We start from the raw sequence: 43,153 nt of genomic DNA, 5'->3' as shown, positions 1-43,153 counted from the left end.
AATGATAATCACCTGGGTGACACTCCAGGAGTATGTTGATTGTCTTTAACTTTTTCTTGTTGCCAAAACATTACCCAGCAACGGCTAGATGGATTTCGGGTCTATCCGTGCGTGAAGCTCTCGCTATCGCGGACTGCGAATAGCGTCAGTTTTTTAGGGCGAAGGTGCGTTACGCTGCGCTAACACACCCTACTGGCGTGACCCAGCTAAAATGGTGCAATAGCAAATTAGCGCCAAGCCATGTAATATAAGGGTTGTAGCGTTTTTATAAAGTCACACTTAAGCTGGGTCACGACACTACGAATAGAGGCTGTGCGTAAGTCCTTATATATATGTTTAAATTCTCAATAAGCATAAACCAATGACAGTAAGGAGATATGTCCAGAAAAAGTTCGCGTCGTCTTGCTGCGAACCCTTAGTCAACTGAGTATTTTTACTTAATTGTTTAGAACGGTTAGCGAGCATCAATTGAGCAGCTTGGTTGAGTTCAGTTCGGACACAACATTTGTATCAAGGACTATCATTTATAGCAACCGCGATAGCGGTTAGGACACATCATTTAGTAGAGACGTTGCATGCAACGTCTCTACAACTCGTCAAAATTAGGAGGTTCGCGTAAGGGTTCCCTATAAATCATCGGCAGTTTAAAATCGCCAAAATGGGCAAAACGTCGCTCGATAGCCAAAGCTAAATTTAAGGGTTTAGGAACTTGTTCTGTTAATACAGCGCGGAGAATTTCTTTAGCTTCTTCTTCAAGAGAACGTCCCGAATATTCAGCTCGCTTTTGGAGGCGATTTTTCAGGTCATCATCAAAGTTCTGAATCGTGATACTGTTCATAGTAGACTCAATGGCTAAAGCTATATTTTGGGGAAAGCGACACTATCAGACTAGCATCGTGGTATTGTTTCACTTGCGATAGATTTCAACGCACCGCACACCGATTGCTGCGTGATATAAACTGATCGCGCTGTCGGGCTGTCTTATGGGAGCAAGAGGAAGGGGAAAGCGACAGTTGCTCCATTCTCATCCCTGAGATAGAGATTTCGGCGTAGCTTTAGCTTTTTTTATTATTTTGTCGCCGATAAACGCCTGTAATGGTTCCTATCCCGCCCTGGAAGGCGTCAAACCGCTATACTCCTCTCCTTTATATTTATTGATTTTCTCTGGATGTACAAAAACCACTAACGCTAGCATAAGGGGTCAACTGCTCCTGAAACGCCAAAATTCAACAGTAGCATTTATTACAAATGCCCCTCATTGGTGAAAGATGCACTCATGGTTATGAATACAACGCTCCGCTCTCATAAACCCCTTGGTGGACTATACACCAAAACGGGGGAACATGCTTTGGTTTTTCCTTTGAAGCATACGCAAGTGCTGGCGAAGGTGGCGGGGAATTTATCCCGCGTCGAAGTAACGCAAACCTTTGAAAATTCCTTCCGGGAACCGTTAGAAGCCATCTATATCTTCCCTTTGCCCGATGCGGCGGTGGTGGATGAGATGGAAATAAAATTGGGCGATCGCGTGATTAAAGGAGGGATTAAAAAACGGGAAGAGGCGCAGCTAATTTATGAACAAGCCCGCCAAGAGGGACGAACGGCTGGATTATTAGAACAAGAACGGGATAATATTTTTACTCAATCTTTAGCCAATATTAAACCCGGAGAACGGATTGATGTCACGATTCGCTATACTGATACCCTGAAATTTAGCAGTGGTGAATGCGAATTTGTGTTCCCGATGGTGGTAGGACCCCGATTTTGTCCAGGGATTCCCATTGATGAAACCGGGGATAGCGATCGCGTGGCGGATGCGTCACGGATTATGCCTACGATTATCCCACCCAGTACCCGTTCCGGACATGATATTCGGATCACCGTGGAAATTGACGCTGGGGTTCCCATTTCCAACATTAATTCCCCCTCGCACCAAATCAAAGTAGAACATGAGGAAACAGTGGTGCGCGTACTCCTGGGGGAAGAGGACACCATTCCCAACAAAGACCTGATTTTACGCTATCAAGTGGCAGGCGATCGCACTCAGGCGACGGTACTGACGCAATCAGATACACGGGGCGGTCATTTCGCCCTTTATTTGATTCCGGCGGTGGATTATTCCGATCATGAAATTGTCCCCAAAGATGTCGTTTTTCTCATCGATACATCCGGATCTCAAAAAGGTGATCCGTTCCGCAAATCCCAGGAACTGATGCGCCGCTTTATCCAGGGTTTGAATCCCCAGGATACGTTTACGATTCTGGATTTTTCCGATATCACGACCCAATTGTCTGCCAAACCCTTAGCCAATACACCCCAAAATCGGATTAAAGCCCTCACCTACATCAATCAATTAAAGGCAAATGGCGGCACCTATTTACTCAATGGAATTCGGGCTGTCTTAAATTTCCCCGCTGCACCCGAAGGACGTTTACGCAGTATTGTATTAATTACTGATGGTTATATTGGTAATGAATCAGAAATTTTGGCAGAGGTCAAACAGTATCTAAAACCCGGAAATCGTTTATATAGTTTTGGCGTTGGCAGTTCGCCCAATCGGTTTCTCTTAAATCGGATGGCTGAATTAGGGCGAGGAACATCGCGAATTGTGCGTCAGGATGAGTCAACTCAGGACGTCACTGAAAAATTCTTGCGCCATATCAATAATCCCGTTCTTACGAATATAAATGTAGAGTGGCAAGGGCTGGGAGAGGCGATGATTTATCCGACAAGTCCTCCCGATTTGTTTACCCAACAACCCTTAGTTTTATTTGGGCGCATTTCTCCAATGAATCCTGAACAAACGGGTATTCTTAAAATTACCGGAACCGTTACCGGGGGTAAGCGTTATGAACAGGAATTTCACCTGAGATTTGATTCAGAGGGTAATTGTGCGATCGCGCAGTTGTGGGGGCGGGCGCGAATCAAAGATTTGATGAATCAAATGTGGCACTGTGAGAAGAAGGCACAGGTTGAGGGAATCATCGAAACGGCTTTAACCTATCAGATTTTAGCCCCCTATACCGCGTTTGTTGCCGTCAGTGAACAAATCAGAACCGATTCCCAAGGGAAAGGAATTTGTGTCTCTGTACCCGTTGAGGTGCCAGAAGGGGTATCCTATGAAGGAATATTCGATCAATCTCCCATGCGTTTCCTCGGACTTAAATTCAGGCGATCGCGAGGCAATTCTGGTTTGCCACCCTCACTCACGACTAATGGGGCGTCTTCTCCGGTTGTAGGCGATTCCATCCAGCAGCCACTCCTGAACTGTACTGATGTTGATATCACTCCTACCGCATCTCCCCCGGTTCTGGATGAAACCATTACCAACCTGCAAGTTCTCAGCGTTACCGGATTAGAAAAGTCAAGTGCTACCCTACTTACGCAACACCTACAACAGGTGATTTTACCATCGGGATACTGTGGTGAACTTGTGTTTGAGTTTCCGGTGCGTAAGGGGCGTGTGGTGCGGGTATTGTGGGATGAGAATGCCTCTAGCCTCAATGAAGCCGTTGTCATTGATGTAATTAAGCGATCGCTTTTAAGTTGGCGAGTACCCCAATGGTTAATGGATACAGTGCGTTTAACCTTACGGATTCAAACGGATAATTAATTGGGTAATGGGATAGATTTGATCATTTGATGGGCGCACGTCGGTCTTATGTGTCAACTTCAGGTGAAAAGCTCTTAGATCGGGGGGTGTAGGGGCGGGTTTTACAGATAACATTTTGCACCCAACTGATAACTTGACTAAACCCGCCCTTTCAAAAGAGCCGGGGGAGCAGGGGAACCAAGGAAGGGAAGGGGATGTAGGGGCAGGTTTTACAGATAACTTATGGCAAAAACTTTGTCGGGGCGGGTTTAGTTATATCTGGGTGCAACCAAAAAGATAGTAGTCAAACCCGCCCCTACATTAAACCCGCCCTTCTCTGGTGGCTAAAAATTAGAATGGGCAAGGGTTATGGCTTAAGTTGACACGGGCGCACGTCGGTGCGCCCCTACGTCTCTCGTTGTTTTTGTACCCAAGCGCGAAACGCTTTCATTGTTTTAGTTCTGCCCAAAGTCCGACATTGGTTGAGATACTTGGGAATCACGTCAATGAGTGAAAAATTGGGAAAGTTGGGGCTAACTTCAAACGGACTATACTTCCCTTCTCGCAGCACATTAATTTGTAATTTCCCTTCAAACCGCCACAATTCAGGCACTCCTAAAGCAGCATATATACCTGGATGCGTGCGAGAGGTGACATCAATTTATAACGCTAAATCCGGAGGTGGATCGATGGTTAAATCAATGCGATCTTTTTCCCTAACTACTGCTTCATTTTGAATATAAAAACAGTTATCCGGTTCTATCCCCTTAATCATCGCCTCATTTTTGAAAGTCGTTGAACCCAAGGTGCAAAATTCAATCTCTAATTCTTCCAGAAGTGCTTTGAGTAAATCACTAACGAGTTCTTTCCGACTTTCATGTTCGGACAACGGTGTCATAATTTCCAGAGTTCCATTATCATACGCCACTCTAGCGGCACGATGTTCGCCTAAATCTGCTAAAATCGTCTCAAATTCCTGCCAGCTTATATTTGAGAGTAACACCCGTTGTCCTGGTGGTACAGTGATTCGATTAAGTTCTAATAACATGGTTGAACTCCTGGGGATATTAAATTTTATCTCACTTTTATAGTTCTCAAGTAAGTGAGGGACAGAGATCCCCGACTTTTTAAAGAAGTCGGAGATCTGGTTTGGAGTATGATAAATGACCAATGACGATCTTCTCCTATCCTGCTTAAATAGGAAATAGTTATCCACATTAACATAATGGCTGTTCATCAAGACTACATTCAACTTGCCACCGATAAGAATGGCGACATGCATGACTTAACCGATAAAGTCAATGCCATTGTTAAACACTCTGGTATCCAAACCGGAATGGTTCATGTCTTTAATATTGGCAGTACCGCCTCCATTGGCACCATCGAGTTTGAACCGGGATTGGAACGGGATTTACCGGAACTGTTAAATAAACTGATTCCACCCAGTCGGGATTACGGACATGAGCAAACCTGGCATGATGGTAACGGACATTCTCATCTGCAAGCCACTTGGCTAGGACCTTCTCTCACCGTACCCCTTAAAAATGGCAGGTTAGAATTAGGCACTTGGCAGCAAATCTTTCACTTAGAATGCGATGTGAAACCGCGTCGTCGTCAAATTGTGGTAACAATTTATGGCGAATAAGTAGTCGGACAAAAGAAAACCACACTGTATTAATTTTTGTAAATAGCCCTCAAACCCTTACGAATGACGAATGACGAATGACGAATGACGAATGACGAATGACAAATGACAAATGACAAATGACAAATGACAAATGACAAATGACAAATGACAAATGACAAATGACGATTATGACACCAATTTTTCCAGGGATGAACCCTTATTTGGAAAATCCAGCTTTGTGGTCAGAGGTTCACTCCTGGCTGATTTTTCAATTGGCACGTTATCTGAATCCCTCATTAGTACCCAAATATCGAGCAGCAATTGAGAAACGGGTTTACTTGGATGCTTTACTCGTGGGTATTCCCGATGTTACGGTTTTCCCAAAAACCCCTGAAAAAGCACCCAACGTAGCTGTCACAGCAACTGGGGTTGTAACTAAACCCATTCGGGTGACGATACCCTTAACCGAAGAAATCACTGAACGGTATTTGGAAATTCGGGAAGTCAAGACAGGTCGGGTGGTAACGGTTGTAGAAATCCTCTCACCTAAAAATAAACGAGGTGGTGAAGGGAGAGAGAAGTATTTGCAGAAGCGACAAAAAGTATTAAATAGTGCTACTCACTTGGTTGAAATTGATCTGTTGAGGACGGGAAAATTTATGCCAATGGCAGAGGCAGTTCCATCAGATTACCGCATTTTGGTCAGTCGAACGAATCTCCGTCCCGAAGCGGAACTCTACCCGTTTAATCTGCGTGAATCCATTCCCCAATTTTTGCTTCCATTGCAGCCACCAGACCCAGAACCTGTTGTCAATTTAGCTGAGGTCTTGAAACAAGTGTACCAGGAAGCTGCTTTAGACCTAGCGATTGATTATTCACAGCAGACTGTTCCACCTCTGAGGGAGAGTGATTTTCAGTGGGTGCAGTCGTTAATAGAATTTTAGTCTCGCGATGAAGCAGCTTTTGACTCCGCTTCTTCTAACTCGATAATTAAATCAATCAGATGTCTAGCATAACGAAGCGAATCGGTCAACCCTCGCTCCGTCACTGGATAGCTATAGCGAGCAAAATTTTCATGAGGGTGTTGCCAACGTAACCACAACCGTCTGTCAATCATCTTCGTGCTAATTAACCAATCTCGGTAGCGGATTGGTTTGATGGGCAAGCCGGTGTTGGGATTGTCTGAAGTCACTGGCTTTCTTAGGAGTATTGAATTTAATTTACGATTTCAGAGAGCATAAAGAAACTTGGTTAGACGGGTTGGAGTCGCTGTTCACTCATGAACGCTAATAATCCGTGAAATAATTTGATGCCATCAGCACTGCCTAACAAAGGGTCAGATGCCCGTTCGGGATGAGGCATCATCCCCAATATTTTACCCGTGCGATCGCATATTCCGGCAATGTTGTTCGCTGAACCGTTGGGATTGCTGGTTTCGTCGATTTCACCCCTGGAATTGGCGTAACGAAAGACAATCTGATTTCCATCTTCGAGGGCTTTCAGGGTGTCTGTATGGGCGTAGTAGCGTCCTTCTCCGTGAGCCACGGGCAATGTGATCATGTCTCCCGTGGCGTAAGCTGAAGTCCAAGGAATGTCAGTGCGTTCTATTTTCAAGGGAACGCGATCGCAAATAAAATGGAGATCTCGATTCCGGACTAATGCCCCCGGTAATAACCCGGTTTCGGTTAAGACTTGAAAGCCGTTACAGATACCCAGGACAAACTTACCTTGTTTGGCGTGGGCAATCACATGGGACATAATCGGCGAAAACTGAGCGATCGCGCCGCAGCGCAGGTAGTCGCCATAACTAAAGCCACCGGGTAATACAACCACATCCAGATCAGAAATATCCGTTTCTTCATGCCAAACCATCCGAGTCGGACAGTTGAGCAAATCCTGGGTGACATAAGCAACATCGCGATCGCAGTTTGAGCCAGGAAAAACCACAATACCAAATTTCATGTTGATACCCCTAACTGTACCTGTACTTCATCCAAATCAAATTGATAATTTTCAATCACCGGATTCGCCAAAAGTTGGTCACAGATGCGATCGAGTTGCTCACTGGCTTGGTTTTCATCTGCCGCTGTCAGCATTAACTCAATATACTTGCCGATGCGTACCTGCTTAACATTCGCGATGCCGAGTTGCCCAATCCCGGACTCGACTGCCACGCCAGCCGGATCTAATACAGAAGGTCGCAGTGTAACATAAATTCGAGCCTTATACTGATGATTCACAAGCACCCCCGAATGGTTTTAGATTACCTTAATGTGACATCCTCCCACACCATAATCTTTGATTTGGTGTGGGCTTCCAACATCGCTGTTAGACATTGCTGCCCTACGCCACTTATCTAGGTCTCATGCCCCCGACAGCCCGACTTGACAGCCAATTTCTTTCCCCCAGAGTCCCTGGGTACTCAGTTGATCATAGCCTCGGTTACAGATTTCTTGTTAGGTTTAAATTTTGAATTACTAATCCCCAATAGTCCATATCCTTTTTCCTCGATTAACCCCTAAATCTATGAAAGCCCAACGCACCCGTTCTCAAGAACGAATTTTAAAGTTGCTCAAAACCTTAAATCGTGCTGTCTCTGCCCAGGATATTCATATCGAGTTACGCAAGCAGAAGCAAGGTATGGGTCTAGCCACAGTTTACCGCTCTCTCGATGCCTTGAAACTCGAAGGAGTGGTACAAATGCGGACTCTAGCCACTGGCGAATCCCTCTACAGTTTATTGCAGGATCAACACCATCTCACCTGTCTCAATTGTGGGCGATCAATTCCCATCGAGGAATGTCCTGTCCACAATTTAGAGACCCAGTTACAAGATAACCACCACTTTCAGATTTACTATCATACCCTAGAATTTTTTGGGCTCTGTGAGGATTGTCAAATGGTTGAAGCTGATCAAAACCGTCGTTATAGTGCCAAGGGGATGCAGAGGGGATAGTTTTGAGTTTTGGCGCGAGGGCATAAGCGCGTGACCCTTCGCCACCCTTGATCAAGGGAACCTGGTTGGTGTGTAGGGGCGGGTTTCACTATTATCGTTTATTCTCTCACCCAGATGCGACTAAACCCGCCCCGAAGTAGAGACGTATCATGCTAAGTCTCTACTCCCTCCCCTTGTCCCCAATCTTTACAATGGACGATAAACCCGATAGTTAATTTTGGGGAAGATGTTATCGATTTCCTCGACTTTTTCTAACCAGCCGCTGTCGATTTTACCAATCTTGATATCCTCGTAAAGCTTATTAAACCGCATCAAGTGCGATCGCGTCCGCCGGACAGCATACGGTACCATGGTTCCCGTCCGCATAATAAACGCCCAGTCCGATGACTGCGCCAGGAGTACCTCTCGCGCCGCTTGGTTGAGGGCTTTCCATTCCAGTTCATCAGCGGGTTCGCGACGCCCTAACTCAATCATCCGTTCTGCTGCTTTGTGCAGGTGAGGATAAATCCAAGCATTGGTTTCATTGAGCCAATATTCATGGAATCCCTTATACCCCCAGCTTGACTGAGAGGGCTTACAAACCTGCTGGGTGGGATTATCCTGCAAATAGTCTGCCAGGTGAGTCATGTCATAAGTTCCCTGGTCATACCAAGACTTACGGAACAGATAATCGATAAACCACGGTCCCTCGTACCACCAATGACCAAACAGTTCCGCATCATAGGGGGACACCACAATCGGCGGACGCTGCATAATTCCCGCCAAATGACCCACCTGCTGTTCCCGGTTAAACATAAAGTTAGCCGCATTTTCAGCCGCTTTTTCTCGCGCCCAATAGGGGTCATACAACGCTTTATCCCCTAATCCTAATCCGCGACCTGTGATCCGGTGATATTTAATTCCTGTATTTTTGCGCTGTCCATTGGGCATAATATAGGGCTTAATGTACTCGTATTCGGCTTCCCAGCCTAAATCCTTGTAAAATTCCCGATATTCCGGTGAACCGGGATATCCTACTTCCGAAGACCACACCTGCTGAGAGGACTCGTGATCTCGCCCAAATGCAGCTACCCCTGTCTCCGTATAAATCGGAGCGTAAGTGCCAAAACGGGGACGGGGACGGGCATACAAGATCCCGTGACCATCGGTGAGGAAATAGCGTAAGCCTGCATCGGCGAGTAATCGTTCCACCCCTTCGTAATAGGCGCATTCGGGTAACCAAATCCCTTTCGGGGGACGCCCAAAGGTTTGCTCATAATGCTCACAAGCCACCTGAATTTGCGCCCAAACAGCTTGGGGATACATCTTCATCAGCGGAAAATAGCCGTGAGTAGCGCCGCAAGTGATGATTTCCAGGTTGTTGCTGTCGAGAAATTGTTTAAATGCGGTTATCAAGTCACCCTGGTACTGTTCCCAGGTTTGGCGAATTCGACTGAACTCGTTAACGTAATGTTCAGCGAGGTAGCGGATGTGACCATTATGTTTGTTATGCTCGACTTCCTTTTGAACTAACTCTTCGAGTAGAGCTAGATGTTTGTCGTAGCGCTCTTGCAACAGAGGATCTTTTAGCATCGACACCAAAGGGGGTGTCATGCTCATGGTGATTTTAAAGTCCACCCCATCCCGCTTTAACCCTTCAAAGACATGCAGGAGGGGGACGTAAGTTTCGGTGATGGCTTCAAATAGCCATTCTTCTTCCAGAACATAGTCACTTTCTGGATGCCGCACAAAAGGTAGATGGGCGTGAAGGACGAGCGCAACGTAGCCGATAGCCATAGTGAATAGAAGTCGTGAATTGCTAGATAACGAAAAGTTTAGGATAGCCTGGGAGGTTTACAGTCATTTAAGATTTTAGGACGAAAGGGACAGCAAAAGGATAGATAAACCTCACAAACCGTTTAGTTTTGCGGAAAATCTAAAATAGAGATTAAATTATAAGGAAGCAAAGACCCCCCAGCCCCTAGGCAGTCAAGTCCAATGTTCTCCTATAATTGCCCCAGTTAAGAGTGCTAACACCCAATTTCATGCAGGTCGCTCATGAGAACTCTCCGGATGGGGAAGCCACCTTACAGCTTTTGCTGTTTGTCGATGAGCGCCCCAGTTCCCGGAAACCTATCCATCACATCCGCAACTATCTGGAGTCCTTGAAACAGGACTATCCGTTTGAACTGATGATTGTGAAGGTGGGAGAACAGCCCTATTTAGCCGAACATTTTAAAATTGTAGCCACTCCAGCCCTGCTAAAGATTCATCCCCAACCCCGGCAAACCCTAGCGGGAACGAATTTAGTCGGACAGTTGAAGAGCTGTTGGTCACGCTGGCAACGCTGTCTCGAAGACTATAAAGCCGAGTTAACCCAGCAGATGGTCTCATCCGCTAACGGGGATATCTCCAGTGAGAATGGCTCATCCGCCAAACCTTCCATGGCATCTTCCGTCGAAGTGATTCAACTCACTGACGAAATTTTTCGCCTCAACCAAGAAAACACAGCACTGCGGGAAAATATCCATTTTAAAGACCAAATTTTGTCCATGTTAGCCCATGACATCCGCAACCCTTTAACCGCCGCATCCATTGCCATAGATACCCTGGAATTAGGTCAAAACAACCCCAGTCAATCCCCTCGTTCTGAATTGACGCCCACTCTAAAAGCCCGGTTATTGGAACAAGCGCGTATCCAACTCCGTACCATCGATCGCATGATTACGGAAATCCTGCAAGCCGCCAAAGGCAGCAACGCCGACTTTTACGTTAAACCCCGAAAACTAGCTTTAGGACCCTTGTGTCAAGATATTCTCAATCAAATGCAGGAGTCGTTCCAACTCAAGTCCCAGATTGTGGAAACAGACATTCCCCAGGATTTACCCCCTGTCCATGCCGATAGTGAGTTGGTGCGTCAAGTCATCGTCAATCTGCTAGACAATGCCAACAAATACACACCAAAAGGGGGTAAAATTCAGGTTTCGATGCTGCACCGCACCACCCAAAAAGTTCAAGTCTCGGTCTATGATACAGGTCCGGGTATCCCGGAAGAAAATCGCGATCGCATTTTTGAGAATCATTTCCGACTCAAACGTGATCAAGGCAAGGACGGATACGGGATTGGTTTATCCTTGTGTCAACGCATAATCCGCGCCCATTATGGTCGCATCTGGGTCGATTGCCCTACTAAAGGTAAAGGTGGTGGCTGTTTCCACTTTACCCTACCCATTTATCGGTAAACGTTAAAGCGATGTAAAGACGTTCCGATGAAATATCTTTTGTAGGGGCGGGTTTTACCGTTAACCTTTGGTGTTACCCTGATATAACTAAACCCGCCCCGACCTAACCGTTCAATTATCACAAATGACAAATGACAAATGACAAATGACGAATGACGAATGACAAATGACGAATGACAAATGACAAATGACGAATGACAAATGACAAATGACGAATGACAAATGACAAATGACAAATGACGAATGACAAATGACAAATGACCAAAATGCGAACAACCAAAATTGAACGAGTGCGGGGCGTCAACGATGTCTTGCCCGACGATTACGCCATCACCAAACAACTTGAAGATACCCTGCGCCAAAGCTTCCAATCCTTCGGCTATCGTCCAATTGACGTGCCACTGATTGAATATACAGAACTGTATTTAAGGAAATCCGGTGAAGAAATCGCCCCCCGTCTCTATGACTTCATCTACCGCAACCGCCGCCTTTGCTTGCGCCCCGAATTTACCGCCTCGGTTGTCCGCGCTTATGTAGACAACCTGCAAGGCGTTCCCCAACCCATTCGCCTCTACTATGCGGGTTCCGCCTTCCGCTACGAACGCCCCCAGAAGGAACGCTACCGCCAGTTTAACCAGATGGGGATTGAACTGATTGGCGCGACAGGGGCGATGGCAGATGCCGAAATTATTGCGATCGCATCCCAAGGGTTAAATCGCTTAGGATTAAGCGGGTATCGAATCGTTCTGGGTCATATTGGTGTAATCTCTAAATTTCTGGATAACCTCCAGATCGAAAGTCGCTTGCGTAGCTTCTTGCTAACCAATATGGAAATTTTACGCAAGGAAGGCAAATCCGCCGTTGAACAACGTTTGTGTGATATCTATCCCGCCTTTGCCCTCTATACCTCCAACCCCCAACTCAGCCCAGAACAAACGAACCCGGAAACAGTCCACAGCCAACGGTTGAGTCAACTCTTTCAGGGAATGGCAGAATCCGACGCCCAAACTACGATTCTGGATCTCCTAGACAGCATGAACATTGAATTGGCGGGTAATCGCGACGCCCAGGAGATTGTTGATCGCCTGCTGACCAAAATAAAACGCCAAGATCAAACTGAGAGAGTCAGTAAAGCGCTAGAGTTTATGAGTCAACTGGGACAACTGGTAGGAGAACCCACGGAAGTCTTAAAAGAAGCCCAAACACTCCTCTGTTCCCATGGCATTGATGATGCTGGACTTGAACAACTGCGTGAGATTATTAAGACATTAGAATTCTACAATCTAGATTCTAGTCAAATTAGCCTGGATTTAGGACTGAGCCGAGGATTGCAATACTATACAGGCATGATTTTTGAAATCTATCATGGCGCAGGCAAACAGGAGCGACAAATCTGCGGCGGTGGTCGATATGATGACTTAGTGGGAACCTTCGGCGGACGCCAAGATACCCCAGCCACTGGCTTTTCCTACGGGATGGAACGGCTGAGATTAGCCCTAGAAGCCGAGGGCAAAGTTTGGCAAGTACAGCGACAGATGGATGCTTTAGTTGTTCCTGTCAGTCAAGATGATGCAGGTTATGCCATTAGCGTTGCCCAACAATTGCGACAGATGGGATTAGCTGTAGCCATGGATCTCAGAGGCAAAAGTGTTTCCAGTAACTTTCAATACGCCAACAAACAAGGCATTCCCTACACCATTCTCGTGGGTTCAGAGGAACGACAAGCGTCAAATGTTGTACTCAAGCAGATGGATTCCGGAGAACAGCAGCAGTTAACCGTAAGCGACGCCGCCAAGCATATTCATGATCGATTAAGCCGGATAACTTGACAAATGATGGTGCTTGCTTTTTTTCAGAAGCGGGTATCACAAATGACCAATGACGAATGACCAATGACAAATCACCAATGACAAATTACCAATCACCCGTTCGCCTCGCTCTCCCCAGTAAAGGAGCGCTGGAACGCTCGACAAGCAGCCTCCTGTCAGCCTGTGGGATGAGTGTCTTTAGACCCAGCGATCGCCAATATTTCGGCTCGATTCCTTCACTCCCTCAAATTAATGTACTTTTCCAACGGGCTGCTGATATTTTCACCAAAGTTGAAGAAGGTAGCGTTGACCTAGGAATTACGGGCTATGATGTAGTCCGTGAAGAAGGCGTGGGTCATGATAATGTCGTGGTTATTCATGACCGTTTGGGTTACGGTAAATGCGAACTGGTATTAGCCGTTCCCGAAAGTTGGGTAGATGTCTCCTCGATTGAAGATTTAGCCGAACTCACGCTTCTATTTAAAGAAAAAGGAAAAAACCTCAGAATTGCTACAAAATATCCCAATCTGACTCGTGATTGGTTGTATGAAAAGCTAATTGTTAACTTTTCCCTCGTTTCCGTCCAAGGCGCCATGGAAGCCGCACCCAGTATGGGTTATGCCGACATGATTGCTGATGTCACCAGTACCGGAACCACCCTGCGAGAAAACCGCTTGAAGCGGATTACTGGTGGGACACTTTTGAAGTCTCAAGCTTGTCTGATTGGCAATAAACGCCTCCTCCAAGACGATCCGACGAAACTGGATACAACTAAAACCATCTTGGAATTAATTGAGGCAAATCTGAATGCCAAAAAATATGTCTCAATCACGGCGAATGTTCGCGGTAAGTCAGCCGATGAGATTGGCAACTATTTGGTCAATCATAGTGAATTAAGCGGTTTAACTGGGTTACGCGGACCCACGATTGCCAAGGTTTATTCTAAGGAAGACAAGGATTGGTATGCGGTGACGATTGTCGTTGAGCAAAGAATGTTGCTGGCGGCGGTTAATCATCTAAGAAATACGGGTGGGAGTGACATGACAATTACATCACCCGACTATGTATTTGGTTCTCAGTCTCAGAATTATCAGGTATTCTTGGAACGATTAAAGGAAGATTAATAAACCAGGACATCTGATCAACGGCTTTATCTGGATGAGGAATTACGGATTACGCGAGGGAAAAAGGGTACTGTTTTAGTCGGTGAACGACAAAACTGATTTTGCTTTCTAGATTGTAGAGACGTTGCATGCAACGTCTCTACAGGTTACCTAACAAGAGGCTAGTCAAATGGAATAAATCCGCCTTCTAGTCTTTAGTTCGAGCGCGAATTATGGCAGGTTCGTAGTAAACCGGAGATCCTTGATCGGCGACAAAATGACAAGCCCGGTAAGAACGAATAAAACTCTTCCAAATTGGCTCATTTGAGCAGCGATAATACTCGCCTAACACGGGCTTAATTGCCTCGGTTGCTGTCTTCAAGTGATAGTGGGGCATATTCAAGAAAATATGATGCGCCACATGAGTCCCGATATGATGATGAATGGGATTAATAAAGCCGTAATCCCGATCAATTGTTGATAATGCCCCTTTCAGGAAATACCAATCATCTCCCCGATACCAGGGAATATCCGGTTCGCTGTGATGCATGAACGTGACCAAATCTAGCCAGATTACAAACACCACATAAGGAACCAGATAATACTTCACCAGAAATAGCCAACCGAACTTAAACGTCAGTCCACCTAAAAAGGTAACCATTAGCACCCAGAGAACGGAACTGGTGACAATATCCCATTTTTCCGAGGGACGGAATAACGGACTATTGGGCATAAAATGGGAACCTTCGCGATCAGAGGATCGCTTAAATAGATAGATGGGATAGGCTAGCAATGGTAAATAATAGCGGAATAGCTTTTCATACCACGGCATCTGCTCATACTTACTCTGAGATACCGGATACCAGCTTTCATCTGTTTCCAGGCTACCCGTATTGGCATGGTGGGTTCTGTGACTAATACGCCACCCGTGGAAGGGCACCAGGATGGGAATATGACACAAATGCCCAATCAGGTTATTCAACCATTTAATCTTAGAGAAAGAGCCATGACCACAGTCATGACCCACCACAAACAACGCCCAAAACATGGTTCCTTGGAGTAACCAGAAGATGGGGAAAAATAACCAAGAATCCAGTTTATAGGCAATGGCATAAAATCCAGCGATGATGCCAATGTCTAGAAAGAAATAACTGAGAGACTTCCAAACAGAAGGTTCAAAACAATAGGCAGGAATTGCCGTTTTCAAGTCTTGAAGAGTAAAGGGTAACTCTTCTTTCCGAATGGATGGGGCTGTAATTGTTGTCGGCTTGAGAACTGTGTTTGATTGCACGAAACTTCTAATTTAATTGAAAAACCTACATTTAATCAACTACCTGCCACACATAATATGCCAGGTAAACCGGGTAAATATAGGCTTGAATTACACAAGCTTGATTGTAACCTTTTATGACCTTAGTTGTTCAAATAAATCTAAAATTAGTGGATCAGTTGTTTGTCAGTCAATAACTACGCGATCGCTTCGCGGCTCATCCCATTAGCACCAAAATAGCATTTATGCCAGATGTTGCCTTTGATCCCCATAGCGATATCTTATAGTATCAGTCAGTGCAAAACATAGTTGACACAATACTATAAATATGTATTCAGTAGTCAATCAGACGTAGCTCTAACACTATAACTAGATGTGTTGGTTTAAGCAACCTCAACCCAACTAAGCCAGCTTAGAAGCTAGGTTTTCCTCAAATCAAACCAATCGCCACACACATAAGGAAAATCTATCATCTTATGTACGAGAGAGTCAGCCTAGCGGATATCGTTGAGAATTGCAGGTTAAACGACATTGGAATCAAGGGATTGAAAAGCTTGAGGCAAAATGTGCGATCGCTCATCGCTGTAGGTTGGGTTGAGGAACGAAACCCAACATATCATGATTCATAACCAACCCAATTCTATAGCTATAACCCAGCGCATTCAGGAACCCTTGCTATTCCTTCATGTTCGTGCGATCGCGCCCAACCCAATCCAAATTAATTCCCATACTTTTTGAGTATCCGCCGTAAAATAGGAGACAAACGCGATGACGAAAAACTAAAAGGCTATGCCACAAACAATCCTGAATCAAATACTCAATCAGTTAGAGATGCTTAAGTCAGAGGAACTACAGCAACTTAATCTGGCTATCCAAAAACATCTTACTGACAAAGAAATAGCTGCTCAACGCACAAAATTTCACCAAGCGCTGTTAACCTCTGGTTTAGTTAAACAAGTCAAAGACGCTTCTAATCATCAGCAACCTGAACGGCGTCTGATTCAGGTGCAGGGTAAGCCTATGTCTGAGACAATCATTGAGGAACGCCGCTAAATGGCAGCTTATTTTATAGATAGCAGTGCATTGGTTAAATGTCATAAATTAAAGAGTGATCTACAATCCGAATATCAAGTCGTCGAAATTCAACAGAGCATCATCAACTCAGCAATGGAATTAGCTGAAGCCCACGGATTAAGAGGCTACGACGCCGTTCAACTAGCAGCAGGTTGTGCGATAAATGTCCTTTGCAGGGCTAACAGTTTGCCTAGTGTGACATTTGTATCTGCTGATAACGAGTTGAATATAGCCGCAGCCAGTGAGGGTATGTATGATTGTTGAAAACCCCAATAATTACTGATAATCTAATGCTAAAGTTCTACTACAATCCTATCTCTGCTAACGCTCGCCGAGTCTGGGTAACATTACTGGAAAAACAAATTCTCTTTGAGCCAATTTTGGTGAATTTAGATGGAGATCACCTGAGTGACGACTTCACCGCCATTAACCCACTTCAGCGAATTCCTGTCGTCATCGATAACGGATTTCGGATTGTTGAATCGTTAGCTATTTTGGACTATTTAGAGGCGAAGTATCCCACACCATCATTGATGCCTAATGAAATTAACGCGATCGCAACGGTTCGCATGGTAGAAATGATCGCCGTCAATGAACTTCAGCCGCTGATGATTCCGTTAATGAAACAATTAGTTGGACTAGAATTTAATCCTGATAAAATTGACAATGATCGGCAACGCATAACGACGATTATCAAATTTTATGAAAGTCTTTTAGCTGGACATTATTACTTTGTGAACAATCAAATTACTCTAGCGGATATTGTAGCGGGAACATTGGTTCCCTCCTTGCCTCAATTCGGTTTATCTCTAGACAATTACCCATCTCTAAAAACATGGTCACAGCAGCTTGAGCAGCGAGAAAGTTGGCAACAGACATCTGTGAAACCGGAAATGATTGAAGCTGCTATTCCAAATATGCGAGCCATTTTAGAGAAGCGATAATCCAGAGGATCTAGACATCCGCCCGGAGCCCGGAGTTCAAATTCCGGGCTAAAACCTAAAGTCCATTAAAATGGACTAAAACTCTTATCCAGTCAGCTTTAGCTGAATGCAAGCTTTGAGCCAGGGATTTGAATCCCTGGCTAATTGTTGCTACTGGTGCAAGATGTGAATAAAAAAGGTGAATTTAGATATGAGACAATCATAGAGATGAGGCTTCCAGTTCTACAAGCTAGAATAAACAATAAAACTGCCTTTCCCGAAAAATGCTATGACTTACACCCCATCTAAACTTCTAACGTTCGACCAATTTATAGCAGAATATGGGGATAATCCCAGGTACGAACTTATTGATGGAGAACTACGAGACATGGAACCAACAGGTCCTCATGAAGAAGTTGCTGGGACTATTGCGGGTAGAATCTATGCCGAAATTATTGGTAATCAGTTAAACTGGCTAATTCCCAAAAGTTGTTTAATTAAACCCCTAGCTGCTGAAGCGACAGCACTACGCCCTGATGTCATTGTTTTAGACAAAGCCGAACTCAGCAACGAACCGCTTTGGCAAAAAGAGCCAATTATTTGCAATGGCAAAACAATCAAACTCGTTGCCGAAGTTGTTAGCACCAACTGGCAAGATGACTATGCCAGAAAAGTAGAAGAGTATGCGGTTCTAGGCATTCCCGAATTCTGGATTGTAGACTTTCGCGGCTTAGGCGGTTGGCAATTCATTGGCAACCCCAAACAACCCACTTTTACAGTATGCCAACTCATTCAGGGGACGTATCAGCAGCAAAAATATCGCTTGGGAGATACAATTACATCTTACCTCTTGCCCAACTTACAGCTCAAGCTCGACGATGTTATGCCCAATTAATTGTTTTTGTTTTCCTTATGGTAATCAGTACACAGACAGATCCCCGACTTCTTGAAGAAGTCGGGGATCTTGCGGAAGAAGACTGTACCTCATCAACCAGCCAATCTGCTGTAACTATCCCAAAAACAGCTTATATGCCGGATTCTGGTTTTCATCCCAATAGCGATAACCCAAAGTATTCAGAAACCCTTGCCATTCCTCCATCTCATGGGATGGAACCTGCATTCCCAGGAAAGTTTTTAGGGCTTATAATTCTCCTACTATTGCCAAAATTTGGTTATACAGAACTGGAGACACTCTAAACTGGTATGTAGCAATGAGTTCATCCATTAAAGGTTGAACCGCAGGAATAAACGATCGCTGTTTGGCTTCCACCAATACACCCAGTAAGCCAGTAATCCGGATACCTAGACGGTATTAATTCTTGGTAGACGGCTAGTGGAATTAAAATACAATCATAAAGCTGTTGAAGCAAGTGAAGATGTCCGATCGCCGCCAGGTTTGTTAAGACGGAAGTATCACTAATGACTATCACAGCCGCCCCAATTCCCGCAGGTTTTTTAGATCTATCTCAAAGTCTTCAACATCGTAGTTATAGAGGGGTATTTGGCGCTGTTTTAACAATTCCCGGAAGGCACCATCTGACATCTGGGCTAAGTGACTGGCGTGACCAATCGTTAGCCGACCCGCTTGAAATAGCAATAGTGCTATTTCTTGTTTAAATTCGGCAGCTTCCATTTGGCAGGCGCGAAGGGTTTCGTCAGAGATGATAACACTCATAGTTTAAATATAGAAACTACTGCTCTTTTAGAATAACTTCTTCTTGATGGTGTCATCGGCTTTAATATTCACCTCTCCCAATTTCCCCTTACTATAATCGCCTATCCCTGTAGGTTGGGTTGACGCGCCGAAACCCAACATCTCTGGTCATAACTATCCCAAAAACAGCTTATAAGCCGGATTCTGGTTTTCATCCCAATAGCGATAACCCAAAGTATCCAGAAACCCTTGCCATTCCTCCATCTCGTGCGGTGGAACCTGCATTCCTACGACAATACGCCCATAATCTGCCCCATTATTACGATAGTGAAATAGGCTAATATTCCAATTAGGACTCATGGAACCAACAAACTTCATTAAAGCACCCGGACGTTCAGGAAACTCAAAGCGGTAAAGTAATTCATTATCCGCTAAGGGAGAATGTCCGCCTACCATGTGTCGTAGGTGCATTTTTGTCAGTTCATCATCGGTTAAATCTACAGTTTTGAATCCACACCCTTCAAAGGCTTCTATCATCTTAGCGGCGTCGCTGCGGTTGGCAATTTGAACACCGACAAAAATATGTGCTTCGTTTTCAGCAGAGATGCGATAATTAAACTCAGTTAGGTTTCGTTTACCTAAGCATTCACAAAACTGACGCAAACTCCCCGGTTTTTCGGGAATTGTTACAGCAAAAATGGCTTCGCGGCGTTCGCCAAATTCTGCCCGTTCCGCAACAAAGCGAAGACGGTCAAAGTTCATATTAGCGCCGCAAGCAACGGCAACTAAGGTTTGTCCCTGAATTTGCTCGCGTTCAACGTAGGTTTTTGCGGCTGCGATCGCTAATGCCCCAGCAGGTTCTAAAATAGAGCGTGTATCCTCGAAGACATCTTTAATCGCGGCACAGGTGGCATCAGTATCCACCAGAATAATCTCATCCACATATTGTTGACACAGGCGAAACGTTTCTTCCCCCACTTCCCGCACCGCCACCCCATCGGCAAATAAGCCCACCTGGGGCAATCGCACCCGTTTCCCAGCTTTTAGGGATTGATACATAGCATCCGCATCCATGGGTTCAACGCCTATGATCTTAATTTGGGGATACAACCGTTTCACATACGCGGCAATCCCAGAAATTAATCCACCGCCGCCAATGGCGACAAAAATAGCATGGATAGGTTGCTGATATTGGCGGAGAATTTCCATACCAATCGTACCTTGTCCGGCAATCACATCCGGATCATCAAAGGGATGAATAAAGGTTAACCCTTTTTCGGCTTCCAGTTTCCGGGCAAAGGCATAGGCTTCATCATAAGTTTCTCCCTGCAAAACCACCTCTCCCCCACGGGCTTTAACCGCATTTACCTTAACCTGGGGTGTGGTTACAGGCATAACGATAATCGCTTGGGTGCCTAGCTGACGCGCAGCCAAGGCGACGCCTTGGGCATGGTTTCCGGCAGATGCTGCAATGACGCCCTGTGCCAGCATATCGGGGGGGAGTTGTACCATTTTGTTATACGCCCCGCGCAGTTTGAAGGAAAAGACGGATTGCATATCCTCCCGTTTGAGTAGGAGTTTGTTATTCAGGCGGGTGGATAGATTGGGGGCGTATTCTAGCGGGGTTTCTTGGGCAACATCGTAGACGCGGGCGGTGAGGATTTGTACTAGGTAGTCACAAAGCATGGGTAAACCGGGTGGCAGATGCAGGATGTAACGAAAATTGTACTTTACTAATTCCCTGATAAACTATGGATCTGCTTACTCAGAAGGATTTTGCATGATTCACATCATCCGTACTCGCGCCACGAAAGCGCAAATCGATGAAATGCTTGAAACCCTGAGTGTTTACATTAAGTTGGCAGTAGATATTCGGCGTGCTATTCTCGCTGGTGGTGGAGAGTTCCATGCAGATTGCGAAACAGCATTGCTTGAAGATGGCAGTCAGCAGGCAGATATCTGGGGAGCCGATTGGTATCCAGATACCCAAACTGTGACATACGAATCCCTGATCAACATCCGTCCGAGGCAAAATAATCGTTCAATGGAAATTCTCAATCCTGAAATTCGGGAACAGGTTGCCCAAATTGTTCAAAACTTATTAGGAGGGGTATGAAAGACTGGAATGCTTTACGCGAACGGTATCTAAAAGATGATTTGTCAGCTCGTTTAGGTGGGTTAGCTGCTAACTTAGCTCGAATCAAATCTCTTGTTCAGCGTGGAGCTAGTAGTAACACTGTCGAATATCTGATGAGAGAAAGCAAGTTCTTCATCGAGTGGACAGCAATGGATGCTGGAATAGAAAAGGCTGCGGATTTAGTTGAGTTACAAGTACAACTGGCTCGTTGGCAATTCGGCTGGTCAAATATTTGGGCAGATGATGGACAACGGATGAACGTTGCCGAACAAGCTAAAATTTGGTCAGATCGTGTGTTAGAAATGTCTGGTTTGCTGTCTGAGCCTATTACATAGGCGAGTTGAAGTAGTTATAGGAATTAGTGTCCGTCTCGCCACTCGCAGGGAACTTAAAGATTATGAACAAAACGCCTTTTGATCAACCCTCAAACTCTGAAGATGAGCTTTTGCCCGTACCAGTTTGATTATAAAAAGGCAAAGCCCAATCGCTTTGCCAATCGAAGTGGAAAGCCAAAGCTAACCGTCGTTGTTTTGGATGAGGATGTTGCCGAGGTTTTCTCAACACCGGAGTCAGTAAATAAGGTGCTTCGGGCACTTATTGAAGCGATGCCTCAAGCAAGTAGTAGTGAAACAGTCTAACTGTTGTGCGATCGCTCTGGGCAATGATGAATCCCAGAGGCTAAACTTGATCTGACAACAGTCGTCTTTCACCCGTCACAGGAATATGGATCAAGCTTCTATTAAGGATGTCCCCCGAAACATGAGACGAACGGGGATGCTCCTTTTTCGTGATGCCTTTATGGAAGCTTTGCAAGGTGAGACGCTCATGTGTGTGGTACATGCGGCTCATGCGGCAGAGATTCTGTTAAAAGCTCGAATAGCTCAAGAACACCCACTGTTGATCTTTGACAAACTGCCCCAGTCGAACCCCAGTAAGGATGCTCTCACACTGATTGATTTACTAGAAGGCGGGCGCACCCTATCCTATGAGGGATTGCCCAATCAGCTATGGGCAACTACAGGAATTAAGATTGAGCGGCTTAATCAGTACCGTGAATTCGGTAGACTAAGAAACCAAATTATTCACTTTTCAATGACGAACGTGAAGGCGCTGGATATGCTAACGCTGAGTTATTCTCTTGAAGTGTTAGATCCATTGGTAGAAAGCTTCTGGGGAAGATCGGTTATTGATTTCATAAAAAATGATCCCCATCCCAGCTACGGCGGGATATTTCACTTGGGACTATTTGAAGACTTCATCAAACAGAGAGGTTTTCCTATAGATCAACGGTTAAGGCGACTATTGGGAGAGGCTAGTAGAGAAGCCTGGGAATGTATGCAGGCACACTATGAAGAAGTCCGTAGATTTCATGAGTCTAAAACCGATAAGGATTGGAAAGCTGAATACCAAGCCTGGTCTGAGTCACAGGCTGATGATGCGGATGACAAGTATACAGAACTAGCAGAAGAACAGACTAACTGGGAAGCTTTCCTCGACTCTTTCTAGCTAACTCTACTAGTGGTTCATGTCATTAGTTCTGATGGGTTAATTAAGACTCAAAACACCTTACTTGGGTCTTCCATTTGGCAGGCGTGAAGGGTTTCTTCAGAGATAAGGACACTCATAGACTGCAATAGGGCGGTGTGAATTCGGTTTTTTTGTACATTAGACTGCTAAGTAGCGGTTGAATAAATAGTTCTGTCGCTGCGCTCGGTTCTCCGGGTGCCGCGCATTAAAGAAGCAAACACTGCTGAAACTGACAAAGGCGAATCCGAACAGAGCTAATAACCGCGACAGCCATAGGTTGGGTTGACTAAGGAAACCCAACATCTCATTATTCACTAGCAACACCACCATCCGCATACAGTAGAGATGATCCGGTAAAACAACGATCGCCTTTACCAGTACCCAAAGAGCGATCGCATCATGGGCAAAACCCTGTCCGCTATATTTGAGGTATACCGCCGACTCTTCCATTTAAGTTGCTCAGCATGGACATCACAGCTACGTTGAATGAAATAGCAGCCCTCAGCATTGAAGATAGAATTCGTCTTGTGCAAGCAATCTGGGACAGTATTGCAGCCGAGCAAGCTTAGATGAAAGCTATTGTCAAGCAGATTGCACTTCCTCGTAAAGGTCGAACAGCAGGAATGAACGCTCGCTTTTTGGCTTCCACCAATACTCCCAGCAAGCCAGTAATCCGGATGCCCAGACGGTTCGCTTCTGTTCTACCACGACGCTCATCAATGAGTAACAAGTCAGCATTGATTTCCAGTGCTAAAGCGATCGCTTCAGATTCACCTGGATCGAGACTGTATTTTGCAATTGCTCAACCATTGCGCGATCGCTCTTTTGATCAGCTATCGTAGAAACTGAGCCATTTGATAAGCCATAACTACTGTATCAGCCGTCACAATTGTCAAGTTGTGCTGTAAAGCCTGACAGATCAGTAATCGGTCAAATGGATCGCGGTGTAGTGAGGGTAAGTTGATTAACTGAACCACACTTGCCTCATCAACAGCAAGACTATCAATCTGGTGTCGTTCCCGTTGCTTGGGCAAATAAATTTCAGGAGACTCTGGGAGTAAGAGTTTGCCGAGTTGATACTTGATGATACACTCCCATAACGAGACAACACTCAGATAAACATCATTGTTAGGATTTTGAATGGTATCACGAAAGGTGGCTGATAGCTGAGGACTACCACTGATAAACCAGAGGAAAATGTGAGTATCTAACAATAATTTCATTGTTTGAACAATTAGCCTTCAAAATCACGAAGAATCTCATCAGGCAATGGATCGTTAAATTCTGGGGGGACTGTAAACTCTCCTGCACAAAGGGCAAATGGACGGATTTGTTTTTGCTTGTCATGAAATTTTGTCGGACTTTTACGAGATTTAGTAAACAGTAAAAAATCTAAAACTTCCTCAACTAAAAAATCTGGAGCTTGAGCAATTTCCTGAATAAGTTGTTCTCTTGCAGACATTTTCACAATTCTCCGGGTTGGGGCAGTTTATTAACCACCCAATTAGGCGATCAATATTATTTTATCCCACATTCCACATCTCTAAGTTTGTCAAGACGGAAGTATCACTAATAAAGTGCAATTTCTTGTTTAAATTGTTTGTAGTAAGCGCTTTAGCGCTTCTTCTGGCTCTAAAGTGCCTACTACGAACTCAGCTTAAGTCAGCGCCATCCGACTTAAGAGTTTGTCATCGTTTGTAATGGGTGATACGAGCGCTGATGGCGAAGACAGCGCAACTACGAACGTAAGCTATGTCAGTGACATGCAATTTAGGGTAATGTCGGCTGCACTTCAAGGATTGCTTGCTGTCTGGTTCGCGATCGCGCTATGGAGTTGAGGCTTGGCTACTACTGAGCAAACTTGAGCGCTCAAGTAATGAAACCAGGCTTTCACTCATTCCTGAACAATCACAGCTTTTAGAAATGACAACGGCTCCGGGAACATCGTTTATATTCAGCCAAAACTCAGCATGAGCATCGGGAATTCCCACAGCCTCTTGATTCCGATATTCAACTAGATAGCCTTGCTTACCATCAAAAGTATAGGGTGATATTTTTTCATGGTCTCTACTCTTTTGTTCCACCAATTGACGTAATTCTAGATTGTTTGGGTTTTCAACGCTGCGAACTAACGTGTAAGCATAACCACGTCCCAATGCTTCTCCACCTCTAGCTATGCAAGATAATAATTCATAAGTGCCTGGATCGACAATTTTGACGTTGCCGTTGTTAAGGCGCATTGCTCTGAAATTGGAGGGGATGGTGAGTTCTATGCCAAACGTATCGAGTTCTAAGTTTCTCGTTGTCTCCGCTGCTGGAATTGAACCCGGATCATCACAATATTGGTCAGGCTGGGCAATCCCTGGCTCCACTCCAGTCAGAAAATAAAGTGATGCTCCAGCCAAGGCAACTATTAATTGAGCGTTCAATAGTCGGTTCATAATTATTTGTCCCAATTCAACAGGTATAACTTGGCGAATCGCATATCGTCTCAGCCATAATTAGTATCCATTAAACCTTTCTCGGTTCAAATTTTGTCACACAGATCGCGATCGCTCGGTTTGACGTTGGGGTTATGTTGCAGATAACCTCGGACAAAATCACAACCGCGCACCAACAACTCATCGAGATCACCCACATAGTCCAAATCCCAGAGAATTGCCTGGTTATTGGTACTGGCAGAGGCTAAGGTTTGACCATCTGGATTAAACTGCACATCCCTAACTCCACCGCCAATTCCGGTTAATGTTTGCACTAATGTACCCTCTATCGTCCACAGTTTCACGGTTTGGTCGTTACTGGCTGTAGCAATCATCTGCCCATCTGGACTAAAGGCGATCGCTTGTACCTCATCGCGATGTCCGGTTAAAGTCGTTAACAGGTTTCCCAGGCGATCCCAGAGTTTGGCGGTGTGGTCATGACTCGCTGTGGCGATAGTTGGCCCATCTGGGCTGAAATTCACATCAACCACAAAACCGCTATGTCCGGTTAAAGTGTTCAGTAAGTTTCCCTGGCGATCCCAAAGTTTCACCGTTTGGTCACTACTGGCTGTGGCGATGGTTTGTCCGTCTGGGCTGAAGTGGACTTGATGCACAGCTCCTTTGTGTCCCTTCAAGGTTTGTTGCAAAGTTCCGTCAATCGTCCAAAGTTTCACGGTTTGGTCATCACTGGCTGTAGCAATCGTCTGTCCATCGGGACTAAAACTAACACCCAAGACACCGCGCTGATGTCCAATCAAGGTTGTTAGCAGATTACCCTGACGATCCCAAAGTTTAGCGGTGCGATCGTTACTGGCTGTGGCAAGGGTTTGCCCATCGGGACTGAAATTCACACTCCAGACGGGTTGTTGATGCTGTCGCAGCGTTGTGATTAATTGTCCAGTACGAGTCCAGAGTTTAACGGTACTGTCTCGACTCGCCGTGGCTAAACGTTCTCCATCGGGACTAAAAGCCAGACTGAATATCCAATTATCATGTCCTGATAAGGTATGCAACCCAACCCCAGCAATTTGCCAGAGTTTAGCGCTGTGGTCAAAACTGGCACTAGCAAGCGTCTGGCTGTCAGGGCTGAAACTCAGGCTGGAAATCAGGTTGGTATGTCCACTCAAAGTATCAACTAAGTTACCATCGCGGTTCCACAGTTTCACCGTTTGATCATATCCCCCGGAAGCAATCCGTTCTCCATCTGGGCTAAAACTCACCGCCAACACCCCATCGGTATGTCCGGTGAGTGTTTTGAACAGAGTACCATCTTGATTCCAGAGTTTGACGGTTTTGTCATTACTTGCCGTGGCAATGGTTTTCCCATCAGGACTAAAACTAACACCCCAAACCGCCGCATTATGACCCGTAAACCTTTGGCGAAATTGCCCCTCAATTGTCCACAGGTTGACGGTTTTGTCTTCACTTGCTGTGGCAAAGTGCTGACCATCAGGACTAACCGCAATCCGATTAATGCGATCGCGATGACCTGCAAAAGTTTGCCTCAATTGCCCATCAGTTGTCCAGAGTTTGACGGTTTGGTCTTCACTCCCAGAAATAATCCATTGTCCATCTGGTGTAAACTTCACATCCCGTACCGCAGCACTGTGACTAATTAACGTTTGTTGTAATTGCCCTTCAATCGTCCATAGTTTAACTGTTTTATCCCCACCTGCTGTCGCCAGCATTTGACCATCTGGACTAAAACTAACCGCAAATACTGTACCCTTATGCCCGTTTAGCGTTTGCAGTTCTTCACCGTCTGGATTCCAGAGTTTGACTGTACCATCTTGACTTGCCGTCGCGATTATTTGACCATTTGGACTAACTGTAACATACCACAGTTGTTCGGTATGTCCTTCAAATTGATTTCGTTCTCTCACCCAGTAAATTGCTTGTTGGAGGGCGGTAATGATATCTGCTTTTATCGGGGATTTACCTATTTTATCCTGGGCGAATTTAAGTGTTATTCCGGCTTTTAAAGCCGCGAGTAGCGCCGGAAGTTTTTGATCAGAAATAAACAAGGCTTCAGACGCATTACTCAGGGCAATTAACTTTTCGGTTTCCGCGATACGACGGAGGGATTCAGCCTTGCGATACTGACTGAATGCCACAACACCCGCCCCCAGAGATATCACAAACGCCGCTGTCACTAATCCCAATAAAGACCTCAAAATCATCATCCGCCGTTTTTCTTTAGCAATTCCGGCTTGAATGGCGGCGTGACTGGCTTGAATATATTGCGTTTGCAACGCCGTTGGTTTTGGCTGTTTCTTCTGTTCCTCGGCTTCAATTAACCAGGTTTCGGCAATCGCAAATTCATTTCCCCGCAGCAGTAAATCTTCACTCTTGCATTTTTTCCCCCATTCCAGCGCCCGTTGCGACCATTTTGTATGATTATGAACATGATCTCGATCTGTATCTAAGGTTCTCACTAATTGGTTGAAATTTGCATTAAACTCTCGCTGGTTTTGATTGAAATCAATCCACTGTACTTTGGCTAATTCAGGATGCAACTCTGCCGGATTAACCGGAAGATGCAACACCGTGACAAAACGTTTATTCAACTTTGCCGCATATTCTACTTCATCCGCACAGTAGGGGGAATTAACGGCGCGGGGGGAGAGAATAAATAAAAAGTTATCGGAATTTTCAATACCTCGATAAATCTCCTGTTGGAAATCTGCACCAGAGGCAATACTTTCTTGATCAAACCAGGTAGTTTTTCCCTGAATTTGTAATACCTCATTTAATTTTCTGGCAAAATCAGAATCGTTGCGAGAATAGGAAATAAATACATCTAAGGATAGTCCGGGAGGTTGGCGCAGACTTTCGCTGATAAATTCTGCAATTAACGGTATAGGCGGATGCTGGTTTCTCTGCTGGGCAACCTTTAACCAAGCTTCCCCTTGACGTAAATTATATCCCCGCAATAAAATACTCGGATTTCGATGCTGTCGTTCCCACTTTAAGGCTTTGGTGAGCAGGAGTTTATGCTCATGGTAATAGGTAGCATCTTGATACAGAATTTTCACCAGTTGGCTTTCATCTAGATGATAATCTTCATCCTGGATATTATCGGTTAGATCAATGTAGTGTAAATCTCGCAAAACCGGGGGTATTTTTTCGTTGGCGACGATTCCCGCCTTAATCGGGATAATTCGCTTATTTAGGGATACAGCATAGTCTACTTCTTGCTGACAATACTCCGATGTAACTGAATCCGGTGACAGTAAATAAACCAGATTATCGGCTGCTTCTATTCCGCGATTAATCGCCTCCTGAAATGCTTCTCCAGTTTGAATATCAGTCTGGTTTGTCCAAACGGTAAAACCTTCTCGCCATAAACGATTGCGAATCTGTTGCATAACCCCTTTATCAGCTTCAGCATAAGTGAGAAATACCTGGGTCATCAAATTATTGGCATTTTTAATACTTTCGGTAATAAACTCACAATGGAGATCCGTGGGAACACAGGGCGGTTGCTCATCATTGAAGCGAATTTTAAGCCATGCTTCAGCTTGTTGCCGTTCTTCACCAATTAATAAATAGTTTCTCTGTTTTTGGTTTCTTTTCCATGCCAAAGCCTTGACTAAAAGCTGCGTATGTTGCTCAACATAATCCTGATTACGCTGCAATAATTCCACTAAACCAGCAAACGCGGTATCAAACTCATCGATTCCTTCGCGAAAATAGACCCAGTTAATCTTACCAATGGCTGGGTGCATATTCGGAAAACTGGAATGTAAGCCCTTGGCTTTGTATGTTTCCCATTCTGCTTCTGTGCCATTTGGATTACGCTGTTGCCAGGTTTCGTGGCTAATTTGTTCAACATGCAACAGGGGGATAATGCGTTTATTCCGCTTCAGGGCTAGCTCAATTTCTTTGCGACAATAGGGCGAATTAATTGAATGAGGCGCAATAATGAATAAAAAGTTATGGGAGGTTTCGATCCCTTCATCAATTTGGTTTTGAAAATCAACCCCCAATGGAATATCGTTTTGGTCAAACCATACCGTTAACCTTTCTGCCAACAGTCGTTTGTGTAGCTGAGTGGCAAAGGCTTTACTATCGGCTCGTCCATAAGAAATGAAGGCATTATAAGAGCCAGACATAATGGTTTTAAATGGTACTGATGTCAATTGATGACTCTATTTTAAGCCGCCCAATTTAAAGATGCCAATTAGCAGGAGAGGGTCATTGGTCATTGGTCATTGGTCATTGGTCATTGGTCATTGGTCATTGGTCATTGGTCATTGGTCATTGGTCATTGGTCATTGGTCATTGGTCATTGGTCATTTGTAGGGGTTTGGTCCCCAAACCCCTGTTTAATCAGGAAATTGAGGGTTGAGTCGGGGCGGGTTTAGTTACATTTTGGTGAGGGAAGAAAAGATAGTAGTGAAACCCGCCCCTACAAAATTTCCCCATCTCCCCCATCTTCCCTATCGTCAGACATTACTCAAAACCAGGTTATCTCGATGCACAACTGTTTCCGCCCCACCGTAGCCCAAAATTTCTGGTATATCTGCTGATTTATGTCCCCTAATTTTCTGTAATTCTAGACTGCTGTAGTTGACCAATCCTCTAGCTATTTCTACGTCATGACTATCACAGAGTTGTACCGCATCCGAGGCGTGAAAATTACCTTCAATTGCAGTAATTCCGGCGGCTAATAGAGACTTACCCCCTTGACAAATTGCCTTCACTGCACCCTGATCTAAATACAGCTTACCCGCCGGAACTAAACTGTGAGCAATCCAACGCTTACGGGCGTTTTCGGTTCGCGGTTGAGGGGCAAATTGCGTCCCTAATGGTTCTCCCTGTAAGATTTTTTCGATCGCTTCGGGGTGTCGTCCTTGAGTAATCACGGTTCTCACTCCCGCACTCGTGGCAATTCTAGCGGCGGTAATTTTTGTTACCATTCCCCCGGTTCCCCACTGAGAACCCGCTTTCCCAGTTTGTATCTGAAGTTCGGCTAATTCTTCTATCCGGTTTACTAGGGTAATCGGTTCAGCATCAGGGACTTGACGCGGATCAGCCGAATAGAGTCGATCAACATCAGTTAATAAGAATAACCAATCGGCTTCGATTAAACTCGCCACCATTGCAGAAAGGGTATCGTTATCGCCAAATTTGAGTTCCTCGACAGCGACGGTATCATTTTCATTCACTACGGGAATGACGCCAAGCTGCAACAGTTCTCGAAATGTCGCGTAAGCATTAACATAGCAACTGCGCTGTACCAAGTCTTGGCGGCTTAGCAGAATTTGCGCGATCGCTTGCTGAAGACTGGAAAATAAATCATCATAGACTCGCATTAACCGTCCCTGACCCACAGCCGCGACAGCCTGTTTGAGGGCGAGGGTTTGAGGACGAGTCTTTAATCCCAATCGTCCACACCCAACTCCCACGGCGCCAGAGGTGACTAAGACCACACCATACCCAGAGGAACGCAACCTAGTCAGCGTTTCCACTAGCATCGCAATCGTTGACAGCGCTAGCTGACCCGTTTCTGGATGAGTCAGGCTGGATGTACCCACTTTGACAACAATTGTTTTAGTCATTCGTCATTTGTCATTTGTCATTCGTCATTCGTCATTCGTCATTTGTCATTTGTCATTTGTCATTTGTCATTTGTCATATCTTCCCCAGCTTCCCCATCTTCCCCCGCTCCGCCATCTCCCCCAGCTCCCCCAGCTCCCCCCGCTTCCCCAGCTCCCCCAGCTTCCCGTCTCAACACAATAGAGCGCTACGTCCTCAACTAAGGGATATAGCGCTCGCTATGGAATTATAACAGGTGTTTTTATTATGGTTAGGGTCTTTATAATGGCTGACCCCATTTGAACTATTATTAGAATCTCATGATTTTTTGACTGCCTGCTTTTTCCTAATCTTTTCTTTATATTTCAGTTTGTCTTGATTTATCATCTTTTGTAAACTTATGTTGCTTGCTGGGCAGTGATACGCCAAGAATTTGAGTGATCCAGACTTCAAAATCGCGAATGGGAGAAGAATAGGCAGTTTGAGTGGGGTCCATCATTGGTTCGACGAGAATGGTAAACATACCGAGTCGGTTTCCAGCTAAGACATCTGTAAACAAGCGATCGCCTACCATGGCTACTTGTTCCACAGGCAAATTCATCGCGGCGGCGGCTTGTTTTAATTTGCGTCGGGATGGTTTACCTGCACCGTGGAGATAAGGCAGATTCAGGGAGTTAGCAATCCCACCAATCCGTGTCTCACTCAGATTATTACTCACCAGCCACAGGGAGGCGATGGGTCTAATGTCTTCAACCCATGCCCTGAGTTCTTCTGAGGCTTTGGAGGCTTTCAGGGGAACCAAGGTTTCATCCACATCCAGCACTAATCCTTTAAGCGTATAGTGTTGCAGGATATCTCGGGTCAAACTCAAGATTGGACCGTCCAGAACTAAGTCAGGTTCTAAGTTTGATACCCAAGCCATCTTTTCTAAGTTTGATACCCAAGACATAAGCCGTGATTTGTCCTCAGCCAATAACTTTATTCCCACCGAATGGTTGTAGCAGCGTTCCTGCTTCCTCTAGCGTAGCAGTCTTCGCGATCGCAGCCTAGAACTAAAGTTCTGGCTTAAAGCTCAAACCCGTTAAAACGGGTTCAAAAATTTACCCAATAAGCTCCATTTTTAAGGTTGTTGAATTTGCTGCGCTTCCCGTTGTTTACGAATGGCGTCTCTTGCTGCTTCATGGGCTTCTAATGTTTTACTAAATAAATGAGTGCCATCATAGCGGGCGACAAAAAAGAGATAGTCGGTTTGTTCGGGATTGAGTGTGGCTTTTAAACTGTCTACTCGGGGACTGCCAATGGGGGTAGGCGGTAATCCGGGATTGAGATAGGTATTATAAGGAGAGGGTGTTCCCACTTGGGCATAAGTTAGGGGCTGATCTGCCGTTTGGCGAAAGCCTAATCCATATTCAACGGTAGGATCAGATTCCAGTTTCATTCCTCGGCGGAGACGGGCGGTAAATACCCCAGCAATCAGGGGACGTTCATCGGCAACGACTGCCTCTTTTTCCACGATACTGGCTAAGGTTACCCACTCATGTAAACTGAGTTGAGTTTGCTGTTGTCCCTGTTGATACACAGGTAAAGCCACCTGCTCGAATTGTTTGAGCATTTGGTTAATAATTTGTTGAGGCGTGACGCGATCGCTCGGTAGTTGATAGGTGTCAGGATATAAGTAGCCCTCTAGGTGCGGTAAGTTACTGGGTAACCAGGGAAACTGATCCTCTGGAATCTGACTCGCCGCCGCCAGAAAGTCTTGCGCTTTAAAATATCCCAGGGATTCAAAATAGGTTGCCATCTGCTGGAGGGACCACCCTTCGGGAATCGTGAACGAGAGTTGCATCACTTCACCCGTCCAAATTTTTTGGGCAACTTCGGGTAAGGGTTGACTGGGGGATAGTTTATAGGTTCCAGCTTTAAATCCACCCTCTGGATCTTGCAGTCTTAACCAATAACCCCAGAGTCTCCAGGCATTAGCTGAACGAATTAAACCCGCTTCTTCTAAATCAAAACCGATTTGCTGGGCGGCTGTTCCGGTGGGAATTTGGATTTGTAAGGTATTGGTTGATGGGTCTAAGGATTGATCGACAGGGGGAGACTGTACCCAACTCCACCATGCCCACCCCTGCCATAAACCGATTACCATGGTTACTGGGAGTAAGGCAAGATAATAAGACCATTTAGAGAATTGTTGAACTGTTTTATTTGTCATTTGTCATTTGTCATTTGTCATTTGTCATTTGTCATTTGTCATTTGTCATACTCGCTTGCGCGAGAAGCAAGCTACGTCTTATGTCATTTTTAATCTAAATCTTCAAATAATAACTCTTCTAGTAGCGGTTGGACTTTTTGGAATTCTTCGGGAGATAATAGTTCTAATTGACCTTTAGGGTTATGTTTGGCGAAAAAGAGTAGGGGATCAATGGGAGTGTAAATTCCGTACTCTTGTTCTTCATGGTAAAAATTCGCCAACAATTGCAATTGTTCGGGTTCGAGTTCCACATCTTCTTCGGCGAGTTCAATGCTGAGAATTTCCTCCTCATCCGCTGGCGGAAGTTCACCCGCGACGGTTAGGGTAAATGCGGTGCGTTTCAGGGTGAGATTTTGTTCAGCGAGAACCGCTTGGGCATCGGAGAAGATTTCATCAATTTCTGTCTCGTCTTCTACGAGGGTAGCATCCGCGAGATCGTCGGCTTGATCATCCTCATCCCAGGCGACTATTTCGACGGGTGAATCAATAGGGAGGAGGAGTAAATAGTCGATACCTTCTACATTCAGAGAATGCTCGATTGAACAACTGAGCGATCGCCCCGCCTCATCGGTGAGCGTTACATTACTACTACTGTGACCAGATTGTCCATTTTCTTGGGGAAAGTCAGATGAAAACATGCCGTTTTTGTCAAGGCTCATGGAATATCAAAAACTTGCCGTACTCTGTGGATCAGGTGGCAAAGTCTTAGAATATCACGGCGCGTAAACTCAAAATCATCATCTTCGAGGTTATCGGTCTAAGGCTGGACATTTGGGTTAGGAAAGGGAACAGGGAACAGGAACGAAGGTCACTACCTGCCTGAGTACTGCTATACAAACCACACCCGACACCCCACACCCCACACCCCACACCCGAAGGGATAGTTTGTCTGTATAAAATATAACCTGGTTTTTGTCAACGACCTAAAGGTACTCAAAAAGTATTACCTAATTTGCTAGAGTAGCTGCTTATGCTTTTGAATATGCCCAGGCTGAGGAGTGAGGAATGAATCAGAAACTCAAAAATCAGGGGCAATTGCACGATCACTCATCACCAACTGAGACTCAGAACTTGGCTGTGATCCACTCGTTCCTGAACCAATGGGATGTTGATGCCGATTTAGTATCGGAGTTTTGTCAAGGTTTAGAATGGTATGAATTTGAACTCGGTGATGACCTATTGAGCGATCGCGCCTCCAGTCAATCCCCGAATTCGGATCAATCTGAACTGAACCCTAGTGACCTTTACTTCGTTTGTCAAGGTCGGGTGCGGCTACTGGGTTACAATCCCAGCCAAAAACGTTATGTATCGGCGGGGGTACTCGAATCCGGTGAGAGTTTTGGCGCGGATACTCTAGTTGGCGATCGCACTTTACCCTACCAAGTCCGGGCGGTTAGTTCCGGTCTCGTGGCGCGGATGGCTGAAACCCAACTCAATCAATGGGTTGAGCGGCTTCCTGAGCTACAAGACCACCTCACCTCAACCATTAGCCACCGCCAACGCCTCCTCTTTCTCAAAACCAATACCGAGTTGGCAGACATTCCCAGCCAGGATCTCCAGCAACTTCTTCCTTATTTAGATGCCGAACAGATTCCCGCCGGGGAACCCTTAATCCAATCCACCCCACCCAGCGATGGTCGTTTCTGGTTGCGTCACGGTGACATTGAAAGTCAAAAGGATGACAGTTCACCCCCAGATATTGGCGACAGTTGGGGATATCCCCAAACCATCCCAGAGGATTGGATAGCCCAGACGGATTTATCGGTCTATCGACTCAGTACCGATCATTGGCAAACCGCTCAATCTATCGCGCCTATCCTCTCTCCAGACACCGAGGATGGAGAAAAATCTGAAAACGGACATATCCCATCCGCCGCTAAGAAAAAGGCGGTATTACCCGTCCAGAAAACCCGCAAGGTTACCCCGACTAAATCCCCTGAAGCTGCACCCCAAGACCAATCCGAATCCCAATCCATCACCTTTCCAAAACCCAAACGCCGGATACGGCGGGCATTTTGGCGAGGATATCCCTTTGTTCAACAGCAGAGTAGTTCCGATTGCGGGGCGGCTTGTCTGGCGATGGTGGGACGCTATTGGGGGAAGCGATTTAGCCTCACCTCCCTGCGGAATCTGGCGGGTGTCGGGCGGACGGGTGCATCTCTATCCGCCTTAGCCAAAGCTGCTGATAATCTGGGATTTCAAGCCCGACCGGTACGGGCGTCTTTGAGTCGTTTAGCGGAAATCAAACAGCCTTGGATTGCCCACTGGGGCGGAAATCACTATGTTGTCGTTTACTGGTGTAAAGGCGATCGCATGTTGGTGGCTGATCCGGCGGTGGGGAAGCGCAAACTCTCTCGCCAAGCGTTTATTGAGGGTTGGACGGGTTATGCGTTACTCATCGAACCAACGGAACGCCTCAAAGAGGTAGAAAGTCAAAAAATCTCCTTCGGTAAATTTATCAGCGCCCTGTCCCCCTACCGGATGCTGATTGGGCAAATTATCTTAGCCTCTCTATTAATCCAGCTTTTTGGACTAATTACACCCCTATTTACCCAAATTATTCTCGACCGGGTGGTCATCCACAAAAGCTTTATCACGCTGCATGTCTTCGCCGTTGGTTTACTTTTATTTGGCATTTGGCGTATCGGTATTAGAGCCACCCGACAGTATCTCTTAGATTATTTTGGCAATCGTATTGATCTAACCCTGATTGGTGGCTTTATTAGCCATACCCTAACCTTACCCCTCTCCTTCTTTGAATCCCGCCATGTCGGGGATATTATCACCCGTGTGCAGGAAAACCAGAAGTTGCAGCGTTTCCTCACCCGCAAAGCGATTACCGCTTGGTTAGATGCGCTGATGGCGGTGGTTTATATCGGGTTGATGGCGTATTACAACTGGAAATTAACCTTAGTTGTCCTGGCAATTATTCCGCCAATTGCCCTATTAACCCTCTTTGCCAGTCCCTTCCTGCGCCGGGTGTCACGCGAAATCTTTAAGGAAGACGCCGGACAAAATTCGTCACTGGTGGAAATGATGAACGGCGTAGCTACTGTCAAAGCCAACGCCGCCGAACGAGAGTTACGCTGGCGCTGGGAAGATCGCCTGACTAGGATGCTGAATGCCCGATTTCGCGGTCAGAAACTGGCGAATGGGTTGCAATCTACCGGGGGTTTATTTCAAACCTTGGGAAATACGGCATTACTCTGGTATGGTGCTACCTTGGTGATCCAAGACCAACTCACGATTGGTCAGTTTGTGGCATTTAATATGCTGATTGGTAATGTGATCAGTCCAGTCTTGGCATTAGTCGGACTGTGGGATGAGTTGCAAGAAGTCACCGTATCCGTGGAACGCCTGAATGATGTCTTTGAGGCAGAACCGGAAGAAAGTCCCCAACATCCCTTGTTAGTGCTTCCCCGACTAGAGGGAGATATTAAGTTTGATAATGTTACATTTCGTTATTCCGACCAGCAAGAACGTAATACCCTACAGAATATTTCCTTGCAGGTGGAATCGGGGCAAACTGTGGCGCTTGTGGGTCGCAGTGGTTCGGGAAAGACGACGCTAGTCAATCTCCTACAAGGACTTTATCATCCCACCAGTGGGCGAATTTGGTTGGATGGGCATGATTTACGCCATGCTTCGCCCCAGTCGTTACGGGCGCAGTTAGGGGTGGTTCCCCAAGAGTGTTTCTTGTTTTCGGGAACGATTATGGAAAACATCACCCTTTATGCCGAGGATGTGACGTTAGATCAAGTGGTGGAGGTGGCGAAACTCGCCGAAGCCCACGCCTTTATTGAAGATATGCCCTTGGGATACCATACCCAAGTGGGAGAACGGGGGGCGAGTCTGTCTGGAGGACAACGCCAACGGATTGCGATCGCCCGGGCGCTGTTGGGTGATCCGAGGATTCTGGTGCTAGATGAAGCTACCAGTTCTCTGGATACGGATTCGGAACGGCGTTTCCAGCAAAATCTGACTCGGATTAGTCGCGATCGCACCACGTTAATTATTGCTCACCGTCTATCTACAGTACGCCATGCTGACTGCATATTGGTCTTAGATAAAGGCATTTTGGTTGAACAGGGGAATCACGACCAACTGATCGACCAAGGAGGACTTTATTATCACCTAGCGCAGCAGCAGCTTGATTTGTAAGTGGGTGGATACCTTTTGTAGAGACGTTCCGCTGGAACGTCTGGAAGCTGGGGGAGATGGGGGAGGTTAACTCAAAACTCTACCTTACCTATTGCCCATTGCCCATTGCCCATTGCCCATTGCCTATTCCCTGTTCCCTGTTCCCTAACACATGACAAATGACCAAAAAATATATCCCCCTAAAGGTGAATTCATTTCGACTTCATAGTCACCTAGTATAAAAAGTGACAGAATGCCAGTGTTTCCCAGTTCGGACTAGGCAACTTGAGTAAAGCCAACTCTTTTCTAGAGGAGCAGCCTAGATCGAACCGTTCAATCAATTTTTTTGCCGAATAAGCATCACGTCTTAGTTGGCGCGTGGGCGACGTTTGGCAAAATTGATCAAGTGGGAAATGCTAGAGGAAAGTTAATTAAAACTAAATGCACAGTTTTTCATTTTACTTTGTTTTGGGTGAAATGGCAAGAGGAAAATGAAGTTTGTATATTTTTATTACAAAAACGACTGTTTGCGTAAAAAGGCACGTTGAAAACAGAGAAAGGATCAGTAGTTCAAAGCTAGAAAGTTATACCTTTATGGCTGGGACTAATGAAACATCTCAATCAAAAGCTCTGAGACTCTATAAGGGTGGTTGACAATGAAGAAAGATATCATACTAATTCGCTCATTGGGCTTTTCTAAGCCGTTTGCCCCTGTCCCCGATCCGGTTTTTGACTCAAACAGCAATGACATTCAGAATCTCAGTGGAACTGAATCAGCCTGGATCTGGGGGGGTGTAGCTATCCAGGAAAGAGATGCCAAATCCCAGACCCCGGCTCATAGCCCAGATACCTCTGACTCAGGAACCTCACCGACAGCTTCTGCCCATCAGGATCATTGGTCTACATCCTTACAGGCTGTGCTGGATCAGCCCCCCTCTGCACTTCCCCGTTACCTGATATTAGGTGGAGTAATGTTTTCCTTGGCGTTTGTAGCTTGGGCAACATTCGGAAAAATAGATCAAGTCGGTTACGCCAGAGGGCAGTTAGTCCCTAAAGGCGATGTCTATAAAATTCATCCGGTTGCTGCGGGGAAAATTGAGGCAATTCACATTGAAGAAGGTGAGATAGTTAAAACCGATCAGGTATTAGTGGAACTGGATCACCAAATTGCTCTGGCTGAAGTTAAGCGCCTGGAACAAGAGCAAGCATCCTACCAAACGGAATTGAGTCAAATCCAAGCCCTGATTGAAAAAACTCATCTGGAAACGCAAACTCGTGCCGCGATTGCCCAAGCTCAAATAAAGGCTCAAGAAGCCGCGATCACTCAAGCCAAGGCGCAAGCAAAGGCTCAGGAGGTAATGATCGCTCAGAACCAGGTGAATGCAGCCAACCAACAACAGCTACTGAGTGAATTGGAGGATGATGCCACTGCCCAAAAAATTAGACTCCAACGGTTAGAACCCTTGCTGGAAGATGGTGCGATCGCGGCTGAAGTGGTGTTTCAACGGGAGCAAGCTTTGCGCGATCGCCAGCGCACGATTACCCAAACCGAAGGTGAACTCCAGCAAACCTTAGCTGAATCTCAGCGACTCCAAGCCGAGCAACAGCAAGCTTTAGCCCAAGCTGAGCAACTCCAAGCGGAATTAACCCAGAAGCAAGCCGAAAAGAATACAGCGCTGCTAACCGTTGAGCACAAAATTAAGGAACTTGAGGTTCAAAAAACCCAGCTACAAGCCAAAATTGATCAGACAACCAATCTGCTCAATAAAGCTAAAACCCAGTTAAAACAACTCTCCCTCACGACTCCCGTCGAGGGAGTTGTCTTATCCCTTCACGTCTCCAATGCTGGTGAAGTCGTCCAATCGGGACAAACCATTGCTGAAATTGCTCCCCAAGGGATGCCCCTAGTACTTTCAGCCAGCTTACCTAACCAAGAAGCCGGTGGGATTAAGACAGGAATGCCCGTGAAAATCAAATTCGATGCTTATCCCTATCAAGATTATGGGGTGATCGGGGGCAAAGTTACTTTTATCTCCCCAGATACCAAGCCAGATGAGCAACTTGGGGAAGTTTATAAAATCGAAGTGACCCTTGATCGCTCCTCGGTCAGCGCTAACGGTGAAACTATCCGGTTGAAAGCGGGTCAGACGGGTACGGCTGAAATTATTGTCCGTCACCGCCGCATTGCAGACATCTTGCTCGACCCGATCCGGCAGTTGCAAGAAGATGGCATTAACTTATAGAGCTTCACTGAATGAGACCTGCCTTTGTACTCAAAAGATACTCTGATAGTAAGCATAATGGCACAGCCAATTTATTCTTCCAAGACCAGTGGTAACAAAGCGATTGAACCCGATCAACTTAACCCTATCATCGATGCAATCCTTGATGGTAAGTATTCTTGGGCTTGTTATTTGCTTCTTCGTTATGCGGGTTACAATCCTGTACATTACCTGCCATACCGGACTTACCGCCGATTGGTCAAAGAAAACGAGCAAGCTTCTCAAGAGGAGAACGATGCAACCCATGCAAGTCACCCAAATCGCCAGTCTTCTGGAATCAAGTTAAATAGTAAATACTCAGGAAAATCCTTGAGCCAGATTAGTGATCTGCCTTATCTAGAGGATGTCAGCGAAAAACAAGCGCAGATACGAGGTAGCGGGGCAAACCCAGGATTACTATCCAATTCACTCCAGATGGAATGGGTTCGGTCTAAAATCCAAGGTTTTCTGAGCTTGAACTGAATCATTAGCATTCCAGTCAAAGCAATACCTGTCTAATTCTTGAAGGCAACTCCTTATCCTCGGGAGTTGCCTTCGTCCATAGTACTGTTACTTTCTCTGTGTGCCTTCTCTTCCTTTGCCTGATACGCCGTAACTGGCTATCAGTCTCAGTCTGAGCTACCTCGATAAAACTTCATAAAACTTTACACAACTCTGCCAAAATGGCAGCCGCTCACCAGGGATTAACATTACTATTAAATTCACAACCAAAAAAAAGACAGAAAGCTGGTTGTAAAAATACCATCACTTAGATACTTAAGGAGTTCCATCTCATGATTATTTCGGATTTAGAACACTTGGAATTTGTTGGTGAAGCCAACAAGATTGAAGGTGGAGATGCCTTTAGTGAATCGGATGCTTTTGCTTCGGCATTTGCGAACGGTCGCTTCTTCTCCGCTACCGACACCTTCACGTCTACATTTACAAGAGCTAGCTCTTCCTTCTTTGGCTCTTCTTCCTCTTCTTCTGCCAGTTCTAGCTCTGACTCGGCAGCGTTTTAATCTCAGCTTCTCTTCCAGAAGCTTGACTTGAAAAAAGTTCAAAAATGTTTGTTCTGAATTGACACAGGGAGTTCCCATGATTATTGCTGATTTAGACTATTTGGCAGACGTTTGTGAAGCCAACAGTATTGAAGGTGGACAAGCTTTCGCTGAATCGGATGCTTTTGCTTCGGCATCAGCCTTCGGTCAGTTCTTCTCCGCTACCGACACCTTCACGTCTACTTCGACCTTTGCTGGACGCTCTTTCTTTGGCAGCTTTTCATCATCTTCTTCGTCTCGTTCTAGCTCGGACTCTACAGGGTTTTAGCTTGAGCCATTTTTCAAGGAAGTAGTTAACTAGAGAAATCGCTGAAGCTTAAAACATATATAAATGTAAATTAAATGTTAAAAAGCTCTCAGCGGTTTCTTGAAAAGGAGAGATGTATGAGTCAACTAAGAATTGTCGATCTAAATTTCTGTGAGAGTCAATGTTCTGATCATCGTCAAGAACAAGTCCAAGGAGGTTTAAGTACCTTTTTAAGAGGTTCTTCCTCTTATAGTAGCTATGCTGCTAGCGCTGCAACTGACTACAACGCCGATTATTTTGTCAACTATTCCTTTGACAGAAGCGGTTATTCGGTTGCCATCGGAACAGAATACTCCACAGCCGCAGCAGGGGGAGGAGCTGGTGCTATTTCAGATGGTTTCACTTTGGTATCCGTATTTACCAATGCCAATGCTTTCTAAAGCGATGGGACATTGACATTAACACTGTAGGCTATTGATTGGCAACTTTTCCAATCAATAGCTTACTGGAAAATAATTGTTGACCTTCTCCTACCGAGAATTGTGGCTAAACATGAATAATCGTCCAAGTGCATCTGTTGAACTCGATGAAATTCTTAATTTCTTAAAGAAAAATATACAATTAAAGGAAGTTTATCAGAACATATTATATCAAAGTATTATCAATCAAACCGCTGAAGAAAAGGGAGTAACAATTGCAGCAGAAGAAATCCAAGCAGAGGCAGATCGCTATCGGCAAGCTAAGCACTTGCAAAAGGCTTCAGACGCCGTAGCTTGGCTCGCTGATCAGAAGATAACACCAGATGACTGGGAAGCTGGAATTCGCGATCGGCTATTGGCGAAGAAATTAGCGGATTGTCTGTTTTCTCAGGAGGTAGAAACGTTTTTTAGCCAAAATCGCCTGGAATTTGACCAGGTATTGCTTTATCAAATTATTTTAGCGGATGAGAAGTTGGCAGAAGAACTCGTCTATGAAATTGAAGAACAGGAAATCAGCTTCTATCAAGCCGCTCACATCTATGACATTGATGAGAGGCGTAGACATCAATGTGGATATGAAGGTAAGCTTTACCGTTGGAACTTAAAGCCGGATATAGCCGCACTGGTTTTTGGGACTCCAGCCGGAAAGGTGATCAGTCCCATCCAGATCGACCAAGGTTACTCGATTTTTCAGGTTGAAGAGTTTATCCCGGCTAAATTAACGCCACAGAGATGTCAAGAAATTCTGGATAAAATGTTTCAGGAGTGGTTAGCGAGGGAGTTAACCTATAGACTTCATAGTCAAATGGTTTAATGAGTTCCTTTTATCTGATAGGGAGAATCTGAATGGTGATCGACTGGAGAATTATTAGACAAAAGATAACCTCATCGGACGGTAAAAGAACGGCGATCGCTCAGAGCATGACTAGTGCAGCCGGGGATGGCGAGATAAAAATTAATCACGACGTCACCGTTAAAATTGATTCTGGAAATAGTTATAGCAGTAGTTCTTCAGCAAGTTCCTCTGCATCTAGTTTTCATTGAGCGGGTAAGGTTTGAGAGTCGCCTCTCTCCCCTATACGCATCTTTTCTAACAATCCTGAAAACCTTGTTTAACAAGGCTTTCAAATTCAAGCGCTGCCACGATGCTTAACAAATTACCACAAAGCTTTCTTGATATAAACCCAATTTTATTGAGAATGTGGGTGGGATAGCGCGAGAATGATCGCTCTGGCAAATATTAAGAAAGTTTGTTTTTGATTCCCCATCCAACTCCGATCAGGCAGAAAACTAGTAAAGCTAATAACGTGGATGATTCAGATACTGTTTTAACCATTACCCGATTGGTTTTAGCTTCTACTAAAGTCAGGTAAGTTAAGCTGTTGAATGTCCGAGATAACTCTCCTTTAACGGAGGCTTCAGCCATTTCTTGGTTTCCGGTAAAGGCTGTCTCAAACGTAGTATGTCTGGGGAAATAAGTTAAGCCAGTACTCTTGTCATCACTAAGAAAATCCCCATTCCCTGCAGTGGTTAACTGTCCAGCGATAATCAGGAAATCTAAAAGTTGCCAATTATCTGCATCTGTAGTGTCGTAAAGGTTCAACGCTATTTCAGCTTTTGCATTTGACCGTTCAAATTCTGGATCGTCTATTGAACTTTTTAGTCCTAAAAATGCATTAAAATCGAAGAAAAATGTTTCATCTTCTTCGAGCATGAAATTGTAGCCAATGACAGCAGCATTACTTTCGGCTAGTGCAAAGTAGCTATTACCTTCACCCTGGGCTGTACTCAATGAATTGTTGTTC

Annotated in this window: 43 protein-coding genes and 5 pseudogenes (1 of these 48 running past the window's edge); 28 read left to right on the top strand and 20 right to left on the bottom strand. The window is 45.3% G+C overall.

Annotated elements, in window-relative coordinates:
* Positions 1-586: 586 nt before the first annotated feature.
* The gene (locus RIC07_RS24095; RefSeq protein WP_446396714.1) at positions 587-838 is read right to left on the bottom strand and encodes a FitA-like ribbon-helix-helix domain-containing protein; all 252 of its coding nucleotides are present in this window, start codon (positions 836-838) and stop codon (positions 587-589) included.
* Positions 839-1,282: 444 nt separating this feature from the next.
* Between RIC07_RS24095 and RIC07_RS24090 the strand changes: the two genes are divergently transcribed.
* On the top strand, positions 1,283-3,610 hold the full coding sequence (locus tag RIC07_RS24090) for a VIT domain-containing protein (RefSeq protein WP_446396713.1): 2,328 nt from the start codon (positions 1,283-1,285) through the stop codon (positions 3,608-3,610).
* A 385-nt stretch (positions 3,611-3,995) separates the two neighbouring features.
* Here RIC07_RS24090 and RIC07_RS24085 read toward each other — a convergent pair.
* Positions 3,996-4,637: pseudogene (locus RIC07_RS24085) on the bottom strand (Uma2 family endonuclease).
* A 177-nt stretch (positions 4,638-4,814) separates the two neighbouring features.
* Here RIC07_RS24085 and RIC07_RS24080 point away from each other — a divergent pair.
* On the top strand, positions 4,815-5,234 hold the full coding sequence (locus RIC07_RS24080) for a secondary thiamine-phosphate synthase enzyme YjbQ (RefSeq protein ID WP_446396712.1): 420 nt from the start codon (positions 4,815-4,817) through the stop codon (positions 5,232-5,234).
* 170 nt (positions 5,235-5,404) lie between these two features.
* Entirely contained in the window at positions 5,405-6,160 is a 756-nt protein-coding gene (locus tag RIC07_RS24075; protein ID WP_446396718.1) for a DUF4058 family protein, read from the top strand.
* Here the strand turns inward: RIC07_RS24075 and RIC07_RS24070 are convergent.
* Genes RIC07_RS24070 through purS form a run of 3 tightly spaced genes read right to left on the bottom strand, consistent with a single transcriptional unit; the run spans position 6,157 to position 7,456 of the window.
* Positions 6,157-6,408 (bottom strand): hypothetical protein, encoded by a 252-nt coding sequence (locus RIC07_RS24070; RefSeq protein ID WP_446342328.1) that lies wholly within the window; start codon positions 6,406-6,408, stop codon positions 6,157-6,159. The two genes, RIC07_RS24075 and RIC07_RS24070, sit on opposite strands and share 4 nt — an antisense overlap.
* Positions 6,409-6,467: 59 nt before the next feature.
* Complete coding sequence (gene purQ, locus RIC07_RS24065; protein ID WP_446396711.1) at positions 6,468-7,178, bottom strand: phosphoribosylformylglycinamidine synthase subunit PurQ; 711 nt, start codon at positions 7,176-7,178, stop codon at positions 6,468-6,470.
* Positions 7,175-7,456: a phosphoribosylformylglycinamidine synthase subunit PurS gene (gene purS / locus RIC07_RS24060; protein ID WP_446396710.1), complete on the bottom strand. Its 282-nt coding sequence runs from the start codon at positions 7,454-7,456 to the stop codon at positions 7,175-7,177. Before purS ends, purQ begins: the two co-directional genes overlap by 4 nt.
* Before the next feature lie 286 nt (positions 7,457-7,742).
* On the opposite strand from purS, the gene RIC07_RS24055 reads away from it, so the two are divergent.
* Positions 7,743-8,171, top strand: coding sequence for a Fur family transcriptional regulator (locus tag RIC07_RS24055; RefSeq protein WP_446375328.1), 429 nt, complete (start codon positions 7,743-7,745; stop codon positions 8,169-8,171).
* Positions 8,172-8,357: 186 nt separating this feature from the next.
* On the opposite strand, the gene RIC07_RS24050 is transcribed toward RIC07_RS24055, so the two are convergent.
* Complete coding sequence (locus RIC07_RS24050; protein ID WP_446375330.1) at positions 8,358-9,947, bottom strand: glycoside hydrolase family 57 protein; 1,590 nt, start codon at positions 9,945-9,947, stop codon at positions 8,358-8,360.
* Positions 9,948-10,195: 248 nt separating this feature from the next.
* On the opposite strand from RIC07_RS24050, the gene RIC07_RS24045 reads away from it, so the two are divergent.
* From RIC07_RS24045 to RIC07_RS24030, 4 genes and pseudogenes are all read left to right on the top strand, one after another.
* Positions 10,196-11,392, top strand: a complete 1,197-nt coding sequence (locus RIC07_RS24045) for a histidine kinase (protein WP_446396709.1) — start codon at positions 10,196-10,198, stop codon at positions 11,390-11,392.
* 257 nt (positions 11,393-11,649) lie between these two features.
* Positions 11,650-13,221 carry an ATP phosphoribosyltransferase regulatory subunit gene (hisZ, locus tag RIC07_RS24040; RefSeq protein ID WP_446396708.1) on the top strand — a complete coding sequence of 524 codons (1,572 nt, stop codon included), beginning with the start codon at positions 11,650-11,652 and terminating at the stop codon, positions 13,219-13,221.
* Positions 13,222-13,277: 56 nt separating this feature from the next.
* Positions 13,278-14,324 (top strand): ATP phosphoribosyltransferase, encoded by a 1,047-nt coding sequence (gene hisG / locus RIC07_RS24035; protein WP_446396707.1) that lies wholly within the window; start codon positions 13,278-13,280, stop codon positions 14,322-14,324.
* A 24-nt stretch (positions 14,325-14,348) separates the two neighbouring features.
* Positions 14,349-14,423 (top strand): annotated as a pseudogene (locus RIC07_RS24030) (PAP/fibrillin family protein); the annotation flags it as partial.
* A gap of 88 nt (positions 14,424-14,511) precedes the next feature.
* Here the strand turns inward: RIC07_RS24030 and RIC07_RS24025 are convergent.
* Positions 14,512-15,594: a fatty acid desaturase gene (locus RIC07_RS24025; RefSeq protein WP_446396706.1), complete on the bottom strand. Its 1,083-nt coding sequence runs from the start codon at positions 15,592-15,594 to the stop codon at positions 14,512-14,514.
* A 768-nt stretch (positions 15,595-16,362) separates the two neighbouring features.
* Between RIC07_RS24025 and RIC07_RS24020 the strand changes: the two genes are divergently transcribed.
* From RIC07_RS24020 to RIC07_RS24000, 5 genes are all read left to right on the top strand, one after another.
* Positions 16,363-16,626: a hypothetical protein gene (locus RIC07_RS24020; protein WP_446396705.1), complete on the top strand. Its 264-nt coding sequence runs from the start codon at positions 16,363-16,365 to the stop codon at positions 16,624-16,626.
* On the top strand, positions 16,627-16,911 hold the full coding sequence (locus RIC07_RS24015) for a type II toxin-antitoxin system VapC family toxin (RefSeq protein WP_446396704.1): 285 nt from the start codon (positions 16,627-16,629) through the stop codon (positions 16,909-16,911). It begins immediately after the preceding gene.
* A 26-nt stretch (positions 16,912-16,937) separates the two neighbouring features.
* Entirely contained in the window at positions 16,938-17,591 is a 654-nt protein-coding gene (locus RIC07_RS24010) for a glutathione S-transferase family protein (RefSeq protein ID WP_446396703.1), read from the top strand.
* Between the two features lie 268 nt (positions 17,592-17,859).
* Positions 17,860-18,465: a Uma2 family endonuclease gene (locus tag RIC07_RS24005; RefSeq protein WP_446396702.1), complete on the top strand. Its 606-nt coding sequence runs from the start codon at positions 17,860-17,862 to the stop codon at positions 18,463-18,465.
* A 17-nt stretch (positions 18,466-18,482) separates the two neighbouring features.
* Entirely contained in the window at positions 18,483-18,767 is a 285-nt protein-coding gene (locus RIC07_RS24000) for a hypothetical protein (protein WP_446396719.1), read from the top strand.
* On the opposite strand, the pseudogene RIC07_RS23995 reads toward RIC07_RS24000, so the two are convergent.
* From RIC07_RS23995 to ilvA, 3 genes and pseudogenes are all read right to left on the bottom strand, one after another.
* A pseudogene (locus RIC07_RS23995) lies at positions 18,712-19,000 on the bottom strand (DUF3368 domain-containing protein). The gene RIC07_RS24000 and the pseudogene RIC07_RS23995 overlap by 56 nt on opposite strands.
* On the bottom strand, positions 18,997-19,245 hold the full coding sequence (locus RIC07_RS23990; RefSeq protein WP_446391272.1) for a UPF0175 family protein: 249 nt from the start codon (positions 19,243-19,245) through the stop codon (positions 18,997-18,999). The pseudogene RIC07_RS23995 and the gene RIC07_RS23990 overlap by 4 nt, the downstream one beginning before the upstream one ends.
* A 153-nt stretch (positions 19,246-19,398) precedes the next feature.
* Positions 19,399-20,910 (bottom strand): threonine ammonia-lyase, biosynthetic, encoded by a 1,512-nt coding sequence (ilvA, locus tag RIC07_RS23985; protein WP_446396701.1) that lies wholly within the window; start codon positions 20,908-20,910, stop codon positions 19,399-19,401.
* 94 nt (positions 20,911-21,004) lie between these two features.
* Here ilvA and RIC07_RS23980 point away from each other — a divergent pair, with 94 nt between their 5' ends.
* The 4 genes and pseudogenes from RIC07_RS23980 to RIC07_RS23965 all read left to right on the top strand — a co-directional run bounded on the left by RIC07_RS23980 (position 21,005) and on the right by RIC07_RS23965 (position 22,867).
* On the top strand, positions 21,005-21,340 hold the full coding sequence (locus RIC07_RS23980) for a DUF5674 family protein (RefSeq protein ID WP_446356551.1): 336 nt from the start codon (positions 21,005-21,007) through the stop codon (positions 21,338-21,340).
* Positions 21,337-21,696 (top strand): hypothetical protein, encoded by a 360-nt coding sequence (locus RIC07_RS23975; RefSeq protein WP_006104700.1) that lies wholly within the window; start codon positions 21,337-21,339, stop codon positions 21,694-21,696. Before RIC07_RS23980 ends, RIC07_RS23975 begins: the two co-directional genes overlap by 4 nt.
* A 62-nt stretch (positions 21,697-21,758) precedes the next feature.
* Positions 21,759-21,999, top strand: a pseudogene (locus tag RIC07_RS23970) (hypothetical protein).
* Positions 22,000-22,186: 187 nt separating this feature from the next.
* Positions 22,187-22,867, top strand: coding sequence for a hypothetical protein (locus RIC07_RS23965; RefSeq protein ID WP_446396700.1), 681 nt, complete (start codon positions 22,187-22,189; stop codon positions 22,865-22,867).
* Positions 22,868-23,026: 159 nt separating this feature from the next.
* Here RIC07_RS23965 and RIC07_RS23960 read toward each other — a convergent pair whose 3' ends face one another.
* Complete coding sequence (locus tag RIC07_RS23960) at positions 23,027-23,338, bottom strand: hypothetical protein (RefSeq protein ID WP_446396699.1); 312 nt, start codon at positions 23,336-23,338, stop codon at positions 23,027-23,029.
* 14 nt (positions 23,339-23,352) lie between these two features.
* Here RIC07_RS23960 and RIC07_RS23955 point away from each other — a divergent pair.
* Together RIC07_RS23955 and RIC07_RS23950 are read left to right on the top strand one after the other, a co-directional pair.
* A pseudogene (locus RIC07_RS23955) lies at positions 23,353-23,454 on the top strand (addiction module protein); the annotation flags it as partial.
* A 3-nt stretch (positions 23,455-23,457) separates the two neighbouring features.
* A complete protein-coding gene (locus RIC07_RS23950; protein WP_446375355.1) occupies positions 23,458-23,730 on the top strand; it encodes a hypothetical protein in 273 nt (90 codons plus the stop codon).
* Here the strand turns inward: RIC07_RS23950 and RIC07_RS23945 are convergent.
* The 4 genes from RIC07_RS23945 to RIC07_RS23930 all read right to left on the bottom strand — a co-directional run bounded on the left by RIC07_RS23945 (position 23,722) and on the right by RIC07_RS23930 (position 29,483).
* Positions 23,722-24,111 (bottom strand): type II toxin-antitoxin system VapC family toxin, encoded by a 390-nt coding sequence (locus RIC07_RS23945; RefSeq protein ID WP_446396698.1) that lies wholly within the window; start codon positions 24,109-24,111, stop codon positions 23,722-23,724. The genes RIC07_RS23950 and RIC07_RS23945 overlap by 9 nt on opposite strands.
* Before the next feature lie 11 nt (positions 24,112-24,122).
* A complete protein-coding gene (locus tag RIC07_RS23940) occupies positions 24,123-24,350 on the bottom strand; it encodes a DUF2281 domain-containing protein (RefSeq protein ID WP_446396697.1) in 228 nt (75 codons plus the stop codon).
* 364 nt (positions 24,351-24,714) lie between these two features.
* Positions 24,715-25,329, bottom strand: coding sequence for a hypothetical protein (locus RIC07_RS23935; RefSeq protein ID WP_446396696.1), 615 nt, complete (start codon positions 25,327-25,329; stop codon positions 24,715-24,717).
* Positions 25,330-25,415: 86 nt separating this feature from the next.
* The gene (locus RIC07_RS23930) at positions 25,416-29,483 is read right to left on the bottom strand and encodes a TIR domain-containing protein (protein ID WP_446396695.1); all 4,068 of its coding nucleotides are present in this window, start codon (positions 29,481-29,483) and stop codon (positions 25,416-25,418) included.
* A 61-nt stretch (positions 29,484-29,544) separates the two neighbouring features.
* On the opposite strand from RIC07_RS23930, the gene RIC07_RS23925 reads away from it, so the two are divergent.
* On the top strand, positions 29,545-29,673 hold the full coding sequence (locus tag RIC07_RS23925) for a hypothetical protein (RefSeq protein ID WP_446396694.1): 129 nt from the start codon (positions 29,545-29,547) through the stop codon (positions 29,671-29,673).
* A gap of 143 nt (positions 29,674-29,816) precedes the next feature.
* On the opposite strand, the gene proB is transcribed toward RIC07_RS23925, so the two are convergent.
* The 4 genes from proB to RIC07_RS23905 form a co-directional block, all read right to left on the bottom strand.
* Positions 29,817-30,932 (bottom strand): glutamate 5-kinase, encoded by a 1,116-nt coding sequence (gene proB / locus RIC07_RS23920; RefSeq protein ID WP_446396693.1) that lies wholly within the window; start codon positions 30,930-30,932, stop codon positions 29,817-29,819.
* Between the two features lie 335 nt (positions 30,933-31,267).
* Complete coding sequence (locus RIC07_RS23915) at positions 31,268-31,831, bottom strand: YqeG family HAD IIIA-type phosphatase (protein WP_446396717.1); 564 nt, start codon at positions 31,829-31,831, stop codon at positions 31,268-31,270.
* A 198-nt stretch (positions 31,832-32,029) separates the two neighbouring features.
* The gene (gene mltG, locus RIC07_RS23910; protein ID WP_446396692.1) at positions 32,030-33,121 is read right to left on the bottom strand and encodes an endolytic transglycosylase MltG; all 1,092 of its coding nucleotides are present in this window, start codon (positions 33,119-33,121) and stop codon (positions 32,030-32,032) included.
* Positions 33,122-33,210: 89 nt separating this feature from the next.
* On the bottom strand, positions 33,211-33,798 hold the full coding sequence (locus RIC07_RS23905) for a DUF3727 domain-containing protein (protein WP_446396716.1): 588 nt from the start codon (positions 33,796-33,798) through the stop codon (positions 33,211-33,213).
* Positions 33,799-34,165: 367 nt separating this feature from the next.
* On the opposite strand from RIC07_RS23905, the gene RIC07_RS23900 reads away from it, so the two are divergent.
* The 8 genes from RIC07_RS23900 (at position 34,166) to RIC07_RS23865 (ending at position 42,162) form a co-directional block, all read left to right on the top strand.
* Positions 34,166-37,321 carry a peptide cleavage/export ABC transporter gene (locus RIC07_RS23900; protein WP_446396691.1) on the top strand — a complete coding sequence of 1,052 codons (3,156 nt, stop codon included), beginning with the start codon at positions 34,166-34,168 and terminating at the stop codon, positions 37,319-37,321.
* A gap of 325 nt (positions 37,322-37,646) precedes the next feature.
* Positions 37,647-37,835: a hypothetical protein gene (locus RIC07_RS23895; protein ID WP_446396690.1), complete on the top strand. Its 189-nt coding sequence runs from the start codon at positions 37,647-37,649 to the stop codon at positions 37,833-37,835.
* A gap of 121 nt (positions 37,836-37,956) precedes the next feature.
* On the top strand, positions 37,957-39,543 hold the full coding sequence (locus tag RIC07_RS23890; protein WP_446396689.1) for an HlyD family efflux transporter periplasmic adaptor subunit: 1,587 nt from the start codon (positions 37,957-37,959) through the stop codon (positions 39,541-39,543).
* Between the two features lie 57 nt (positions 39,544-39,600).
* Positions 39,601-40,044 carry a HetP family heterocyst commitment protein gene (locus RIC07_RS23885; RefSeq protein WP_446391285.1) on the top strand — a complete coding sequence of 148 codons (444 nt, stop codon included), beginning with the start codon at positions 39,601-39,603 and terminating at the stop codon, positions 40,042-40,044.
* Positions 40,045-40,355: 311 nt separating this feature from the next.
* Positions 40,356-40,583, top strand: a complete 228-nt coding sequence (locus RIC07_RS23880) for a hypothetical protein (RefSeq protein ID WP_446396688.1) — start codon at positions 40,356-40,358, stop codon at positions 40,581-40,583.
* 58 nt (positions 40,584-40,641) lie between these two features.
* Positions 40,642-40,890 carry a hypothetical protein gene (locus RIC07_RS23875; RefSeq protein WP_446396687.1) on the top strand — a complete coding sequence of 83 codons (249 nt, stop codon included), beginning with the start codon at positions 40,642-40,644 and terminating at the stop codon, positions 40,888-40,890.
* A gap of 116 nt (positions 40,891-41,006) precedes the next feature.
* Positions 41,007-41,309 (top strand): hypothetical protein, encoded by a 303-nt coding sequence (locus tag RIC07_RS23870; protein ID WP_446390866.1) that lies wholly within the window; start codon positions 41,007-41,009, stop codon positions 41,307-41,309.
* A 112-nt stretch (positions 41,310-41,421) separates the two neighbouring features.
* A complete protein-coding gene (locus tag RIC07_RS23865; protein WP_446396686.1) occupies positions 41,422-42,162 on the top strand; it encodes a peptidylprolyl isomerase in 741 nt (246 codons plus the stop codon).
* Between the two features lie 426 nt (positions 42,163-42,588).
* Here RIC07_RS23865 and RIC07_RS23860 read toward each other — a convergent pair whose 3' ends face one another.
* On the bottom strand, positions 42,589-43,153 hold the 3' portion of the coding sequence (locus RIC07_RS23860) for a hypothetical protein (protein WP_446396685.1). Its footprint extends 272 nt past the window's final position; only the last 565 of its 837 coding nucleotides appear in the window; its start codon lies beyond the right edge, outside the window; the stop codon is at positions 42,589-42,591.

Source organism: Coleofasciculus sp. E1-EBD-02 (genome assembly GCF_040218245.1).
In the GTDB taxonomy this organism is placed as follows: Bacteria; Cyanobacteriota; Cyanobacteriia; order Cyanobacteriales; family Coleofasciculaceae; genus Coleofasciculus.
This window is presented reverse-complemented; position numbering and strand designations above follow the sequence as displayed.

Coding starts and splice junctions, on each gene's coding strand:
- RIC07_RS24095 (WP_446396714.1), bottom strand. CDS start 838: ATGAACAGTATCACGATTCAGAACTTTGATGATGACCTGAAAAATCGC.
- RIC07_RS24090 (WP_446396713.1), top strand. CDS start 1,283: ATGAATACAACGCTCCGCTCTCATAAACCCCTTGGTGGACTATACACC.
- RIC07_RS24080 (WP_446396712.1), top strand. CDS start 4,815: ATGGCTGTTCATCAAGACTACATTCAACTTGCCACCGATAAGAATGGC.
- RIC07_RS24075 (WP_446396718.1), top strand. CDS start 5,405: ATGACACCAATTTTTCCAGGGATGAACCCTTATTTGGAAAATCCAGCT.
- purQ (WP_446396711.1), bottom strand. CDS start 7,178: ATGAAATTTGGTATTGTGGTTTTTCCTGGCTCAAACTGCGATCGCGAT.
- RIC07_RS24055 (WP_446375328.1), top strand. CDS start 7,743: ATGAAAGCCCAACGCACCCGTTCTCAAGAACGAATTTTAAAGTTGCTC.
- RIC07_RS24050 (WP_446375330.1), bottom strand. CDS start 9,947: ATGGCTATCGGCTACGTTGCGCTCGTCCTTCACGCCCATCTACCTTTT.
- RIC07_RS24045 (WP_446396709.1), top strand. CDS start 10,196: ATGCAGGTCGCTCATGAGAACTCTCCGGATGGGGAAGCCACCTTACAG.
- hisZ (WP_446396708.1), top strand. CDS start 11,650: ATGACCAAAATGCGAACAACCAAAATTGAACGAGTGCGGGGCGTCAAC.
- hisG (WP_446396707.1), top strand. CDS start 13,278: ATGACCAATGACAAATCACCAATGACAAATTACCAATCACCCGTTCGC.
- RIC07_RS24020 (WP_446396705.1), top strand. CDS start 16,363: ATGCCACAAACAATCCTGAATCAAATACTCAATCAGTTAGAGATGCTT.
- RIC07_RS24015 (WP_446396704.1), top strand. CDS start 16,627: ATGGCAGCTTATTTTATAGATAGCAGTGCATTGGTTAAATGTCATAAA.
- RIC07_RS24010 (WP_446396703.1), top strand. CDS start 16,938: ATGCTAAAGTTCTACTACAATCCTATCTCTGCTAACGCTCGCCGAGTC.
- RIC07_RS24005 (WP_446396702.1), top strand. CDS start 17,860: ATGACTTACACCCCATCTAAACTTCTAACGTTCGACCAATTTATAGCA.
- RIC07_RS24000 (WP_446396719.1), top strand. CDS start 18,483: ATGGTAATCAGTACACAGACAGATCCCCGACTTCTTGAAGAAGTCGGG.
- RIC07_RS23990 (WP_446391272.1), bottom strand. CDS start 19,245: ATGAGTGTTATCATCTCTGACGAAACCCTTCGCGCCTGCCAAATGGAA.
- ilvA (WP_446396701.1), bottom strand. CDS start 20,910: ATGCTTTGTGACTACCTAGTACAAATCCTCACCGCCCGCGTCTACGAT.
- RIC07_RS23980 (WP_446356551.1), top strand. CDS start 21,005: ATGATTCACATCATCCGTACTCGCGCCACGAAAGCGCAAATCGATGAA.
- RIC07_RS23975 (WP_006104700.1), top strand. CDS start 21,337: ATGAAAGACTGGAATGCTTTACGCGAACGGTATCTAAAAGATGATTTG.
- RIC07_RS23965 (WP_446396700.1), top strand. CDS start 22,187: ATGTGTGTGGTACATGCGGCTCATGCGGCAGAGATTCTGTTAAAAGCT.
- RIC07_RS23960 (WP_446396699.1), bottom strand. CDS start 23,338: ATGGAAGAGTCGGCGGTATACCTCAAATATAGCGGACAGGGTTTTGCC.
- RIC07_RS23950 (WP_446375355.1), top strand. CDS start 23,458: ATGAAAGCTATTGTCAAGCAGATTGCACTTCCTCGTAAAGGTCGAACA.
- RIC07_RS23945 (WP_446396698.1), bottom strand. CDS start 24,111: ATGAAATTATTGTTAGATACTCACATTTTCCTCTGGTTTATCAGTGGT.
- RIC07_RS23940 (WP_446396697.1), bottom strand. CDS start 24,350: ATGTCTGCAAGAGAACAACTTATTCAGGAAATTGCTCAAGCTCCAGAT.
- RIC07_RS23935 (WP_446396696.1), bottom strand. CDS start 25,329: ATGAACCGACTATTGAACGCTCAATTAATAGTTGCCTTGGCTGGAGCA.
- RIC07_RS23930 (WP_446396695.1), bottom strand. CDS start 29,483: ATGTCTGGCTCTTATAATGCCTTCATTTCTTATGGACGAGCCGATAGT.
- RIC07_RS23925 (WP_446396694.1), top strand. CDS start 29,545: ATGCCAATTAGCAGGAGAGGGTCATTGGTCATTGGTCATTGGTCATTG.
- proB (WP_446396693.1), bottom strand. CDS start 30,932: ATGACTAAAACAATTGTTGTCAAAGTGGGTACATCCAGCCTGACTCAT.
- RIC07_RS23915 (WP_446396717.1), bottom strand. CDS start 31,831: ATGGCTTGGGTATCAAACTTAGAACCTGACTTAGTTCTGGACGGTCCA.
- mltG (WP_446396692.1), bottom strand. CDS start 33,121: ATGACAAATAAAACAGTTCAACAATTCTCTAAATGGTCTTATTATCTT.
- RIC07_RS23905 (WP_446396716.1), bottom strand. CDS start 33,798: ATGTTTTCATCTGACTTTCCCCAAGAAAATGGACAATCTGGTCACAGT.
- RIC07_RS23900 (WP_446396691.1), top strand. CDS start 34,166: ATGAATCAGAAACTCAAAAATCAGGGGCAATTGCACGATCACTCATCA.
- RIC07_RS23890 (WP_446396689.1), top strand. CDS start 37,957: ATGAAGAAAGATATCATACTAATTCGCTCATTGGGCTTTTCTAAGCCG.
- RIC07_RS23885 (WP_446391285.1), top strand. CDS start 39,601: ATGGCACAGCCAATTTATTCTTCCAAGACCAGTGGTAACAAAGCGATT.
- RIC07_RS23880 (WP_446396688.1), top strand. CDS start 40,356: ATGATTATTTCGGATTTAGAACACTTGGAATTTGTTGGTGAAGCCAAC.
- RIC07_RS23870 (WP_446390866.1), top strand. CDS start 41,007: ATGAGTCAACTAAGAATTGTCGATCTAAATTTCTGTGAGAGTCAATGT.
- RIC07_RS23865 (WP_446396686.1), top strand. CDS start 41,422: ATGAATAATCGTCCAAGTGCATCTGTTGAACTCGATGAAATTCTTAAT.